The following is a 55,974-nucleotide window of genomic DNA, read 5'->3' on the forward strand; positions in this document are numbered from 1 at the left end:
CGAAATCGAACCTGGTCCTTCAAAGCGCGTGCGAGACCCGGCCTTTACCCCCCGCACGGGTGCTTCACTCTCGCACAAACCACTCATGGTCAACAAGGCGAGCGGGCAAGATCGGCCCGCCTTTGAAAGAAGGTCAGATTCCGTCGCAACTCATGAAACGCGCAACGACTTTCCGTATTCTCCGCGCGCGCGTGCGAACCCCGGGTCAGATCTGCCAGGAACGCAGCCGGTCCGCCGCGGCGTAGACGTCGGCCTTGCCGGACATCAGGTCGCGCGCGAGGTCGACCAGGGCGCCGTAGGGCGGGTCGATGCCGGTGCCGGCGGCGAACATGTAGGCGACGGCCGTCGCGCAGGCGAAGCGCGCGTTGGCCGAGGGCAGCGGCTTGAGTACGGCGAGGGTGTGCAGCAGCGCGGCGGCCCGCCAGGCCGGATCGGAGTCCACCCCGAGGCGGGGCGGGTCCACGCGATGCCGGGCGACGGCGGCCACCAGTGCGGAGAAGTCGTTGACCGTCGGCTGCTCCGGCAGCACTTCCTCGTGGCGCTGAAGCAGCCACGGCACGTCGATGTGCAGGACCGGGGCCATGGGTCAGGCGGCCCGCCCCTCGCCCCGGACGGGCGGTGGTTCGTCGTCGGGGAAGGCGGCCGCGAATTCGTCGGCGTGGGCCGAGAAGAACCGGCGGAACGCCTCCGCCCCCTCTTGCAGTGCCCGGTGCCGGGCTATGTCGGCGGCGGCCGCGTCCCGCACGAGCGCCTTCATCGACGTACCGCGTTCCTTGGCGATCTGCCGCAGGTCCTCGAGCTCGCGGTCGCTGAACTCCACGTTCAGAGCTGGCATGCCCCCACGGTACCGCTCCGGTACTGACCCGTAAATAGACCCAGGTCAGGGCCACAAGGAGGCGGTACCGCGAGGGTCGTGCCGGCGGTCAGCCCTGGTCCGCCACGAAGGAGGCCATCCGGGCCAGCGCGGCATTCCAGTTGATGGTGTGCTCGTTGGTCGACCAGGACTGGATGTCGTCGATGAAGCAGAACTGGCCGACACAGCCCTGGAGCCTGCTCTGCGCGTAGGGGTCCTGAATGCTCGAGTTCGGCCCGCCGGAGAGGGTGCCGTCGGGCGGACTGGGCAGCGCGGGGTCGAGCTGGTGGGCGTACCAGCGGCTGTGCTGGTTGTGCGCGTTGACCTCGCCGTAGCCGGTGACGTACGACATGTTCAGCGCGTTGCGGCCCAGGATGTAGTCCATGCTCTGGACGGCGCCGTCACGGTACTTGGAGCCGCCGGTGATGTCGTAGGCGGTGGCGAGGACGACGGCGTTGTTCATGACCTGGTGACTCGAGCCCCAGTCGTACAGGTTGCCGTCGGGCGCGTAGGGCATGCCGTACGGGTGCGCCCCCAGGGTCGCCAGGTAGCCGTCCGCGCCGCGGACGACGGAGCGGCGCACCTCGTCGCGGCCGGGCAGCCGGTTCGGGACGGTCGCCAGGTCCAGCCGGGCGGCGGCGGCCGTGCGCGCCCAGTCGAAGCCGATCGGGCCGAAGATGTCGGCGGTGTGGACCGGGGAGTTCAGCACGTACTCCTTGAAGTCCCGCTCCCCCGTGGTCAGGTACAGCTCGGCCGCGGCCCAGTAGAACTCGTCGTCGACCCGGCTGTCGGGGTAGGCGCCGCCGCCGGTGCCGTCGCTCTCGTCGGCGAGCACGTCCGGGTGGGCCAGCGCCGCCGCCCAGGCGGTGCGGGCGGCGTGCAGAGCCTTGGCGGCGAAGTCCCGGTCGTAGGAGTGGTACAGGCGGGCCGCCTGTGCGGCCGTCGCCGCCAGGTTCAGGGTCGCCGCGGTGGTCGGCGGGTGGAGTTCGCGCTTCTGCGGGTCGTCGCCCGGCAGCAGCGGCAGCCCGGTCCACTGCTCGTCGTGGATCTTGTGATGGGCCATGCCGGCCAGCGGCTGCCCCTCGGGGACCTGCATCTTCAGCAGGAACTCCAGTTCCCAGCGGGCCTCGTCGAGGACGTCCGGCACCTTGTTGCCGCTCTCGGGGATGTCGAGGGTGCCGTCACCGAGCTTCGAGGGCTCCCCGGTCCGGGCGTGCAGCGAGCGCTCGTGGGTGCTCAGCAGCTCCCAGGTGGAGATGCCTCCGTTGACGACGTACTTGCCGTGGTCGCCGGCGTCGTACCAGCCGCCGGAGACGTCGAGGCTGTAATCGCACACGCCGGGTTGGCAGGGCACCTCGGTGTCGCCCCGGTTGGGTGCCACGCCCACGTGCCCGGCGGGGCGGCCGTAGCCGGGGCGGAGTTCGTCGCTGATGGCGACGCCGCTGCGCTGCGTGTAGTAGTACTTCGCGGAGTCGGTGCGCAGCCGCTCGTAGGCGGCCGTGCCGATGTCGAACGGGCGGCTGGTCTCGCCGTCGGCGGTCAGCGTGTAGCCCTCGCCGCGCTTCTTGTACCGGCCGAAGTCGACCGAGTGGACGTTCTGTCCGGAGGAGGCGTCCACGCCGCGCGGCGTGCTGCGGCCGTGGGCGACGACCCGGCCGCCGGCGTCCTTGAGCTGCCAGGGCAGAGCGGTGGTCGCGTCGGTGACGAGGGTGGCGTTCTTCGGTCCGGAGGGCAGATAGCCCACCTGGTTGACGCGGACCCGCGGTCCGGTGTCGGGGACGTGCGGCTCGGGCTCCACGCCGCCCAGCAGGGACACGTCGTCCACGCAGAACCGCCAGGCGTCGGGCGTGCCGCCGAGCTGGAAGCCGACCTGGCCCTGGGTGGTGTCGACGGGCGAGGTGAAGGTGTACGCGTAGGTGTCGCCGGAGACGCTGAGCTGCGGGCTGACCTCGTAGTACGTGTCGTACGGGGCGACCGACAGGCCGACGATCGCGCGGACCACGTGGTCGGCGGGCGTGCCGGTCGCGGTGAAGGAGAACCGGTACGACTCCCCCGCGACCAGGGTGATGTCGTTCTGGCCGATCGCGGCGTCCCAGCGGTTGCTGGTGCCGCCGGGCGCGTCGGCGCACAGGCGGCCGTCGGACACCGCGGCCGTGACGTTGCTGCCGGCCCACCAGGATGCGGTGCCGTCGTCGAAGGTGCCGTTGCTGACCTGCTCGGTCTCGTCGGCCCCGGCCGGTGCGGCGGGCAGCGCGGTGACGGCCGCCGCCAGCAGGGCCGTCAGGGAGATGAGCGCGGTTCTGCGTCTTTTCACGTCCGGGCTCCTCGGGGGGAGGCGGCGCTCGCCGTGATGGGAGCGCTCCCAAATGCGGTCGCAGGCCATGCTTGTGGCAGACATGACATGGCGTCAACGGTCCGGACGGGACTGGTTTCCCGTCCGGACCGGCGCGCGACGGCTCAGACGGCGGGCGCCTCCAGGCGGCTGACGCGGATGGCGCCCCGCGCCTGACCGGGGTGGCGGCTGGTCAGCGTGAGACGGACACCCGAGCCCCGTACCGCGTCGAAGGTGACCACGGTGGGCGCGTCGGACGACGTGGCCCAGTCGGTCTCGGTGCCCCCGGCCGCCCGCCAGGCGCCGCCGTCCCAGACGGCGACCTCGACGGCCGCGGGCAGGCTGTGCGCGTCGTCGACGGTGAAGGAGACCTCGATCCGGCCGTAGCGGCGGGTGCGGCCGTGGGCGAGCGAGATCCAGTCCTCGGGGCGGGCGCCGTCGAAGGCGGGCAGCAGGGCGGTGGCCGCCTTGCGGAAGCCGTTGGACCAGCCGGTCGCGGGGTCGCCGTCGATCATGGCGGCGGGGAGGGTGTCGGGGCGGCCGGAGTAGCTCGCGTCCGCGTGCGGGTGGTCCACGGGCGCGGGGTGCTCGGGGCGGAAGGCGGGCGCGGGTGTGGTCGCCGGGTCCGGCGACCGCCGGGTACCCACGGTCGCCGTGCCCGTGCGCAGGCCGTGCGCGCGGGCGGACACCCGCAGCACGCCGGGCCGGGTGCCGGAGCGCACGATGGCGAGCGCCTTGCCGTGGAAGGCGGTGCGGGTACTGGCCTGGTAGCGCTCGGCGCTCTCCTGGCGGCCGTTGTCGACTCCGGCCAGTGAGCCGCCCGCGACGTCGAAGGTGATCAGGTGCTCGGCGCCGGGCACCGGCACGCCGTGCCGGTCGACCACCTCGGCGGTCACAAAGACCAGGGATCGCCCGTCGGCGGCGACGCTCTCGCGGTCCGGGGTGAGGCGTACGGCGTGTGCCGCCCCGGCGGTGCGCAGCACGTCGGTGGCGACCGTCCTGCCCCCGCGCCGGGCGACGGCCTTCAGCTCACCCGGCTCGAAGGGCACCCGCCAGGTCAGGTGGAGCTTGCCGGCGCTGCCGGTGGGGCTGGTGTAGCTGCCCGGCCAGGGGCCGTCGGTGAAGGTCTTGTCGTCACCGGTGGCCTCGGTGGTCTCCAGGTACGTCCGGCCGTCGGCGGTCCGCTTGGTGTCGAACCGGCGGGTGCCGAGGGACCGCCCGTTCAGGAACAGCTCGACGGTGTCGACGTTGGCGTACGCCCAGACCTCCACGGTGTCGCCCTCGCGGTGGTTCCAGGTCTCCGGCAGCAGGTGGACCATGGGCTCGTCCGTCCACTGGCTGCGGAAGAGGTGGTACATGTCCTTCGGGAAGCCGGCGGTGTCGACCGCGCCGAAGAAGGACGCCTTGACCGGGAAGACGTCGTACGGCGTGGGTTCCCCGATGTAGTCGATGCCGGACCACAGGAACTGGCCGGCGAACCACCTGCGGTCCCGGTCCTTCTTGTGGCCGTACTCGCCGCTCATGGTCCAGGAGGCGAGGTTGTTGTCGTAGGACGAGGTGGCCCGGCGTCCCGGGGAGTGGTTCTCGCCGGTGTTCAGGCGCTCCGGCTCCTGGTAGGTGCCACGCGTGGAGGTCTCGGACGACGACTCGGACTCGAAGAGGAAGAGGTGCGGATAGGCCGCGTGCAGGTCGTCGACGGACTTGGCGGTGTTGTAGTTGAGACCCAGTCCGTCCAGCTTGGCCAGCATGAGGTCGGCCGCGGAGCCCTTGGCCGGCATTCCGCGGTACTTGTCGGAGCCGATGACGAGCGGCCGGGTGGCGTCGGCGGCCCGGATCGCGTCGATGATCCGGTCGGCCATGGCGAGTCCGGCGGTGGAGGTGGAGTCGGGGACCTCGTTGCCGATCGACCACATGACGACGGCGGGCGAGTTGCGGGCCGCGAGCACCATCTCGGTGGCGTCGCGCTCGCACCACTGGTCGAAGAAGCGGCCGTAGTCATAGGGGTTCTTGCCGGTGCGCCAGCAGTCGAAGGCCTCCACCAGCATCACGATGCCCAGTTCCTCGCAGACCTCGATCATCTCGGGCGAGGGCGGGTTGTGGGAGGTGCGGAAGGCGTTGACGCCCATCGACTTCATGATCGTCATCTGGCGGCGGATCGCGTCGGCGCTGACGGCGGCGCCCAGTGCGCCGAGGTCGTGGTGGAGGTCGACGCCCTTGATCTTGGCGTACCTCCCGTTGAGGTGGAAGCCCTCCTCGGGGTCGACGCGGCAGGTGCGGATGCCGAAGGGGGTGCGGTAGGTGTCGACGGTCCGGCCGGCGACGCGCAGTTCGGTGTGCAGGGTGTACCGGTGCGGGTCCGCGAAGTCCCAGGTCCGGGGGTGGGCGACGGTGAGTTCGTGGGTCTCGCTCGCCTCGTCGGTCACCCGGGCCGTGGAGGCGGCCCGGGCCACCGTGCGTCCGTCGGCGTCCTCGACGGACGACCTGACCTCGACCTCGCGCGCGGCGCCCGAGGTGTTGACGACGGCCGTCTCCACCCGGACGACGGCGCGTTCCGCGCTCACCCGGGGCGTGGTGACGTACGTGCCCCAGCGCCGTACGTGCACGGGCTCGGTGACCACGAGGCGGGCCTCGCGGTAGATGCCGCTGCCGGAGTACCAGCGGCTGCTCGGCAGCCGGTTGCGTACCTGCACCGCGAGGACGTTCTCGGTGCGGCCGTCGGTGTGCACCAGGTCGGTCAGGTCGAGGGCGAATCCGGTGTAGCCGTAGGGGTGGCGGCCCGCCTCCCGGCCGTTGCAGTGCACGCGAGCGTCCATGTAGACGCCGTCGAACTCGACCGAGATCCGCTTGCCGGCCAGGGCGGGCGACAGGGTGAAGGCGAGCCGGTACCAGCCGAGACCGCCGGGCAGGAAGCCGGTGCCGCTGGTGGTGCCGTGCTCGGTGGTGGGCGTCTGTTCGATGCTCCAGTCGTGCGGGACGGCGACCTCCCGCCATGCGGCGTCGTCGTACGCGGGGTCGGCGGGGGCGGTGGAACCGCCGGCGGACCCGTCGGGATCGGCGAGCCAGAAGCGCCAGCCGTCGCGCAGGGCGACGGTCCGGCGGCCCGGGGCGCCGCCCGTCGCGTCCGCGGCCGACGCCGTGGGGGCGAGGGCCGCCCCGGCCGCGGGCGTGGCCGCGGAGGCGATCAGTACCGATCTGCGCGTGACCGTCATGACGCATCTCCCTCATCGGAGCCCAGAAGTACTCACAACTGATCGTGACCAAACAGATTCTGACGTCCTGGCATACGCGCTCGTCAAGGCCACGGAAAGCACTTTCTGTCGCGGGCGTCCCGACCCGCCCGGTGGCCCCCGCGGCCATGGAGCCGCGTGGGCCCGGTGGTTCGGGTCCGCACGGGCCCCGGACGCACTAGGCTGGTAAGCAGGTGACGCGCTGTTCACTGTGGGTGTGCGCAATGGAGTGGCGACGATGAGTCCGGTCAACCCGTTCGACGATGCCGCCACCGCCCGCGTCGTAGTGGACGACTCCGGCACCTTGCGGGAGTGGAACGAGGGCGCCCGCCTGCTGCTCGGCCACCCCGCCGCCGACGTCGTCGGACGCCCCGCCGCAGCCCTGCTGGCCGACGGCGCCGAACCCGCTCCCCCCGGCCGCGACGACGACCAGTGGAGCGGCACCCTGGAGCTGCGGCACCGGGACGGGCACACCGTGTCGGTGTGGGTGCTCGCCCACCGCAGACCGCCGCAGGACGGCTCGCCGGACACCTGGCTCGCCGTGGCAGCCCTGGAGGCGGCCCCCGAACCGGCGGACGACCCGCTGGTCAGGGCGGCGCTGACGCAATCACCCTGCGCCATGATGATCTTCGACGACCGGCTCCTGCTGCGCGGTGTCAACGACGCGATGGCTCAGCTGGTGGGACTGCCCCAGCACCGGCTGCGCGGCCTGCGGGCCACCGACATCAGCAGCCGTCGGCAGAACAGGGAACTCGAACGGCACATGCGGCGGGTCCTGGAGTCCGGCCGCCGCTCCGACATGCAGACCCACCTCAGGGCCGTCGGCGAGAGCCGCGCCCACGCGTGGAACGCCCGGGTCGCACCCCTGACCACCCCGGACGGCCGCGTGATCGGCGTCTGCGTGAGCGTCCACGACTTCACCGAGCAGCACCTCGCCCGGCAGCGGCTGCAACTGGTCAACGAGGCCAGCGTGCGCATCGGCAGCACCCTCGACGTCACCCGTACGGCACAGGAACTGGCGGACGTGTGCGTGCCCGCGCTGGCCGACTTCGTCACCGTCGACCTGCTGGACCCCCGCGAGAGCGGCGGCGAGCCCGCCACCGTGGTCGAACCGCCGGTGGCGCTGCGCAGGACGGCCCAGCGGTCCGTCACCCCGGACCACCCGCCGGCAGTGGCGGAGACCGGCGAGCTGGACGTCTACCCGGCCGGTTCGCCACAGGCCGAGTGCCTGCTCTCGGGTCAGGCGATCGTGGCCTCGGAGAGCTTCGGCGACCTCGAACACTGGCTGGAGTGGGACCCGGTCCGGCTCCAGCGGGTGCGGGAGTTCGGTGTCCATTCCCTGATGTCGGTGCCGCTCCAGGCCCGCGGCACCACCCTCGGCGTGGCGGTCTTCACCCGGTTCCGGCGCCCCTATCCGTTCACCCACGACGACGTCCTGCTGGCCGAGGAGGTCACCGCCCGCGCCGCCGTCTGCATCGACAACGCCCGCCGCTACTCCCGCGAGCGCGAGGCCACGCTCACCCTCCAGCGCAGCCTGCTCCCCCGGTGGCTGCCGCCCACCGCCGCAGTGGAGGCGTCCTCCCGCTACCTGCCGGCCGCCCGCGCGGGGGTCGGCGGCGACTGGTTCGACGTCATCCCGCTGTCCGGGATGCGGGTGGCCGTGGTCGTCGGGGACGTCGTCGGCCACGGCATCCAGGCGTCGGCGACGATGGGCCGGCTGCGCACCGCCGTCCGCACCCTCGCGGACATCGACCTGACGCCCGAGGAACTGCTCACCCACCTCGACGACCTGGTGGTCCGGCTCTCCGAGGAGTCGGGCGAGGACGGCGCGGGCGAGGTCGGCGCCACCTGCCTGTACGCGGTGTACGACCCGGTCTCGCGGCAGTGCGCCCTGGCCCGGGCCGGGCATCCGGCGCCCTTCCTGGTACCGCCCGACGGAGCGCCCCGGCTGCTCGAACTGCCCTCGGGGCCGCCGCTGGGCGTGGGCGGGCTGCCGTTCGAGTCGGCGGAGCTGGAGCTGCGCGAGGGCAGCGTGCTGGCCCTCTACACCGACGGCCTGATCGAGAGCCGGGACCGGGACGCCGACGCCGGCCAGTCGCTGCTCCGCGAGGCGCTGTCGGCCCCGGCCGACTCCCTGGACGTCGCCTGCGACCGCGTGCTGCGCACCCTGCTCCCGTCGGGCAGCGCGGCCGACGACGTGGCCCTGCTGCTGGCCCGCACCCGGGGGCTGCCCGCCGGACAGGTCGCCACCTGGGACATCCCCGCCGACCCCTCGCTGGTCGCCCCGGTGCGCAAGCAGGTCCTCGAACAGCTGTCCACCTGGGGCCTGCTGGAGGCGTCCTTCACCGCCGAACTGGTGGTGAGCGAGCTGGTCACCAACGCCATCCGGTACGGCTCCCCGCCCATCCGGCTGCGGCTGATCCACGACGCGGCCACGCTGATCTGCGAGGTCTCCGACACCAGCCACACCGCGCCCCACCTGCGCCGGGCCAAGACCTGGGACGAGGGCGGACGCGGCCTGCTGCTGGTGGCCCAGCTCACCCAGCGCTGGGGCAGCCGGCACACGACCGACGGCAAGACGATCTGGGCGGAGCTGGGGCTGCTCGACGAGGAATGAGGCCCCCCGTTTCCCGGGCGGTGTGACGGGACACCCGTGGGGAACAGGGCGTACGGCGCCGCGTCGGGGCGGGCTGTGCGCGAGACCTGACGGGAGTGTGGAAAGCGATGGCGAACACGTCCCAGCCGCTGCGCCGGACGGCCCTGCTCGCGAGCGGGGCCGCGCTTCTCGGCCTGCTGAGCGCCTGCGGCACCGAGAGCGGTACGTCGAGCACCCCGCGGCCCGCCGAGTCCGCCCGCACGACCGCCACGGACCCCGGGGCCGCGACGGACCCCGGTACCGCGACCGGCACCGCGCCCGCGGTCGGCGCCGCGCCGAGCGACACCGCGGGGTCGGCCTCCGCCTCGGGCCGTACCGACGGCCGCTGCCACACCTCCGAGCTGCGCGCCACGGTCGGCCGCGTCGACCCGGGCGCCGGCCAGCGGAACTTCCCGGTGGTGCTGACCAACACCGCCGACCGCACCTGCACGCTGTACGGCCATCCCGGCGCCGCCTTCCTGGACGCGTCCGGCAAGCAGCTGGGCCCGGACCCGGAGCGCACGCCCGCCTCCCCGCGCACCGTCACGCTGACGCCGGGCGAGAGCGCCTGGGCCGGGCTGTCGTTCTCCAGCCCGCAGATCAGCGGTGCCCGCACGGCCACCCCGGCGGCCCTGCTCGTCACCCCGCCGGACGAGCACGACCCCCTCAAGGTGAAGTGGACGGCCGGCGAGGTCCCGGTGGGCGGCGACGAGTCGTCGGTGTCCGTCACCGCCCTGGAGGCGGGCACGGGCCCCTGAGGCGCCCGTGCCAGGATCAGTGGCCGGCGATCGGGTGGGGCGCGTAGGGGCGCTCCAGCTCCTCGGTCTCCTTCTCACTGAGCGTCAGTTCCACCGCCGCCACGGCGTCGTCGAGGTGCCCCGGCTTCGACGCGCCGACGATCGGGGCGGTCACCGTGTCCTGGTGCAGCAGCCAGGCGAGGGCGACCTGGGCGCGCGGTACTCCGCGCTCGCCGGCGATGCGGGTGACGGCCTCGACCACGGCCCGGTCGCCCTCCTGGTAGAGGGTGCTGCCGAAGTTGTCGGTGGCGCTGCGCTCGGTCGCGGTGTCCCAGTCGCGGGTGAGCCGGCCGCGGGCGAGCGGGCTCCAGGGCAGCACGCCGACGCCCTGGTCCGCGCAGAGGGGCAGCATCTCGCGCTCCTCCTCGCGGTAGACGAGGTTGTAGTGGTTCTGCATCGACACGAACTTCGTCCAGCCGTGCCGCTCGGCGGTGTACTGCATCTTGGAGAACTGCCAGGCGTACATCGAACTGGCCCCGATGTAACGGACCTTGCCCGCCTTCACCAGGTCGTGCAGGGCCTCCATAGTCTCCTCGACCGGGGTGTCCCGGTCGTAGCGGTGAATCTGGTAGAGGTCGACGTAGTCGGTGCCCAGCCGCCGGAGGCTGTGGTCGATCTCCGTCATGATCGCCTTGCGGGACAGGCCGGCGCCGTTGGGGCCGGGCCGCATCCGGCCGTTGACCTTGGTCGCGAGCACGATGTCGTCGCGGCGGGCGAAGTCGCGCAGCGCCTTGCCGACGATCTCCTCACTGGTGCCGTCGGAGTAGACGTTGGCGGTGTCGAAGAAGGTGATACCCGCCTCCAGCGCCTGCCGGACGAGCGGGCGCGATGCCTCCTCGTCGAGCGTCCACTCGTGCGTGCCGCGGTCCGGGACCCCGTACGTCATGCAGCCCAGGCAGATCCGCGACACGTCCAGGCCCGTCGAACCGAGCTTCACGTACTGCATCGTTGCTGCTCCTGTCTTCCGGATCATCCGTACCAGGGCGAGCGTACGTGTTCGCGCGGGCTCGAACCCCGGTCCCGAGGCCGGCTCTTCGGCGCCCCTGTCTCACCTGTGGCGGCCTCCACCGCACCGCGTTCGCCTCGTCGCCGGCGGCGGGGTCCCGGCCCGCGCGGGCACGGTGTCAGCCGACCCGCTCCGACACGGTGATCGCGCCGACGGGGCAGGCGCGGGCGGCCTCCCGCACCAGGGCGCTGCCGCCCCCGTCCTCCCGGCCGGGCTGGAGCGCGCTGTAGCCGTCGTCGTCCTGGGTGAAGACCTCCGGGGCGGTCAGGGCGCACTGGCCCGCCCCGATGCAGGTGTTCCGGTCGATACCGATGTGCATGTGCGGACCCTCCTACCAGGCCACGGGGAGTTCCAGCATCCCCTGGATCGTGTCGCCGGGCTTGAAGGGGATCTCCTCCGCCGGGGCGGCCAGGCGCAGTTCGGGCAGCCGCTCGAAGAGGCTGCGCAGGGCGATCTCCAGTTCGGCGCGGGCCAGGTTCTGGCCCAGGCACTGGTGGATGCCGAACCCGAAGGCGACGTGATGGCGGGCCGGACGGTGCCAGTCGAGAGCGTCCGGCTCGGGGTAGACCGTCTCGTCGCGGTTGATGACGGAGGTGGAGAAGACGACCCCGTCGCCGGCCCGGATGGTGTGCCCCTCCACCTCGATGTCCTCCACGGCCGTCCGGAGCAGTCCGTCCGCGATCGAGAGCACCCGCATCAGTTCCTCGACGGCGCCGGGCAGGAGCCCGGGATCCGCGCGCAGTTCGGCCAGGCGTCCGGGGTTCCGCAGGAGGGTGAAGGTGCCCAGGGAGATCATGTTGGCGGTGGTCTCGTGGCCGGCGACCAGCAGGATGACCGCGAAGGCGATCAACTGGTCGCGGTCGAGGGCCCCTTCGCTCAGCTGCTGCCGGACCAGGTCGTCCAGCAGACCCTCGCCGGGCTCCTTCCGCTTGCGGTCGACCAACTCCCCCAGGTACGACTCCAGTCGGTCGCGCGCCTCGAGGGTGTCTTCGGGCCGGGGGCCGCGCAGCAGCCGGCGGGACTGCTCCTCGAAGAAGTCGTGGTCGGCGTAGGGGACGCCGAGCAGCGCGCAGATCACCATCGAGGGCACCGGCAGCGCGAAGGCCGGCACCAGGTCGGCGGAGCGGCCCCGCGCGATCATCGCGTCGAGCCGTTCGTCGACGATCTCCTGGATGCGCGGGCGCATGGCGGCGGCGCGCTTGAGGGTGAACTCCGGGATCACCATCCTGCGTTGGGCGCGGTGTTCCGGGTCGTCGACGCCGAGCAGGGCGGGACTGCGCCCGCGTACCGCGGTGAGCCGTGCGGAGGTGGCGGGGAAGCCGTCGCGGGTGCGGTCGGTCGACAGCCGCTGGTCGGCCAGCAGCCGGCGGGCGGTGGTGTGTCCGGTGACGAGCCACACGGGGCGGCCGTCGAAGAGGGTGACGCGGGCCAGCGGACGGGTGGCGCGCAACGGGTCGTAGGCGGCGGGCGGGTGGTAGGGACAGGTCCGGTCCTGCGGGAAGGCGACGGGGTGCGTCGTGTCCGTGTCCGTCATGGAAGACCTCGCAGACGAAAGAGTGCGTCGTGCCGATCTTCATTAGATGCCTCGGGCATCTATGCGGCGACGCCAAGTTCGGCCAGATCGGTGACGGGAACAGAGTGGCCGGGGATCACCGGGTGCGGGGCGCCACTCGGGCCCCGGGCGGCCGGGCGCGCCGGGTTCGTGGCGCGATCGGGCCGTCCGGGAGCGCCGACCGCCCGCCGGATCCGGCCGGGCGGCACGGTGCCCGGCCGTTCGGGGGCAGGATGCGGTATGGATGGGAGGGGTCCGCACCGGTCGGTGACGTACACCGGGCCGGCCGGCCCGACGAAGCGACTGAGCGACTGAGTGACTGAGCGACGACGGAACGGATGCACACATGCCTCTGGACGGTGAGTACGAACCCAGCCCGACGAAGTGGGTGCGTGAACAGGTCGAGCTGTACGAGAGCTCGGGCGGCACGAAGGGCACGACCCTGCAGAACACGGGCCTGCCCGTGATCGTGCTGACCACCCGGGGGGCCAAGAGCGGGAAGATCCGCAAGACGCCGCTGATGCGGGTCGAGCAGGACGGCGCGTACGCCGTGGTGGCCTCCCTCGGCGGCGCCCCCAAGCACCCGGTCTGGTACTTCAACGTGAAGGCCGACCCCCACGTGGAACTTCAGGACGGGCCGGTGCGGCGCGACATGACGGCCCGTGAGGTCACCGGCGTGGAGAAGGCCGAGTGGTGGGAGCGTGCGGTCGCGGCCTATCCGCCGTACGCCGACTACCAGAAGAAGACGGACCGGGAGATCCCCGTCTTCGTCCTGGAGCCGGCCGACGGAAGCTGATCCGGGCGCACCGGATTCCCGGCGACGGCGTGCATGGAGCGCCGGGTTCCGGGCACCCGAGGGTCAGGCCCCGCCGCGTTCCCCCGTCGCGGCGGGGCTTTCCGCCGCCTCGCGCGCGGGGCGGTCGGTGACGTCGAGGAAGATCTCCCCCGCCTCGGGAACCATGTGGGCGATCGAGCGCTTGATGCGCACCGCGACCTCCTCCACCCGTTCGCTGTCCATGCCCGGCATCAGGTCGACGCGCGCGGCCACCAGGGTGGAGTCGAGGCCGGTCTTCATGGTGAACAGCGCCTCGACGCTGTCGATCTCCGGCTGGGCCTCCAGCAGGGCGCAGATCCGGCCGCTGGCCTCGGGGTCGGCAGCCTCGCCGATCAACTGGTCGCGGGCCTCGCGGCCCAGCCGGTAGGCGACGTACACGAGCAGTCCGCCGATCGCGAGCGAGGCGCAGGCCTCCCAGACCACCTGGCCGGTGACCATGTGCAGGACCATGCCGGCCATGGCGAGGGTCACCCCGAGCACCGCGGTGCCGTCCTCGGCGACGACGGTGCGTAGGGCCGGGTCGCGCAGCCCGGTGGCCATGCCGCCCTGGCCCCGGACCTGGTGCAGGGCCCGCAGCAGCGAGGCACCCTCGGCGAGCAGGGCGATGCCGAGCACGACGAGTCCGGCCACGTAGCCGCTCAGTTCCTCGTCGGCGCCGGTGCGCAGGGCCTCGATGCCCTGGTAGAAGGAGAAGCAGCCGCCCATGACGAAGATGCCGACGGCCGCGAGGAGCGACCAGAAGAAGCGTTCCTTGCCGTAGCCGAAGGGGTGCTTGCGGTCGGCGGGGCGGCGGCTGCGGCGCAGGGCGGCGAGGAGGAAGACCTCGTTCATGCTGTCCGCCACCGAGTGCGCGGCCTCCGACAGCAGCGCGGGCGATCCCGCGAGGAATCCGCCGACCGCCTTGGCGACGGCGATCACCAGATTGGCGGCGAGGGCGACCAGCACGGTCACCCTGGTCCTGCGGTCGGCCTTGGTCTCGGCGCTCACGTTCCTCCCGTCACGGTTCTCGTCACCACTCCAGTCACCCTTCTCCCAGTGCGCCCCGTCGTCCTTCCGACCTGGCTGCTCCTGCGCGGCTGTCCCAGTCACGAAGGGCCGAATGCCCGTGGCGGCAGCACTCACACCCCGCCTTGTGGGTGGCCCACCAGTGCCGACGGCCGAAAACGGGGAACGCGTCCACCAGGGCACCCGGAAGACTGGAGGCAGGCCCATGAGCGGTGACGGCGGGATGCCGGGCAACAGCGGGTACGGCAGGAAGCCGTTCAAGCGGTCCAAGAGCCACTTCGCGGACCGGATCACGGCGGACGGCCGCGACGGCTGGCCGGTCGAGTCCGGCCGGTACCGTCTGGTGGTCAGCCGGGCCTGTCCGTGGGCGAGCCGGGCCCTGGTCTCGCGGCGGCTGCTCGGGCTGGAGGACGCCCTGTCGCTGGCAGTCGCCGATCCGATCCAGGACGACCGCAGCTGGCGGTTCACGCTGGACCCGGACGGCCGCGACCCGGTCCTCGGCATCCGCTACCTGGGCGAGGCCTACGACCGGCGGGAGACCGGCTATCCGGGCGGGGTGAGCGTTCCCGCGATCGTGGACGTGCCCACCGGGGCGCTGGTCACCAACGACTACCAGCGGATCACCCTGGACCTCGCCACCGAGTGGACTTCGCTGCACCGGCCGGGCGCGCCCGACCTGTATCCCGAGTCGCGGCGCGACGAGATCGACGAGGTGATGGCCGGCGTCTACGAGGACGTCAACAACGGCGTGTACCGGGCGGGCTTCGCGACCGGCCAGGAGGAGTACGAGGCCGCGTGCGCGGGCGTGTTCCGGCGGCTGGAGCAGCTGGCGCCCCGGCTGGAGCGGCAGCGCTACCTGGTCGGCGACACCGTCACCGAGGCCGACATCCGGCTGTTCACGACGCTGGTCCGCTTCGACGCCGTCTACCACGGCCACTTCAAGTGCAACCGCTGGAAGCTGGCGGAGCACCCGGTGCTGTGGGGGTACGTCCGCGACCTGTTCCAGACGCCCGGGTTCGGGGACACCGTCGACTTCGACCACATCAAGCGCCACTACTACCAGGTGCACACCGGCATCAATCCGACGGCGATCGTGCCCCTGGGCCCGGACCTCGCCGGCTGGCTCACGCCCCACCACCGGGAGGAGCTGGGCGGGCGGCCGTTCGGTGACGGCACTCCGCCCGGGCCCGTCCGGGCCGGCGAGGAGGTGCCGGTACCGGGCCGGCCCTGACTTTTCCGCAGACACCACGCACCCCACGCAAGGAGAGACACGCATGGCGAAGCCCAAGAAGAAGAAGCTCCCGCTCGCCTACAAGCCCGTCGGGTTCGCGCTCGGCTGGGTGGGCGGCACGCTGGCCGGGATGGCGTTCCAGAAGACCTGGAAGCTGATCCGGCACGAGGACGACGCGCCCGACGCGCTGGACCCGGACCGCGGCTGGGGCGAGATCCTGCTGGCCGCCGCGATCCAGGGCGCCATCTTCGCGGCGGTGCGCAGCGCCGTGGACCGTACGGGCGCCAAGGCCATCGAGCGCTCGACCGGTGTGTGGCCGGTCGACAAGGGCGGACGGGACTGACCGCGTCGCGGTCCCCTCGACCGCGTCGCGGTCAGTCCCCTCCTCCCCCGCTCCCCCCGCGACGGCGCCCGGCAGGCTGTGGTCAGCCCTGCTTGGGCGCCGTCGGCGCGGTGGCCAGGCGCACGGTGAAGGAGTGCCCAGCCGGGTCGGAGAAGCCGCGCTCCTCGTGCGGACCGGCCGGGTCCTTCGCCTCCACGGGGCGTCCGCCGAGCCCCACGATCGCGCGTTCGGCCTCGTCCAGCTCCGCCACCACGAAGTCCAGGTGGACCTGGAGGGAGTTCTCGGGACGGGGCCAGCTCGGCGGGGTCGCGTTGACGTCCCGCCGGAAGGCCATGCGGAAGCCGCGCGGGCCCTCGATCTCGACCCGGTTGGCGGTCGCCTCGGTCTCTTCCGCCCCCAGCAGGCCCTTGTAGAACTCGGCGAGCTTCTCGGGCTCGGCGCAGTCGAGTACCACGACGCCCGCGTTGACCGTTGCCATGTCTCCTCCGAAGGATTCCGGGCGCGGGGCCGACCTGCTCCGTGCCCTCTACCTAGCTGATATCCCGGCGGGACCGATTCAGTCGGCGACGGCGGGCTCCTGAGGCGGCGTCATGGCCGTACCGGGTCGGCACGTCCCCCTGCCTACCAGGGCATCCGGATGCCGCGCCGCCCCGGGAATGACACGATCTCGTCGGAGGTTGCAGACCGTGCCCCTGGAACCACTCCCCACTTGCGAGGTTCTCGATGAACACCATGCGCGCCATCGGCCAGGACGTCCTCGGCGGCCCCGAGGTCCTGAAGGAGGTACGGCCCCCGCGCCCCGAGCCGCGCCCGAACGAGGTGCTGGTGCGGGTGCGCGCCGCCGGAGTGAACCCGACCGACTGGAAGCACCGGGCGAACGGCGGCTTCCTCGGTGAGCCACCGTTCGTACTGGGCTGGGACGTCTCGGGCAGGGTGGAGGCGGTGGGGATCGGCGTGGCCGCCTTCGCGCCCGGTGACGAGGTCTTCGGCATGCTCTCGTACCCCTTCGGCCACGGCTCCCACGCGGAGTACGTCACCGCTCCCGCCCGCACGTTCACGCACAAGCCGGCCGGGATCGACCACGTCCAGGCGGGCGCGCTCCCCCTGGTCTCGCTGACGGCGTGGCAGGCGCTGGTGGAGCGGGCCGACGTCCGGCCGGGACAGCGGGTGCTGATCCACGCGGCGGCCGGCGGTGTGGGCCATGTGGCGGTACAGATCGCCAAGGCCCGGGGCGCCCATGTGATCGGCACCGCCAGCGCGGGCAAGCACGAGTTCCTGCGCTCCCTGGGGGCGGACGAGACCGTGGACTACCGGGAGACGGACTTCACCGAGGCGGTGAAGGACGTGGACGTCGTGCTGGACACGATCGGCGGCGACACGTCCCTGCGGTCGCTGCGCGTACTGCGCCCCGGCGGGGTGGTGGTCTCGATCCTGCCGGTCGGGTCGGACGAGTTCTTCGAGGAGGCCGAGCGGCTCGGCGTGCGCGCGGTGCGGATGCTGGTGGACGCCGACCGGGCCGACATGGAGGCGATCGCGTCCCTGGTCGAGGCGGGGAAGCTGAGGGCGACGATCGAGAAGACGTTCCCGCTGGCCGAGGCGGCCGAGGCGCACGCGCTCGGAGAGACCGGCCGCACCACGGGCAAGATCGTTCTCGTTGTCGACTGATCGACCCGGCTGTGAGATTTCGATGACATATGTCAATCGAACATGCTCAGATTCGCTCGATCGGGGTAACTTTTCGTGCGGGCTGGCTGGTTGAGCCCTCCGGAAGCAGGCCGGAAGCAGGTCCCGGAACAACCTGGAGGCAAGTTTCGTGCGGCAGGAATCGGCGTCGCCCACCCGGCATCTGCGCGTGCGCCACGACCGGGGGCACACGGTGCTGGAGTTCCACGGCGAGATCGACATCGCGTCGGCCGCGGAAATCACGCCCCACCTGGACCGGGAGACCCGGCGCCCCGGCGCCCGGGTCGTCCTGGACCTCGGCGGGATCGAGTTCTTCGACTGCTCCGGCCTGCGGCTGCTCCACCGGGCCCGCGGCCAGGTGCTCGACGGGGGCGGACAGGTCCACCTGGTCTGCGCCCACCCGCTCACCCTGCGGATGCTGCGGATCACCGGCCTGACCCGGCTGCTGCCGCCCCGGCGGACGCTGGACGAGGTGCTGGGCGTCAGCCTGCCGGCCGCGCGTCGAACAGGGCGCTGACCGACTCACCGTTGTGGATGCGGCGCACGGCCTCGGCGAGTGCCGGGGCGATGGACAGGATCCGCAGCTTGTCCGTGTGGTCGTCGGCGGGCACCGGCACGGTGTTGGTGCACACGATCTCCAGCACCTCCGGCTGCTCGCTGAGCCGCCCCAGCGCACCGGCCGCGAACAGCCCGTGCGTACAGGCGAGGCGGATGGTGCGCGGACCCGACTCCCGGAGCCGGTCCAGGAGTTCCAGCACCGTGCTGCCCTTGGCGATCTCGTCGTCGAGCACGATGACGTCGCGCCCGGCGACGTCCCCGATCACGGCGCTGATGCTGACCCGGTCGTCGGCGTACCGCTGCTTGGCGCCGGCCGCCACCTGGGCGCCGAGCATCCGGGCGAACGCGGCGGCCTCCTTGGCGTTGCCCAGGTCCGGCGAGACGACGGTGGTGCGGGACAGGTCGTACTGCCGGAAGTGCGCGGCCAGTTCCCGCAGTGCGTGCAGGTGGTCGACCGGGACCGGGAAGAAGCCGTGCACCTGGGGCGAGTGCAGGGTCATCGCGAGGACCCGGCCCGCGCCGGCCGCGACCAGCAGGTCGGCGACCAGGCGGCCGCCCAGGGAGATGCGCGGGGCGTCCTTCTTGTCGGAGCGGGCGTAGGAGTAGTGCGGCATGACGACCGTGATGCGGCCGGCCGACGCGCCGCGGGCCGCGTCGCACATCAGCAGCAGCTCGACCAGATGCTCCTGGACCGGCTTGACCAGCGGCTGGACCAGGAAGACGTCCCGCTCCCGGCAGTTGGCCAGGAGCTGCACCTCCAGGCAGTCGTTGGCGAACCGGCTGACCCGGGTGGGGCTGAGCGGCACCCCCAGCTGTGCGCAGACCTCCTCGGCCAGCACGGGATGGGCACTACCGCTGAACACGGCGATGTCTCGCACGGCCCGCTCCTCGCGTGATCCTGTCCGGCCGGGATCCTCAGCTTACGGAAATCCGGTTGCGCCGGCCCGGGCAGCCGACGGCATGATGGCGCCGTCCGTTGTTCTCCCAGGTCCCTGGGACCTCTCAGGTCAGGATCCCCGCATGCGCCGACTCCTCGGAATCCCCCAGTGCCCCTTCCGGCCCACGGTTCCCGAGGACGCGACCGCTCATGCACCCCACGCACACCCTGAACATCGGCATTCTGGCCCACGTCGACGCCGGTAAGACCAGCCTCACCGAACGGCTGCTCTTCGACCACGGCGCGGTCGACCGGCTCGGCAGCGTCGACGCCGGTGACACCCGTACGGACGACGGCGGCATCGAGCGCCGCCGCGGCATCACCATCCGCTCCGCCGTCGCGGCCTTCACCGTCGGCGACACGCAGGTCAACCTGATCGACACCCCGGGACACTCCGACTTCGTCGCCGAGGTCGAGCGGGCCCTGGAGGTGCTCGACGGCGCGGTACTGCTGCTCTCCGCCGTGGAGGGCGTGCAGGCGCGCACCCGCGTGCTGCTGCGCACCCTGCGGCGGCTGCGGCTGCCCACGCTCGTGTTCGTCAACAAGGTCGACCGGGCCGGGGCGCGACCCGAGGGCCTGCTCGACGACGTGCGGCGCCTGCTGACTCCGCACGTCGCGCCGCTGACGGCGGTGACGGGCGCGGGCACCGCCGGCGCCCGGGTGGTGGCCCGCCCGCCGGACGAGCGGACCGCCGAGGCGCTCGCCGAGGTCGATCCGGACATCCTGGCGGCCCTGGTGGACGGTCCCGGGCCGACGCCGCACGATCTCGCCACCGCCCTCGCCGCCCGCACCGCCGACGGCTCCTTCCACCCGCTGTACCACGGCTCCGCGCTCGGCGGTCAGGGCGTGGCCGAGCTGGTCGAGGGCCTGGTCTCACTGGTCCCGGCGGCCGCCGCACCGGCACCGGCCGCCTCCGCGGCGCCGCGCGGCACGGTCTTCGCCGTTCGCCCGGAGCCCGGCGGCGGGCGGACGGCGTACCTGCGCCTCTACGACGGTGAGGTGCGCCCGCGCGGGCGGCTGACGTTCCTGCGGCGCGAGGCCGACGGCCGGACCACCGAAGTCTCCGGCCGGGTGACCCGCCTCGACGTCGTCGGCGGGGGCGCCACGCTCACCGCCGGGAACATCGCCGCGCTCACCGTGCCGGGCGGCCTGCGCGTCGGCGACCGGCTCGGCGACCTCACCGACCGCGCGCCGCAGTTCGCGGCGCCGACGCTGGAGACCCTGGTCCGGGCGCGGCGCCCGGAGCAGGCGGCGCCGCTGCGCTCCGCGCTGCTCGCGCTGGCCGACCAGGACCCGCTGCTGCACGCCCGCCCGGCGGCGTCCGGCACGACGGCGCTGCTGCTGTACGGCGAGGTCCAGATGGAGGTGCTGGCGGCGACGCTGGCCGAGGACTTCGGTGTCGAGGCGGAGTTCACGCCCGGCCGGGTGCGGTTCCTGGAGCGCCCGGCCGGGACGGGTGAGGCGGCGGAGGAGATGCCGTGGCTCGACCACACCCGGTACTGGGCGACGGTCGGACTGCGGGTCGAACCGGGTCCGCGCGGCTCGGGCGTGGTGTTCACCCACGAGACGGAGCTGGGCGCACTTCCCCGCGCCTTCCACCAGGCGGTGGAGGAGACCGTCCACGCCACGCTGCTGACCGGACCGGCCGGGGCGGCGGTCACGGACTGCCGGGTGACGCTGATCCGCTCCGGTTTCAGCTCGCCGGTCAGCACCGCCGCCGACTTCCGCGGGCTGACGCCGATCGTGCTGCGCCGCGCCCTGCGCCGGGCGGGGACCGTGCTCTACGAGCCGTACCACGCCTTCGAGGCGGAGATCCCGCCGGACGCGCTGGCCGCCGTGACGGCCCGGCTCGCCGCGCTGGGCGCCGACTTCACCGGCACGACGGGCGGCGACCCCGCCTGGATCCTCACCGGCGAGCTGCCGGCCCGGCGGGTCCGGGAGGCCGAACTGCGACTGCCGGGACTCACCCACGGGGAGGCGGTGTGGTCGTCCCGTCCGTGCACGGACCGCCCGCTGAAGCGGCGGCCCTGAGCCGCCGTACGCCCCGCCGTGCACCCGTCCCCGGTCCGCGTCCGCCAACTGTTCTGTCTGGCCGGGGAGATGGGGGGCATCAGGGTCAGTAGGAAGGAGGGCCGTCGCCATGACGACTCCCGTCAAGAATCCCACGCGTCCCGTCGAGAGGCCCGCGAGGCGCATGCCCGGCTGGGCGAAGGTGCTGACCGCGGTCGTGGTGGTCCTCGCCGTGCTGTTCGCGGGGCTCCGGCTGAGCGTCATTCCGGGCCTGAACGACCTGTTCGGCACCGAGACCAAGGACCGCTCGGGCCCCGCGCTGCTCAAGTCCATCCAGGACATCAGCCATTACGAGGCAGCCTCCGGCAACTTCCAGGTCGTCGTGGACCTGGAGAAGGACACCAAGTTCCTGCCCGACGCCGTCCGCGGCTCCCGCACCCTGTACGTCGGGGCGGGCACCGTCGACGCCTACGTCGACCTCGGGAAGGTGGGCGAGGACGACGTGACGGTCAACGAGGACCGGACGTCGGCCACGCTGCGGCTGCCGCACGCCGCGCTCGGCGAGCCGGCCCTGGACCCCGACCGCTCGTACGCGGTGTCCAAGCAGCGCGGACTCCTCGACCGCCTCGGCGACCTGTTCTCGGACAACCCGAACAGCGAGCAGGCCGTGCAGAAGCTCGCGGCCCGGCACATCGGTGACGCCGCCAAGGAGAGCGAGCTGAAGACCCGAGCCGAGAGCAACACCACGGCGATGCTCCAGGGTCTGCTGCGCTCCCTGGGCTTCAAGGAAGTACGGGTGGCCTACGGCACCTGAGCGTTCTCCCTCACCGAGGAGTGAGCGAGAACGGGAGGACCGCCGAACCGTCGGGCATCCCCGGCGGTTCGGCGGGTAATAGCTCCGCCACGCGGGGATGTTGACTCTTGGAGGAATGAAATGGCTCGTGTCGCCTCAGGGCTGCGTTTCCCTTCGCGTCCCCGTGCCGACAAGGCGCGGGCGGACGCCGGGCAGCCGGAACGCCGGCCGCTCCCGCTTCCGTTGCGCCTGCTCGCGACGCTGTGCGCCTTCGTGTTCATGGTGGCGTTCGCCGTGGTGCTGGCCCGGCTGACACTGAACCCCTCCCCCGCGTCGGAGGCGCTGACCCACACCAACCTGCGTCCCGGGGATTCGCTGCGGGCCTACCTGGACCAGCCGGCGCTCAGGGACGCGGTGAAGCAGGTCGGCGGGAACATCCTGCTCGGCGTGCCGTTCGGCGTGCTCGTCCCGGTCGTCGCCCCGCGCACCCGGGGCCTGCTGAAAGTGCTGCTGCTGACCGCGGTGGTGATGCTGCTGGTGGAGTTCGCGCAGGGCGCCCTGGTCACGGGCCGGGCCTTCGACATCGACGACGTCATTCTCAACACCAGCGGCGCGCTGCTCGGTTACCTGCTGCTGGGCCGGCGGATGAGCCGCGCGGTGCACGCGCGCAAGGCCCGGAAGGCGCACACGTGAAAGCACCACGGCACCCTGCTCGCCGTCGAGGCGGCCGGCCTCTCCCACCCGTACCCCGAGGCGTGCACCGGACTCGTGCGTGACCACCGGCGTCGACGTCACACCGTGGCCCGACACGAAGGGGCGGGCGGTCCTCGCGCACCGCGGCGAAGTCACACGCAAGCGGTCCCTGGTTCTACGCTGGAGCTGAAGCATCCGCACGAAGTGCTCCGTGGGGACACGGGGTCCGGCACCGGCGAAGCAGCCCGAGGAGAGCCGTGCACCAGCTCGCGGCGATGGCGATCTACCTGCCCGACTCGGGCGGCCTGCCTCCGTGGGTGGGGATCGTCCTGGGCGCCGCGGTCGTCACGGTGACCGGCCTGCGGGTGTACCGGCTTTGGCGGTCGTGGCGGCGACGCCGCCCGCGCCGGCGGTGAGTCCGCCCCCGGCCGGGGGGAGCCACGGGTGGGCATTGAGCCGGGGGCGGTGAGGGTCACAGGGAGGAACCCTCACCCGGACTTCCCGGCGGCCTGCCGGGGCGGACGCGGGGCGCGGCGGGATTCACCCGTGTGAGTGACCTGGCTCGCGGCGGGTCGACAGCCGCTCCGCGTTCTTTCACATTTGGTCCGTACCAATGTATTGACCACCCCTTATCTCACTACTTGAATCAAGAGGCGACACCTCAACCCCCCACCTCGGTCGGCGCCCCCTCCCCGGCGCCGTACGGAAGGGAGAGCCGTGGTCCGTCCACGCCTGCTCCGCAGATGTCTCCTCGCCGCCGCCCTCTCCGCGGGCCTCGCCGCGTCCCTCGTGTCGGGCCCCGCTCAGGCGGAACCCGATTCCCGTGCCGCCGACGCCGCGGCCGCCGCCGTGACGTTCTCCGACACCTTCGACGGCCCGGCCGGTTCGGCGGTCGACTCCTCGAAGTGGCAGATCGAGACCGGCGACAACGTCAACAACCACGAACGGCAGTACTACACCGCGGGCAACCGGAACGCCGCGCTGAACGGCCAGGGCCAGCTGGTCATCACCGCCCGCAAGGAGAACCCCGCCAACTACCAGTGCTGGTACGGCACCTGCCAGTACACCTCGGCCCGCCTCAACACCTCGGGCAAGTTCACGGCGCAGTACGGACATGTCGAGGCCCGGATGAAGGTGCCGCGCGGGCAGGGCATGTGGCCGGCGTTCTGGATGCTCGGCACCCCGGTGAACTGGCCGGACTCCGGCGAGATCGACATCATGGAGAACGTCGGATTCGAACCCTCGACCGTGCACGGCACGATCCACGGCCCCGGCTACTCGGGCGCCGGCGGCATCGGCGCCGGCTACAGCCTGCCGGGCGGCCAGGCCTTCGCGGACGGCTTCCACACCTTCGCGGTCGACTGGGCACCCGACTCGATCACCTGGTCGGTGGACGGCAACGTCTACCAGCGGCGCACCCCGGCCGACCTGGGCGGGAAGCAGTGGGTGTTCAACCGGCCGTACTTCCTGATCCTCAACCTGGCGGTCGGCGGCTACTGGCCCGGCGACCCGGACGCCTCCACGGTCTTCCCGCAGTCGCTGGTGGTGGACCACGTGTCGGTGACGACGAGCGACTCCGGCACCGGCGGCGCGATCCGCGGTCTGGCCGGCAAGTGCGTGGACGTCGCCGCGGCGGGGACCGCCAACGGCACCCCCGTACAGCTCTACGACTGCAACGGCACCGCCGCGCAGCGGTGGACGGTCGGCTCCGACGGCACGATCCGGGCGCTGGGCAAGTGCCTGGACGTCAACGCGGGCGGCACGGCGGACGGCACGGTGGTCCAGCTGTGGGACTGCAACGGCAGTGCCGCGCAGCGATGGGTCGTCACCGGCGCCCGGGACATCGTCAATCCACAGGCCGACAAGTGCCTCGACGTCACCGGCAACAACGCGGCCAACGGCACCCGGCTGCAGATCTGGACCTGCTCGGGCGGGGCGAACCAGAAGTGGACGGTGGGCTGAGCGGCCCCGAGCGTGCGGGGGCGAGTCCTAGTGCACCGTCCAGGTGAACTTGTCCCCGCCCACCCAGCGGACCACGTCCGGGTCGTCGAGGTCGTGGACCGTGATGCCGAAGGCCGCCGCGGCCTCCAGTACGTCGGTGACGGCCCTGGCCTCACCGACGACCTGGCCGTCGATCTCCACGATCCGGAACGGAGGCGTGCCCGGCTGCACCCGGAGCACGAGGATCCGCGGAGCGCCGATGTGCGGGCTGTCGATTTCGGTCATGCCTAGAGGGTAGGCCGCAACGCGCGGGAGCGAGGTTCGGACCGGCCCGGGGTGCGGGTCCCGGGACGCTGGGGAACCCTGGACGTGCGGAGGAGGTCGCGGGAGGAGGTGCCGATGGATCCCGTCGAGGCACTGGAGCGCATCGCGTTCCTCCTGGAGCGCTCCCAGGCGCCCACCTACCGGGTCCGCGCGTTCCGCACCGCCGCCCGGGTGCTCGGCGGGCTGAGCGCCGACGAGCTGCGCGAGCGGGCCGGGTCGCTGGAGTCGATGAAGGGCATCGGCCCCAAGACGGCGCAGGTGGCACGCGAGGCGCTGGCCGGGCGGACGCCCGGCTACCTGGAGAAGCTGGAGAGCGAGCCGGAGGCCCCGCGCGCGGAGGGCGGCGAGGCGCTGCGGGAACTGCTGCGCGGCGACTGCCATCTGCACTCCGACTGGTCCGACGGCGGCAGCCCGATCGAGGAGATGGGCCGCACCGCCGCCGCGCTCGGCCACGCGTGGGCGGCGCTGACCGACCACTCGCCACGGCTGACGGTGGCGCGCGGGCTCTCCCCCGAGCGGCTGCGCGAGCAGCTGGACGTGGTGGCCGGGCTGAACGAGACGTGGGCGCCGTTCCGGCTGCTGACCGGCATCGAGTGCGACATCCTCGAGGACGGTTCGCTGGACCAGGAGCCGGAGCTGCTGGAGCGGCTCGACGTGGTGGTGGTGTCCGTGCACTCCAAGCTGCGGATGGACGCCCGCGGCATGACCCGCCGCATGGTGAAGGCCGTGCGCGACCCGCACGCGGACATCCTCGGGCACTGCACCGGGCGGCTGCTGAGCGGGCGGGGCCGGCCCGAGTCGGAGTTCGACGCGGACGAGGTCTTCGCCGCGTGCGCGGAGTCCGGCACCGCCGTGGAGATCAACAGCCGGCCCGAGCGCCTCGATCCCCCGCGGCGGCTGCTGCGCCGGGCGGTGGCGGCGGGGGTGCTGTTCTCGGTCGACACCGACGCGCACGCGCCCGGCCAGCTGGACTGGCAGATCAACGGGTGCGCGCGGGCGGAGGAGTGCGGGGTGCCGCCCGAACGGGTCGTCACCACGTGGTCCCTGGACGACCTGCTGGCCTGGACGCGGGAGGGCCGTACGCCGTCCGGCGTGGCCGGCGGGTGACGTGGTACCCGGCGGACGGCCGGTGACCGCCGCCGGCCGGAGAGCGAGGGCGCATGGACCGCGCAGCGGTGTTCGACGTCGACGGGACCCTCGTCGACACCAATCATCTGCACGTCGTCTCCTGGTGGGAGGCGTTCCGGCAGGCCGGCCACGAGGTGTCGATGCACGCCCTGCACCGGGCCGTCGGGCTGCCCTCCTCGGACCTCGTGGGGCGGCTGCTGGGCGAGGACCGGGACAGGGACCGGGACGCGGAGCTGAGCGCCGCGCACAAGGCGCTCTACGGACAGTACTTCGACCGCCTGCCCGCGCTGCCGGACGCCGGGAGGCTGCTGCGCCGCCTGGCCGGCGACGGCTGGACGGTGGTGCTCGCCACCTCCGCCGGCGGCCCGGAGCTGGGTGCGCTGCGGCGGGCGATCGACGCGGACGACGCGATCGCGGCCACCGCGAGCGCGGACGACGTGGAGGAGGGCAAACCGTCGCCGGAGCCGGTCGAGCACGCCCTGGAGCTGGCCGGGGTGCCCGCGGAGCGTGCGGTCTTCGTGGGCGACACGGTGTGGGACATGCGCGCCGGCAGCCGCGCCGGGGTGCGCTGCGTGGCGGTGCTCTGCGGCGGTCTGCCCCGCGCCGACCTGGAGGAGGCGGGCGCCGACGCCGTCTACGCCGATCCGGCCGGCCTGCTGGCCTCCCTGGACCGGAGCCCGCTCGCCTGAGGGAACGGCGTGACTCACCTCACCCCCGGGAGGGCCCGGACGGAGGAACACCGGACGCCCCTGTCCCGTTGCAGAGGGCGTGGGTACGGATGAGACAGTGTCCCCGGGCCTCACCTATTGCCCACAGGGACGATCGTTCGGCTGAAGCCCTGTGGAGCCCTTCGCCGAGAGGCGACCGCCATCCGTACCCCCCTCAGAGCCGCCCCGGCCGTGATTCCCCCGTCGCGGTCGGGGCTTCCTTCTGTCCGCGCCCGGGTCCCGGGTGCCTTTGCGGCGCGCTGGGTACCCGGTGGCCTCGTACGGCGAACGGCCGGGAGGAGCGCAGGGTGAGCGGCGGAACGGGCAGCAGGATCGTGGTCACGGGTGCGACCGGCAACGTGGGCACCAGCGTGGTGAAGCTTCTGTCGGAGGATCCGGAGGTGGGGTCCGTCCTGGGGCTGGCCCGGCGGATCCCCGGGTGGTCGCCGGAGCGGACGGAGTGGGCCGCGGTCGACCTGGCCTCGGACCGGGCCGACCTGGGCGCGCACTTCGCGGGCGCGGACGCGGTGGTGCACCTGGCCTGGGCCTTCCAGCCGACGCACGACCCGGCGACGACCTGGCGCACGAACGTCCTCGGCTCCATCCGGGTCTTCGAGGCGGTGGCCGCCGCCGGGGTGCCGGCGCTGGTGCACGCCTCGTCGGTGGGAGCGTACTCACCGGGTCCGAAGGACCGCGCGGTGGACGAGTCGTGGCCGACGCACGGCTGGCCGGACGCCGCGTACTGCCGGGAGAAGGCCTACCTGGAACGCACCCTCGACATCTTCGAGCGGGACCACCCGGGGATCAGGGTGGTGCGGATGCGGCCCGCGTTCCTGTTCAAGCGCGAGTCGGCCAGTGAGCAGCGCCGGATCTTCGGCGGCAGGTTCCTGCCCGGCCCGGCGGCCCGACCCGGTGCGCTGCCTTTCCTGCCGGACGTCCCCGGTCTGCGGGTGCAGGCGCTGCACACCGACGACGCGGCCCACGCCTATCGGCTGGCGGTGCACTCCGAGGACGCGCGGGGTCCCTACAACCTCGCCGCGGAGCCGGTCGTGGACGCGGAGGTGCTGGGCGGGATGTTCGGTGCGCGTCCGGTCCGGCTGCCCCGGACCGCGGCCCGTTCGGCGATCGCCGCCGCGTGGGGGCTGCGGCTGCTGCCGGCGTCGCCGCACCTGTTCGACGCGGTGCTGCGGCTGCCGCTGATGGACTGCACGCGGGCGCGGGTGGAGCTGGGCTGGCGCGCGACGCGTTCGGCCACGGAGGTGCTGGAGGAGTTCCTGGGCGGCCTGCGCGAGGGCGCGGGCGCGGACACGGCGCCGATGCGGGGGCGCAAGGTCGGCTGAGCGGAGCCCGCCCCGTGGGGCGCGGCACGCTTCAGGGGGCGGGCACCCGGCCCGCCCCCTGATCCGTCTTCGTGCGCGCCGTCAGCCGGAGGACTCGTCGGGCACCGGGTGCTCCGGGTGGACGGCGGCCGAGTGCGGCGCGCCCTGGCGGCCGGTTCCGGCCTCGTCCGTGTCGGGGACGTCGTCGGCCGGTTCGGCCGCGTCCTCGCCACTCTCCTCGCCGCCGGTCCCGGTGTCCTCGTCGCGGCCGGCCGGGTCCGCCGGGTCCCCCTGAAGGTGCTCACGCTGCTCGCGGGTGGGCGCGGCCGCCTCCCACGGGTCGTCGCCGGTTCCGGCTTGCTGGTCCGGCAGGTCCCGGGGAACGGGGGCGCCGTCCTCGCCCGGACCCTCCTGGCGGTGGTCGGTCACTGCGCGCTCCTTCCGGTGGTGCTCCTGCGTGTCCGACCGCACCGGGTACCCCGCGCGACCTCGCGTAACCTCAGTGCGGCGACCGCTCCTCCAAGGCCGTACGCCAGGCGGGGACCGGGTATTCGGGTGCCGGCTCCGGGCGTCGGCCGCCGCGCGCGAAGAAGTCGGCCAGGGGCAGGATCGCGGCACCCACGGTGACGGCGTCCGGGCCGAGCCGCCCCAGGTCGACCGTCACCTTCTGGGCCGGGTGGCGCAGCGCGTACGACACGGCGTGGCGGCGGACGGCGGGCAGGAAGCGGGTGCCGAGCTGGAGGCCGGCCCAGCCGCCGATGAGGATGCGCTCGGGCTGGAAGAGGTTGATCAGGTCGGACAGGCCGGCGCCCAGGTACTCGGCGGTCTCCTCCAGGACGGCGAGCGCGACCGGGTCGGCCGCCTCGCCCTCCGGCGGATAGGCGGCGGCGAGCATGGTGGTCAGGGCGGTCTCCTCGTCGGCGCCCCCGGGCACCGAGCCGCCCTCCTCCCGCCAGCGGGCCAGCAGCGACTCGGCGCCCGCGTACGCCTCCAGGCAGCCGAGCGCGCCGCAGCGGCAGCGGCGTCCCCTGACCCGGACCGTCAGGTGCCCCCATTCGACCGCCCGGCCCTGCTCGACCTCGGGCGTGACGAGGCTGGCGCCGACACCGGACCCGAAGAGGACGACGACCGCGTTGCGGGCACCGCGTCCGGCGCCGAACCACATCTCGGCCTGGCCCAGGGTCTTGGCGCCGTTGTCGATGAAATGGGGAACGGTGTCGGGCAGCGGGGACCCGGCGCGCAGCAGTGCCTCCAGCGGGACCGCGTCCCAGCCGATGGTCTGGCCGTGCACCACGGCGCCGCGGTCCTGGGTGTGCTCGACGATGCCGGGGACACCGATCCCGGCGCCGAGCAGCCGCTCGGGCGGGAGACCGGCCGCGGCCAGCACCTCGGCGATGCCGTCGCGGATGTGGCCGACGATGACCTCGACGTCGTAGCCCTGCTGGGTCAGCGGGCGTTCGGCGCGGGCGAGTTCGGTGAGCGTCAGGTCGAACAGTTCGACGCGGACCCGGGTCTCGCCGACGTCCACGCCGATCATGTGGCCGCTGGCGGGGGCCACCCGCAGCAGGGTGCGGGGCCTGCCGCCGTCGGAGTCGACGCTGCCGGCCTCCTCCACCAGGCCGTCGGCGACGAGGTCGGCGACGACGTTGCTGACGGAGCCGGAGCTGAGTCCGGTCGCCGGGCCCAGTTCGAAGCGGCTGAGCGGTCCGTCGAAGTAGAGCCGCTGGAGTACGGCCGTACGGTTGGCCCTTCTCAGGTCGCGCACCGTGCGCCCGTTCCGCCCCGCCATGTGGCTCCTTCCGTACCGTGCCCGGTGTGCAACATACCTCTGACGTGCGGCAGCACGCGACTTCCCTCTGCCCTTAATTCATGCTATGAAATCCCGCCCGCCGAAATACGATGGCCCTTTCCCTGGCGACTATCTACGCTAGGCGAAAACCTAGGGCATCTAGGTTTGGCCATCCAGGTCTTCCACGCCGGCAACCGAAGGGGAGGCTCCCCATGAGAGCACTCGTCGAGCAGGACATCCGCACCTCTTTCATCAACTGCTCCAAGGGAGAGGCCAAGCGCCTGCCGCTCCCGCGCGATCTCGGCGAACGCCCCTGGGACGATCTCGACTTCCTCGGCTGGCGGGATCCCGGGGCACCGGACCGCAGTTATCTGGTCGCGGACCTGGACGGACGGCTGACCGGCCTGTCGCTGCGGTTCCAGCAGGCCCGGGCCGGATACTTCCAGCGCAGCCTGTGCGCGCTGTGCCTGACCACCCATCCCCGGGGCGGCGTGTCGCTGATGACGGCACGCAGGGCCGGGGCGGCCGGACGCGAGGGCAACTCGGTCGGCCTGTACATGTGCACCGACCTGGCCTGCTCGCTGTACCTGCGGGGCAGGAAGGTGTCGCAGAGCGGCGCCCGTTTCGAGGAGAGCCTCTCCCTGGAGGAGCAGATCGAGCGGACCGTGGGAAATCTGTCCGCCTTCCTCGCCAAGGTGACCGCCTGACGAGCGCGGCACCACGCCGCGGACGCATGCCTCCGTACGGCGCGTAAGAACCACTCCCATCCCCTTTGTCCGGTTACCGTCCTGTCCGGAACACGTTCGAGGCGCCCGGGGAAGGGAACAGCCCGAGGATGCGTGATGTACGGGAGGCCGCGAAGTCGGCTCTGCGGCGGGTGAAGTGGCTCAGGGACCCCGTGGTCGTGCAGGCCCTCCGTTCGGCCGCCGCGGCCTCGATCGCCTATGTCATCGCCGTGCGGCTGAGCCCGGACAAGTCGGCGGCACCGCTCACCGCTCCCCTGACCGCGCTCCTGGTCGTCCAGGTCACGCTGTACGCCACGCTCAAGATGAGCTTCCGCAGGGTGAACGCCGTGGTGGCCGGCGTGCTGATCGCCATCGCCTTCAGCCAGTTGGTCGGGCTGAGCTGGTGGAGCCTGGCCCTGCTGATCGTGGCGGCGCTGGGCGCCGGGCACCTGGTGCGGGCGCACGAGTTCACGGCCGAGGTGGCGATCAGCGCGATGCTGGTGCTCGGCGTGACCTCGCACGGCAGTCTCGCGTGGGCCCGGGTGGTGGAGACCCTGATCGGGGCGATCGTCGGACTGGCCTTCAACCTGATCCTCGCCCCTCCGGTGTGGGTGGAGCAGGCGGGCGAGTCCATCGAGGAACTGGCCCGGCGGGTGCGCCAGCTGATGCTGCGAATGGGCGAGGAGGCCGCCGACAGCACGCCGTTCCACGAGGCGGCGGCCCGGCTGCACGAGGCGCGCCGGCTCGACCACGACATCGGGGAGGTGGACGAGGACCTGCGGCAGGCCGAGGACAGTCTGCGGTTCAACCCCCGGGTGCGGGAGGGGCTGCTGCACCGGGTGGTGCTGCGTACCGGTCTGGACACGCTGGAGATCTGCACGGTGGTCATGCGGGTCCTCGCGCGCAGTTTCACCGACCTCGCGAAGGAACGTGAGCCCGAGCCCCTGTTCCCGCCGGAGACGGGCGCCACCATCCAGCAACTGCTGTCCGAGATCGCCGACGCCGTGGTGAGCTTCGCGGTGCTGGTCACCACCAGCGCCAGCGAGAACGCCGAGTCCGCGGAGGAACGCCTCTCCAGCGAGCTGCGCCAGGCGGCGGCCACCCGCGACCGGCTGGCCGAACTGCTCCTGGAAGAGGTCAGGCGCGATTCCCGGCAGTGGCAGCTGCGGGGCGCGGTGCTGGCCGAGGTCGACCGGATCATCGACGAGATGGACACCGAGCACCGCTCGCGGCGCCTCCTGGAGGAGCTGGACCGGCACACGCGCGAACTGCGTGAACGCATGCCTCGGCTGACCCGGCTGCGGGACCGGGGACGGGCGGTGCTGCGGAAACGGAACCGGAGCGGCGCCGCGCGGCGTTCCCCTTGAGGAAGAGCGGACGACGACGAGGGGGCGTACGGATGACCGACACCAGCGTGCGGATCGACGGGAACCGGCTGCTGCTGCCGGGCGGGGCCGTGGTGCGGTTCATCCGCACCCTGCGGCTGCCCGAGCAGGGCACCCATCCACTGCCGCCCGGGCTCGGCGAGTTCCCGGTCCGCCGCGTCGCCGACTACGCGGACACGGTCCCCGAGTCCTGGCGGGCCCGCGGCGGCGTGATGCTGCCGGTGTACCTGCGGGAGGCCATGTGGCTGAGTTTCGCTGGCACGCGGGAGCCCACCGCGCTCCAGGTCGGGGTGGGCAAGGTGTGCGCGGTCTCGGGCAGGCCCTGGAGCGGCCGGCTGTCCCACGATCCGCAGAACTACGTGGTCCTGCCGCGCCAGCCCTGGCTGGACGGCATCAACTCCGGGACGGGCACCGTGCGGCAGTTCGTGGCGGTGCCGCTCGGCATGGGGGCGACCGTCGAGGGCCAGGTCACCGGCGAGGAGGTCTGGGGCGGGGTCCAGTTGCAGGACTTCCGTCTCAACGACCGGGAACGGGAGCGGTGGCTGGAGGCGGAGCGGCGGCGCGCCGAGTTCGCGCGCCGGGCGGCCCCTCCGGGTGGCGCCTTCGGGGCGGCCATGCCGGCTCCGGCCGCCCCCGGCGCGGCCGCCGCCTACGGGGGCGCGGCCAGGTCCCGGTCCGCGCCCGCGATGGGGCTGGGCGTCGGCGGGTCCATGCGCCAGGAGGTGTACCGGGACGAACGGCCGCTGGAACACTGGGCCGACAGCCCGGCGGGCCGGGTCTTCGTGCACCTGGTCACGCCGCCGCAATGGCGTCGGATCACGGGCGAGGAGCCGCCGCCGTCCCCGGTGGACCGGGCCGCGTACACACAGGCGGGCCTGCCCTGGTACGACTACTACGACCAGGACGCCCACGACCTCGCGCCCACCGAGCCGTTGCGGGACGTCCAACCGGTCGGCGAGTGGCTCGGGGACGACCACGAGCCGTGGCAGGCACCGGGGCAGCAGCAGGTGCGCCCGCTGAAGGACGCGCAGGGCAAGCCGGTGGAGGACGGGGACTGGTAAGAGGCGGCAGGCCGGTGGGAGAGCCACGGGGAACGAGGCGAGGAGCGGGTGCGTGAGCGGTGACGGCTGGAGCAGGCGGCGGTTCGTCGGGCTGCTCGCCCGGACGGCCGGTGCGGGGGCGGTGCTGCCCGTGGCGGCGGGGTGCGGCGGCGCGCCCGACCCGTCGTCACCGGCGTCCTCCCCGACGCCCACGGCGCCGGGCGCGAGCGCGGGCGCGTCGGGCCGGCAGGGAGACTCCACCGGCCCGCGCCCGCTGTACATCGGCACGTACACCTCGGCCGAAGGCGGCGGCAAGGGCGTCGGCCTCGCCGAGTACGACCCCCGCACCGGGCGGATCACCGGCCGTGGCGTCCTCACCGGCGTCGGCGATCCCTCGTATCTCGCGGCGCATCCCGACGGGCGGACCCTGTACGCGGTGAGTGAGCGCGAGGAGGGAGCGGTGACCGCCGTCCGGCTGTCCGACCGGACGGTCCTGGGCAGCCGGAGCACCGGCGGCGCCGCGCCCTGTCATCTGTCCGTGCATCCGGGCGGGCGCTGGCTGCTCAGCGCCAACTACGGTTCGGGCAGTGTCGCCGTGCACCCGATCGACGCCTCGGGCGCGCTCGGGGAGCGCACCGACCTGGTGGCCCACTCCACTCCCCCGCCCGGCCCCGGACAACAGGGGCCGCACGCGCACCAGATCGTCACCGCTCCCGACGGTGGCCATGTGCTCGCGGTGGACCTCGGCACGGACACCGTCTACACGTACCGGCTGGACGAGGCGTCGGGCAGGCTCACCGAGGTCGCGCGGGCCCGGACCCGGCCGGGTGCCGGACCCCGCCACCTGACCTTCCACCCCGGCGGCCGCCACGCCTACCTCGCCAACGAGGTCGACGACACGGTCACGGTCTGCGCCTACGACCCCGGGACGGGGCGGCTGACCGTCGGCGAGGCGCAGTCCACGGGCACGGGTTCCGGCACCAATCACCCGGCGCAGATCCTGGTGACGGCCGACGGCTCGCACGCCTTCCTCGCCAACCGGGGGCACAACAGCCTCACGCGCTACGCGGTGGAGGCGGACGGCGCCCGGCTGCGGCTGCTCGGCACGGTGCCGGTGGGCGGCGACTTCCCGCGGCAGATCGCCTTCTCCCCGGACGGCGGGCTGCTCTTCGCGGCGAACCAGAGATCCGGCACCGTCAGCGTCTTCCGCGTGTCCGAGGGCGGTGAACTGCGTTCCGCCGGGGAGCCGTTCGCCTCACCCGTCGCCGTCTGTGCGCTGCCGCTGTAGGGCCCGGGGGCAGGAGGCGGCGCTCGCCTGCGACAGCAGCACGTGCACCCGCTCCGTGAGCTGCCCGATGTCGTCGGCCGGCGCGTGGAAGGGCAGGCGTACGTCGCCGTGGGCGCGGGCGCGCTCGATACGCAGGGTCAGCCCGTGCCGGTCGACGGCGAGCGGCCGCACCCGGACCGCACCGTGCAGGCTGTCGGCCTCGACGAGCCGGGTCAGCCGCTCCACCGCGTCGCCGTGGCAGTCGGCGAGGTGGGTCAGCAGCCGGGCCTCGGCCAGCGCCAGCGGGTCGGGCTCGGCGGCGGCGAACTCGTCGAGGTCGACCACCACCGAACCGGACGGCCGCCGCAGCACCACCCGTGTGGGCCGGAAGGCCAAGTGCCCGTCCGCGACGGCGAACCACCCGGCGAGCCAGAGCCGGGCCCTGATCCGGCCCCGCACCGGGACGGGCGCCACGTCGGCGAACTCCAGTACGGCGGACGGCTCTCCGCGCGGCGCGCAGATCGCCGCCCCCAGCAGGGCGCTGTCCTCGGGCACGTGCAGGAACACCTGGCCGTCGTCGCCGACCGTGTGCGCGCCGACGAACTCCTCGCGGCCGCCTTCCGCGGTCACCGCGCAGGACCAGGCGGCGGCGAGTACGGAGCGGGCCTGCTCCGCCGCGGCAGGCGCGGCCGTCCAGGCGTGGCTGTCACCCATCCTCAACCTCCGTCATCAATTCATTAGGTAAGGCTCACCTAACCTATCGGACTTCGAGACGTGCGCCAACCAGGACGCGTGATCTTTGCGAGACCTTTTCAGCGCGCCGGACGGCGCACGTCGGCGACCCGGGGGCGCGTTCCGAAGTGCAACGCGGGCGCTCAGGGGGCGATGGCGCCGAGCAGCGCCCGCGCGCACAGGTCGCGCACCTGCTCCCGGGCGGGCTCCGGATCCCGCAGCCACTCCAGGCAGACCGCGGTGGTGAACGCCAGCCAGCCGCGCACTGCGAGCCGCACGTCGCCGCGCTCCTCGAAGGCCGGGCCGAACTCCGGGTCGGCGGCCAGGGCCGCGAGGATCTGCCGCTCCTGCGCGGCGAGCGCCTGCCGGTAGACCCGGCGCACCGCCTGGTCGCCGGTCGCGTCGGCGCGATGGAAGGCGCGGTAGCCGTGCGCGTGGGCGCGGACGTACTCCAGGTACGCGTCGAGCCCCGCGGTGAGCTGCTCGCGGACCGGGACCCCCGGTACGGCCGCCGTCATCCGCAGCATGCGCTCGCTCTCGCGTTCGACGACCGCCGCGAAGAAATCCCGCTTGTTCGGGAAGTAGTGGTACAGCAGCCCGCGGGAGACCCCGGCGATCTCGGCGACCTGCTCGATCCAGACCTCGTCGTACGGGCTCTCCGAGAACAGCCGCGCCCCCACCGACAGCAACTGCTCCCGGCGCTCGCCGGTGCTGAGCCGGCGGCGTGTGCGCTCGCCCTGTTTCGCGGCCATGTCCGCACCTTACTTGACGCCGGTTCAACAACGGGACGAGACTGGGAGCCGCTATTGAATCCATGTACAACAGGCTTGCCCCAGGTGGGCAACACGCCGCCGCGTCAAGGGAGATCGCGCATGGCCCGGACGACGAACGAGACGGCCCGGGACGGCCTGCCCAAGGGCTTCCGCAGCGCCGAGCTGGGCTGGCCCGAACTGCGCCGCATACCCCGCCCGCCGTACCGCGTCCCCCTGCTGGGGGACGTGATCGGGGCGAGCCGGCGCACGCCGATGCAGGACTCGCTGCGGTACGCGCGGCAGCTGGGGCCGATCTTCCGGCGGCGGGCCTTCGGCAAGGAGTTCGTGTTCGTGTGGGGCGCCGGGCTCGCCGCCGACCTGGCGGACGAGTCGCGCTTCGCCAAGCATGTGGGGCTCGGCGTGGCCAACCTGCGGCCGGTTGCGGGGGACGGCCTGTTCACGGCGTACAACCACGAGCCCAACTGGCAGCTCGCGCACGACGTGCTGGCGCCCGGCTTCAGCCGCGAGGCCATGGCCGGGTACCACGTTATGATGCTGGACGTGGCCTCACGGCTCACCGACCACTGGGACCGGGCCCGGGCCGCGGGACGGGCGGTGGACGTGCCGGGCGACATGACCAAGCTGACGCTGGAGACCATCGCGCGCACCGGGTTCGGGCACGACTTCGGGTCATTCGAGCGCTCCCGCCCGCATCCCTTCGTCTCCGCGATGGTGGGCACGCTCACCTACGCGCAGCGCCTCAACACGGTGCCCGCGCCGCTCGCCCCCTGGCTGCTGCGCGACGCGAGCCGCCGCAACGCCGCCGACATCGCCCACCTCAACCGCACCGTGGACGACCTCGTCCGCGAACGCCGGGCCGCGGCGGGCGGCGAGGGCGACCTGCTCGACCGGATGCTGGAGACGACCCATCCCGTCACCGGTGAGCGGCTGTCGGCGGAGAACGTCCGCCGGCAGGTCATCACCTTCCTCGTCGCCGGGCACGAGACCACCTCGGGCGCGCTCTCCTTCGCCCTGCACTACCTCGCCCAGCACCCCGACGTCGCCGCCCGGGTCCGGGACGAGGTGGACCGCGTCTGGGGCGGCACCGAGGCACCCGGCTACGAGCAGGTGGCCAGGCTGCGCTACACGCGCCGGGTGCTGGACGAGTCGCTGCGGCTGTGGCCGACCGCCCCCGCCTTCGCGCGGGAGGCCCGCGAGGACACGGTGCTGGGCGACGCCCACCCGATGCGGCGCGGGGCCTGGGCGCTGGTGCTCACCGGGATGCTGCACCGCGACCCCGACGTGTGGGGCCCGGACGCCGAGCGCTTCGACCCGGACCGCTTCGACGCGAAGGCCGTACGGTCGCGTGCCCCGCACACCTTCAAGCCGTTCGGGACGGGGGCGCGGGCCTGCATCGGGCGGCAGTTCGCGCTGCACGAGGCGACGCTGGTCCTGGGCCTTCTGCTGCGCCGCTACGAGCTGCGGCCCGAGCCCGGTTACCGGCTGCGGGTGACCGAGCGGCTCACGCTGATGCCGGAGGGGCTGCGGCTGCGACTGGAGCGGCGCACCGCGTCCGGCGGTCCCGGCCCGGCGCCGGAGGACGGCGCCCGCACCGCGGACGACGCCGGGGACGCCGCGTCAGCGGCCCGCTGTCCAGTGCACCGGGCGGGTGACTGAGTCCGGCAGCCTGGTTCCGGCACCGCCCCGGGCCGCGGTGAGCTGCGGCTGGGTCAGGAAGAAGGCTCCCGTCAGGTCCGCGTCGGTCAGGTCGGCGTCGCGCAGGTCCGCGCCGATCAGGTCGGCGCCCCGCAGGTCCGCGCCGGTGAGGTCGGCGGCGATGAGGTAGGCGCCGCGCAGATCGGCCCCGGCGAGGTCGGCGCCCCTGAGGCGGGCGCCCATCAGGTCGGCGTTGCGGCGGTTCTTCTTGCGGCCGCGGGTGCCGGACCGCACCAGTTCGCTGGTGCGCAGCAGGAGCGCGTTGACCCGCTGCCGGTGCGCGGCGACGTCGAGGGCCGCCAGTTCCCCGGGGGTCCCGTCGGTGAGCCGCTCGGTGTCGGCCAGGGCGCGGCGCAGGTCGGGGTGGACCGGGCGGGCGGCCGGCAGGGTGAGCGCCTCGGTCAGGTACCAGAGCAGTTCGTGCAGTTGGCGGACGACCGGGAAGACGTCGAAGACGAGGCGGGCGCGCTCCGGCGGGCCGGTGCGCCAGTCCTGTCCCCCGAAGGTGACCTGCGAGACCTGCTGCCCGGCGCCGAAGCAGTCGTAGACCGTGCAGCCGTTGAAGCCGCGGTCCCGCAGCTCGGCGTGGATGCCGCAGCGGTGGTCGGTGCCGAGGTTCGGGCAGGGCTTCCCCGCGTCCTTGTCGATGGCGAAGTCCGCCGAGCGGGCGAACGGGAGGGCCACGCAGCACAGACCGAAGCACTGCCCGCAGTCGGCGCGCAGCGCGGCCCGGTCCACCGTGTGTTCTCGCATGTCACCGAGGATACGGGCCGTCGGCACGCCCCCGTGCCGACGGCCCCCGGCCCCGTGCCGACGGCTCCCGGCCCCGGTCAGGCCTCCAGCGCCGACAGGTCGAGGCGGGCCAGCCGCTCCGGGTCGGACAGGATGTACAGGCCGGTGATGAGGCCGTCGACGACGGTGACGTACGTGACCGACCGCGGACGTCCCTCGGTGACGGCGACGGTGCCCACCGCGCCGTTGACCAGGACGAGGCGTGCCGCCCCGGCGAGGTGGCGGAAGTGGAAGGCGCCGGTGGCGACCGTCCGGGCGCCGGCGACGACCTTGGAGGCGGCCGGGCCACGGCCCAGCGCACCGGCGTCCGCGCGCAGCACCACGTCCGGGTGGAGCACGGACACCAGCGCCTCGAAGTCCCCGGCGCGGCTCGCGGCGAGGAACGCCTCGACCGCCCGGCGCTGCCGGCCCAGGTCCGGGTCGGCGGCGGGGGTGGCGTCCCGCACCCGGCGCCGGGCCCGGCTGGCCAGCTGCCGGGTGGCGGCCGGGCTGCGCTCGACGATCCGCGCGATGTCGTCGAAGGGCACGGCGAACATGTCGTGCAGCACGAAAGCCAGCCGCTCGGCCGGTTCCAGGGTCTCCAGCACCACCAGCAGGGCGATGCCCACCGAGTCGGTGTGCAGGGCCTCCTGCTCCGGATCGGCCTGCGGCAGCGCCCGCACCACCGGGTCCGGCACGAAGGTGTCGAAGCCCTCGGCCATCGGCTCCTCGCGGCGCGCGGTCCGTGAGCGCAGCAGGTCCAGGCAGACCCGCCCGGTCACCGTGGTCAGCCAGGCGCCCAGGTTGTCGATGCCGTCGGCGCCGGTGCGGTCGAGGCGCAGCCACGCCTCCTGGACGGCGTCCTCCGCCTCGGCCGTCGAACCGAGCATGCGGTAGGCGACCGCCTTCAGCTGCCCCCGGTGCTCCTCGAACCGCTCGGCGAGACGCCCCTGTCCCGGCTCGCCCCACTCCCCCGCCATGCCGCTACCGCCCGAAGACTTCGAAGGTCACCGCCGGCTTTCCGCCGAACCGCTCCCCCGCGGACCGGGCGAAGCCGGTGAGGAAGCCGCGTACGTACGTCTCCGGGTCCTCCTCGGTCAGCACCTCGATGTACGTCCGGTGTTCGAGCAGCGAGCGCACCGCGCGCTCCAGACCCGGCGTGGCGTCCACGGCGTGCGTGGGCGAGGCGGATCCGGCGACCGCGACCCAGCGCACGCCGTCCCAGGGTTCGAGGCCCCGCTCGGTCAGCTCGGGGAAGATCCACCGGTTGCCCGCGTCGGACGCCGCGTCCAGCGTGGCGCGGCCCACGGCGACGTGGTCCGGGGTGTTCCAGGCGACGCCGCCCCAGGTGTCCCGGTGGTTGAGGGTGATGACCAGCTCGGGCCGGTACCGGCGGATCGCGGCGGCGATGTCGCGGCGCAGCGCGACGCCGTACTCGATGACCCCGTCCCGGTGGTCGAGGAACTCCACCTCGCTCACGCCGACGACCGCGGCGCTCGCCCGCTGCTCCCGTTCGCGCAGCGGGGCGCACTCGGCGGGCGCCATGGTGTCGATGCCCGCCTCGCCCCGGGTGGCGAGCACGTAGGTGACCTCCCGGCCCTCGTCGGTCCAGCCGGCGATCGCCGCCGAGCAGCCGTACTCCAGGTCGTCCGGGTGGGCGACGACGGCGAGGGCGCGGCTCCAGTCGCCGGGCATGGGCTCCAGTTGCGTGATCGTCGGCTCCGTCATGCCCGCACACTAACCCGCGCCGCCGGCATCCCACCCGAATATTCGGCCGCGCTCCGGTCAGGCCTCGTCGCGGGCCAGCGCGAGCAGCCGGTCCAGGACGCGGGGGCCGCCGGCCCGGACGCCGTCGTGCTCGAACTCGTCGGTCACCCAGGTGCGCAGTCCGCGGATCGCGCGGGCGGTGGTCAGGGCGTGGGCGGTGTCGACGTACATGTCGTCGTGGTAGACGGCCGCGGCGGCCGGTACCTCGTTGGCGGCGAGGCGGGCGGGGTCGTACAGCGGCGTCCAGTCGGTGCGGGCGGCGAGCAGTTCGGCGGTCTCGCGCAGGGGGCGCAGGGCCGGGTCGCAGTCGAACATCCAGGGGTGGACCGACTCGCCGGTGAACATCAGCGGTTCGTCGCCGGCGAGTGCCTTGGCGGCGTCGAAGCGGGGGAACTCGGCGCGGACCCGTTCGGCCGACCAGTCGGTGGGGCGGGCGTCCTGGCCGTAGATGGCCTCGTGGACGAGGGCGTACAGCGGGTGGCCGGCGTACGACAGCAGACCATGCGCCTGTTCCTGGAAGTCGTCGGAGAGTTCGTGTCCGCCGGGGGTGCGGACGAAGGCGTCCTCCAGGAGGAAGTGCAGGCGGTGGCTGCCCTCGCTGCCGCCGAGCAGGATGCCGAGGGACTGGAAGGCCTCGACGGTCAGCCGGTAGCCGCCCGGCAGGACCACGTCGTGGGTGAGCAGGTGGTCGGCGATGCGGCGGGCGCGTTCGACGTCCTGCGGGTAGCGGGCGTAGTGCGCGGCGACCTTGCGTTCGATACGGGGGTAGGCGGCCCGGTAGATCTCGTCGGCGTGGGCGTCCAGGGAGGGCAGGCCCCCGGTGATCAGGGCGGTGCTCAGGCCCTCGGGGGCGAGCGACAGGTAGGCGACGGTGCAGAAGCCGCCGAAGCTCTGGCCGAGGACGGTCCAGGGGGCGCCGCCGGTGACCTGGGGGCGGATGGCCTCGCAGTCGCGGACGATGGCGTCGGCGCGGAAGTGGGTGAGGTAGTCGGCCTGCTCGGCCGGGCCGCCGCGCAGCGGGAGGGTCTGGCGGTTGGCGGGCGTGGAGGCGCCGGTGCCGCGCTGGTCGAGCAGCAGGACGCGGAACTCCTTGAGGGCTCGGCCGAGCCAGGCGGGGCGGCCGATGAAACGGTTCGCCCCGAAGCCGGGACCGCCCTGGAGGTAGACCAGCCACGGAAGGTCCTGGTGCGCCTTGTCGCTCGCGACGGCCTCGCGCGCGTACAGCTCGATCGTCTCCCCGGAGGGGTCGCGGTGGTCGAGGGGCACGGTGAAACGGTGGTCGGTGAGGACGACACCTGGCTGGCGGTAGCTGACGCTCAACGGGGCTCCCGGGACGGACGGATGTGACGGTCGGATTTCTCGGCCGTGTCCCAGTTCAGCACACGGTCTTGCGGCGGCGGACCCCCGGGATCATGAAATCGTTCCGGGCGGCCGGTCAGCGGGCGGCGAGACTGGAGCGCCGCACCACCAGTTCGGGCTGGAGTACCACCCGGCGGTGCGGGTGGGTCCGGTCGGTGCCGTCCAGCTCCGTCTCCTCCAGGAGCAGCTCGGCCGCCATCGCGCCCATGGTGACGGCGGGCTGGCGCACGGAGGTGAGCGGGACGGCCGCCGCGGCGGCAAACTCGATGTCGTCGTAGCCGACGATCGCGAGGTCGTCGGGGACGCTTACCCCGGCCGCGTACAGGGCCTGGAGGACGCCCAGGGCGAGCAGGTCGTTGGCGCAGAAGACGGCGGTCGGCCGGTCGGCGAGCCCGAGCAGGCGGGCGCCGGCGTCGCGCCCGGCGGAGACGTCGAGGCGTTCGGTGGGCAGTTCGCGCAGCGCGTCGGGGCCGAGTCCGGCCTCGGCGAGCGCGGCGAGCGCGCCGGTACGGCGGTCGCGCACCTGGTTGAGTCCCGGCGGGCCGCTCACGTAGGCGATGGAGCGGTGTCCGGCGTCCACCAGGTGGCGCACGGCGAGCGCGCCGCCGGCGACGTCGTCGACGGAGACCGAGCACTCGGTGGTGCCCTCGGCGACCCGGTCGACCAGCACGAAGGGGATGTTGTGGCGCCGGAAACCCTCGATGTTGCGGCCGGTGGCGTCGGCGGGGGTGAGCAGGACGCCCCGGACCCGCTGCTCGGCGAAGAGCGAGAGGTACTCGGCCTCCTCGCCGGGGTTCTGGGCGCTGTTGCAGACCATCACACCGAGCCCGGCGTCCCGCGCGGCCCGCTCGGCGCCGCGCGCGACGTCCACGAAGAAGGGGTTGCCCATGTCGAGGACGAGCAGCCCCATGATCCGGCTGCGGCCCGCGCGCAGCTGGCGCGCGGACTCGCTGCGGACGTAGCCGAGCCGGTCGATCGCGGACAGCACCCGCGCGCGGGTCTCGGTCGCGACGGTGTCGGGCCGGTTGATGACGTTGGAGACCGTGCCCACGGAAACTCCGGCGGCGCGGGCGACGTCCTTGATACCCACGGAATGGGCCATCGGGCAGGGACCTCCGAGGTCGGGCCGGGTACGGGTGGGCGGCCGCAGGGCCTTCACACTACCTGCGCCGCCCCGGGAAGAGTCGCCTCAGGCGAGGTGGAACACCTCGGTCAGGGGCTTCATCGCCTCGTCGGGACGCGTCCCGTCCAGGGACTCGAAGAGCGGCCCCATCTCCGCCTGCCACCGGGCGTTCACCTCGGTGGCCTCCATGCCTGCCCGGGCGGCGGCGAAGTCCTCGGTCTCCAGGTAGCCGACGAGCAGGCCGTCGTCGCGCAGGAAGAGCGAGTAGTTGTGCCAGCCGGTGGCGGAGAGCGCCTCGCACATCTCCGGCCACACGGCTGCGTGGCGTTCGCGGTACTCCGCGATGCGGTCCCGGCGGACCTTGAGCAGGAAACAGACGCGTCGCATGAAGTACCGCTCCCGTACGCGAGGTGGAGGCTAGAAGTTGTACTGGTCGACGTTCTCGGCGGTGAAGACGGTCGGCTTGCCGAGGTTGATCACGCCGTCCTTGCCGATGGTGTACTCGCCCATGGCGCCGGCCTTGAAGGTCTCGCCCTCCTTGCCGGTGATCTGTCCGGAGGACAGGGCGACGGCGGTGCGCGCGGCCAGTTCACCGAGCTTGGCCGGGTCCCACAGCTCGAACGCCTCGACGGTGCCGTTCTTGACGTACTTGCGCATGTCGTTGGGCGTGCCGAGGCCGGTCAGCTTGACCTTGCCCTTGTACTTGGAGCCGGACAGGTACTGGGCGGCGGCCTTGATGCCGACGGTGGTCGGGGAGATGATCCCCTTCAGGTTCGGGTGCTCCTGGAGCAGGCCCTGGGTCTGCTGGAAGGACTTCTGCGCGTCGTCGTCACCGTAGGCGACCGTGACCAGCTTGATGTCCTTGTACTTTGGGTCCTTCAGCTCGTCCTTCATGATGTCGATCCAGGCGTTCTGGTTCGTCGCGGTCTGCGCGGCGGAGAGGATCGCGATCTCGCCCTTGTTGCCGATCTGCTCGGCGAGCAGCTGCACCTGGGTGCGGCCGAGGTCGTCGGCGGACGCCTGGGAGATGAAGGCGTTGCGGCACTCGGGGTTGGTGTCCGAGTCGTAGGTGACGACCTTGATGTCGTTCTTCATGGCCTGCTTGAGCGCGGTGCACAGGGCGCCCGGGTCCTGCGCGGAGACGGCCATGGCGTCGACCTGCTGCTGGGTGAGCGTGTTGACGTAGGAGACCTGGCCGGCGGTGTCGGTGCCGCTGGAGGTGCCGACCTCCTTGTAGCTGGAGCCGAGTTCCTTCAGTGCCTTCTCGCCGCCCTTGTCGGAGACGGTGAAGTAGGGGTTGTTGACCTGCTTGGGCAGGAAGCCGACGGTCAGCCCCTTCTTCGTCTCGGCGTTCGGATCGGCCTTCCCGGCGGTGGCGGCCTTGCCACCCTCGTCCTTGACGTCCTCCTTGGTGGTGCCACCGCAGGCGGTGGCGGCGAGGGCGAGGGAGGTGACAGCGGTGAGCACTACGCAGCTACGGCGGAGGGAGGACTTGCGCATGGTGGGTTTCCTTCTGACGGAGGGTGAGCGGAGCGCGCCCCGTCGGGGGCGCGGGACTGTTTCGACATGCGGCTCCGCCGCGTGGCCGCGACCAGCCACATGCGGCCCGCAGCCGTCGTACATCGCTAGGAGGTCAGCCTCTGCGCCCGCGCGACCGAGACCTGCCGAGCGACCCGAGGTCCCAGCACGGACAACACGAGCAGCACACCGGTCACGACGATCTGCGACTGCGCCGAGACATCCTGAAGACTCATCACGTTCTGCAACGCCCCGAGCAGGAACACCCCGGCGATCGCGCCGCCCAGCGTGCCCTTCCCGCCGTCGAAGTCGATGCCGCCCAGCAACACGGCCGCGACGACGGACAGTTCGAGCCCCGTGGCGTTGTCGTACCGCGCACTCGCGTAGTGCAGTGCCCAGAAGACCCCGGTCAGCGCGGACATCAGCCCGGTCAGCGTGAAGAGAATCAGCTTCTGCCGCCGGACCCGGATCCCGGCGAACCGCGCGGCCTCCTCGCTGGCGCCGACCGCGAACAGCGCCCGGCCGAACGGCATGGCGTGCAGGGCGACCACGGCGATGGCCAGCAGCACGAGGAACGGCAGGAAGGCGTACGGGACGAACGTGTCGCCGATCCGGCCGGCCGCGAAGTCCAGGTACTGCGAGGGGAAGTCGGTGACCGCGTCGGAGCCGAGCACGATCTGCGCGATGCCCCGGTAGGCCGCCAGGGTGCCGATCGTCACGGCGAGGGAGGGCAGGCCGAGCCGGGTGACCAGCAGCCCGTTGACCAGGCCGCAGACGACGCCGAGCAGCAGGCAGACCGGGATGATCGCCTCGATGGTCATGCCCTGGTTCCACAGGGCGCCCATCACCGCGCCGGAGAGACCGGCGGTCGAGGCGACCGACAGGTCGATCTCGCCGGAGACGACCAGCAGGGTCATCGGCAGGGCGATGAGCGCGATCGGCAGCGTGTTGCCGATGAGGAAGGACAGGTTGAGGGCGTTGCCGAAGCCGTCGACGAAGCCGAAGGAGAACAGCAGGACCACGATGAGCAGGGCACCCACGGCGGTGTCCCAGCGGATCGCTCGCGCGAAAGAGCCGTCAGCCATGGCGTGCGTTCCTCTTCTTCAGGGCGTTGGCCACGCGCAGCGCGACGATCCGGTCGACGGCGATGGCGAGGATGAGCAGGATGCCGTTGATGGCCAGCACCCACACGGAGCTGACGCCGAGCGCGGGCAGCACGCTGTTGATCGAGGTCAGCAGCAGCGCGCCGAGGGCCGCGCCGTAGACGCTGCCGGAGCCGCCGGTGAAGACGACGCCGCCGACCACCACCGCGCTGACGACGGTCAGTTCGTAGCCGTTGCCGGTGCCGGAGTCGACGTTGCCGAAGCGCGCCAGGTAGAGGGCGCCGGCGAGTCCGGCGAGGGCACCGCAGAAGGTGTACGCGGCGAGGATCCGTTTGCGCACGGGGATGCCGGCCAGCCGGGCGGCCTCGGGGTTGGAGCCGAGCGCGTACAGCTCGCGTCCGCCGCCGAAGTGCTTGAGGTAGTACGCCGTGGCGACCAGCACGGCGAGCGCGATCAGCGCCAGCCACGGCACGGCCCAGATTCCCCCGGAGCCGAAGTCGACGAAGCCGCCGGGCAGGTCGGCCGCGGTGATCTGGCGGGAGCCGACCCAGATGGAGTCGATGCCGCGGATGATGTAGAGGGTGCCGAGGGTGACGACCAGCGCCGGGACCTGGCCGAGGCTGACGAGCAGGCCGTTGAGGAGGCCGAAGCCGACGCCCATCAGGACAGCGAGGACCACGGCGACGAACGGGTTGCCGCCGCCCTGGAGATACGTACCGGCGGCGAAGGCGCTGATGCCGAGGGTGGAGCCGACCGACAGGTCGACGTTGCGGGTGATGACGACCAGTGACTGGCCGGTGGCGACCAGCACCAGGATGGTCGCGTTGAGCAGCAGGTCCTTGATGCCCTGTTCGGACAGGAACTCGCTGTTCCCGGCCTGGGTGACGCCGATCATCACCAGGAAGACCAGCAGGATCGCCAGTTCGCGCATCTTGAAGATGCGGTCGACCAGGCGGGTGGCGCCGGCCTTGGGGATGTCGGCCACGGGGCTCGGGTCGGGTGCGGTCACCGTCATGCGGCTGCCCTCCCCGTGGCTGCGGCCATCACGGTCTCCTCGGTGGCGTCGGTGCGGGGTATCTCGGCGGTCAGCCGCCCCTCGTGCATCACGAGGACGCGGTCGGCCATGCCGAGGACCTCCGGCAGGTCGGAGGAGATCATCAGTACGGCCACGCCGTCGGCGGCCAGTTCGCTCAGCAGCCGGTGCACCTCGGCCTTGGTGCCGACGTCGATGCCGCGGGTCGGCTCGTCGACGATCAGCACCTTGGGTCCGGTGGCCAGCCACTTGGCGAGGACGACCTTCTGCTGGTTTCCGCCGGAGAGGGTCGAGACGGTGTCGGCGATGCGGGCGTACTTGACCTGGAGCCTGACGGCCCAGTCGAGGGAGCGGCTGCGCTCGGCGCCGCGGTCCATGAACCCGCCCCGCACCGTCGTACGGAGCCCGGTGAGGCCGATGTTGCGCTCGATGGACATGCCCATCACCAGGCCCTGGGCGCGCCGGTCCTCCGGGACGAGGGCGAGGCCGGCGGCCATCGCGGTGGAGGGGGCGCCGTTGACCAGCGGCCTGCCGTCGACCTCCACCGTCCCGGCGTCCCAGCGGTCGACGCCGAAGACGGAGCGGGCGACCTCGGTGCGCCCGGCGCCGACCAGTCCGGCGAGGGCGACGATCTCACCGCGGCGCACCTCGAAGGAGACGTCGGTGAACACGCCCTCGCGGGTCAGCCGGCGCACGCTGAGGGCGACTTCGCCGGCCCGGACCTCCTGCTTCGGGTACAGCTCGTCGAGGTCGCGGCCGACCATGCGGCGCACCAGGTCGTCCTCGGTCATGCCGTCCAGCGGCTCACTGGAGATCCGGGCGCCGTCGCGCAGCGTGGTGACACGGGCGCAGATGCGGAAGATCTCCTCCAGGCGGTGGGAGATGAACAGCACGGCGGCGCCCTGCTCGCGCAGGCTGCGTACGACGCCGAAGAGCCGGGCGACCTCGCTGCCGGTGAGGGCGGCGGTCGGCTCGTCCATGATCAGGACGCGGGCGTCGAACGAGAGGGCCTTGGCGATCTCCACGATCTGCTGGTCCGCGATGGACAGGCCGCGCGCGGGGCGGTCGGGGTCCAGCTCGACGCCGAGGCGCCGCATCAGGTCCGCGGTGGCGTCGTGGGTCGCCCGGTGGTCGATGCGGCCGAGCGCGCGCCGGGGCTGGCGGCCCATGAAGATGTTCTCGGCGATCGACAGGTCGGGGAAGAGGGTGGGCTCCTGGTAGATCACGGCGATGCCGGCGTCGCGGGCGTCGCCGGGACCGTGGAAGACGATCGGCGCGCCGTCGAGCAGCACCTGGCCGGCGTCCGGCCGGTGCACTCCGGCGAGCGTCTTGATGAGGGTCGACTTTCCGGCGCCGTTCTCGCCGGCGAGGGCGTGCACCTCGCCGGGGAACAGGTCCAGGGAGACGTCCCGCAGCGCGCGGACCGCGCCGTAGGACTTGGAGACGTCCCTGAGCGCCAGAACCGGGGCCGTACCCGTGTCGGACGGGTGGGTCATTGGGGGCTCCTCGACGACGCCGGCGGGACGGCCCTCACGGCGTCGTGAAAGGTTTCAACTCGGTTGCCGGGGACGTTAGGCAGCGAGGCCATGTCACGTCAATGGTTCCGGATCGAAAAACTCGCGATATCCGAAGGTCACGACCGAGTCACGGACAGCGGGGTCGGCCGGGAGGGTTGACACCCCTGCGGACGGCTCATAGCTTCGCGTTCTGAATCGTTTCATAGGTGGTCGTGCGCACAGCGGGCCACGACCCGACGTCACAGGAGCCCCGAAGTGACCGAACCAGCCGCGGTGAAGGCAGCGCTCAAGACCCAGGCCGTCGAGACTCCGTCGTGGGCGTACGGGAACTCGGGCACCCGCTTCAAGGTGTTCGCCCAGGCCGGTGTCCCGCGCGACCCGTTCGAGAAACTGGACGACGCGGCCAAGGTGCACGAGTTCACCGGCGTCGCCCCGACCGTGGCCCTGCACATCCCGTGGGACCGGGTCGAGGACTACGCCGCGCTGGCCAGGCATGCCGAGGACCGCGGGGTACGGGTCGGCGCCATCAACTCGAACACCTTCCAGGACGACGACTACAAGCTGGGCAGCATCTGCCACCCCGACGCGGCGGTGCGCAGGAAGGCCGTCGACCACCTGCTGGAGTGCGTCGACATCATGGACGCCACCGGGTCCCGGGACCTGAAGCTGTGGTTCGCCGACGGCACCAACTATCCCGGGCAGGACGACATCCGGTCCCGGCAGGACAGGCTCGCCGACGGGCTGGCCGAGGTGTACGAGCGGCTCGGCGAGGGGCAGCGGATGCTGCTGGAGTACAAGCTCTTCGAGCCGGCGTTCTACACGACGGACGTGCCGGACTGGGGCACGGCGTACGCGCACTGCCTGAAGCTGGGCGAGAAGGCGCAGGTCGTGGTCGACACGGGGCACCACGCGCCGGGCACGAACATCGAGTTCATCGTGGCGACGCTGCTGCGCGAGGGGAAGCTCGGCGGGTTCGACTTCAACTCGCGCTTCTACGCGGACGACGACCTGATGGTCGGCGCGGCCGATCCGTTCCAGCTCTTCCGGATCATGTACGAGGTGGTGCGTGGGGGCGGGTTCTCGTCGGACGTGGCGTTCATGCTCGACCAGTGCCACAACATCGAGGCGAAGATCCCGGCGATCATCCGGTCGGTCACGAACGTGCAGGAGGCCACGGCGAAGGCGCTGCTGGTCGACGGGGCGGCGCTGGCCGCTGCGCAGGCCGACGGGGATGTGCTGGAGGCCAACGCGGTGCTGATGGACGCGTACAACACGGACGTGCGTCCGCTGCTTCGTGAGGTGCGGGGGGAGATGGGTCTCGACCCTGAGCCCATGAAGGCGTACCGCGCCTGCGGGTGGGCCGAGAAGGTCGTCGCCGAGCGGGTGGGTGGGCAGCAGGCGGGGTGGGGGGCGTAGGCGTCTGCCGGGTTTGTGTTGTTCGCGGGCTGCGGGTTGTCCGTGGTTGATCGCGCAGTTCCCCGCGCCCCTTACGGGGCGCTTCTCCCTCCCTCTCTCGTAAGGACTGGAAGACATGGCTGTCCACCCCGAAGCCGAAGCACTCCTCGCCCGTTCGCATCGGCTCGGTGCTGACCCCCGTAACACCAACTACGCCGGCGGCAACGCCTCCGCGAAGGGTGTCGGGACCGATCCCGTCACCGGAGGTGATGTCGAGCTGATGTGGGTCAAGGGGTCCGGTGGGGATCTCGGGACGCTCACCGAGGGCGGGCTCGCGGTGTTGCGGCTGGACCGGATGCGGGCGCTCAAGGACGTCTACCCGGGCGTCGGGCGTGAGGACGAGATGGTCGCCGCGTTCGACTACTGCCTGCACGGCAAGGGCGGCGCGGCGCCCTCCATCGACACGGCGATGCACGGGCTCGTCGAGGCCGCGCACGTGGACCACCTCCACCCCGACTCCGGGATCGCGCTGGCCTGCGCGGCCGACGGCGAGAAGCTGACCGCCGAGTGCTTCGGCGACACCGTGGTGTGGGTGCCGTGGCGGCGGCCCGGGTTCCATCTGGGGCTGGACATCGCGGCGGTCAAGGAGGCCAATCCGGCGGCGATCGGGTGCGTGCTCGGCGGGCACGGCATCACCGCCTGGGGCGACACCTCCGAGGAGTGCGAGCGCAATTCGCTGCACATCATCCGCACCGCGGAACGGTTCCTCCAGGAGCGCGGGAAGGCCGAGCCGTTCGGGCCGGTGATCGAGGGCTACGAGGCGTTGGCCGAGGGCGACCGGCGCGAGCGGGCGGCGGCGCTGGCTCCGTACGTGCGCTCTCTCGCCTCCCGGGACCGGCCGCAGGTCGGCCACTTCACCGACACGGACGTGGTGCTCGACTTCCTCGCGCGTGCCGAACACCCGCGGCTCGCGGCCCTCGGCACCTCCTGCCCCGACCACTTCCTGCGCACCAAGGTCCGCCCGCTGGTCCTGGACCTCCCCCCGAGCGCCCCGCTGGACGAGACGGTGGCGCGGCTGAAGGAGCTGCACGCCGCCTACCGCGAGGAGTACGCCGCCTACTACCACCGGCACGCCGAACCCGGTTCGCCCGCGATGCGCGGCGCCGACCCGGCGATCGTCCTGGTGCCGGGCGTCGGCATGTTCAGCTTCGGCAAGGACAAGCAGACCGCCCGGGTGGCCGGCGAGTTCTACGTCAACGCGATCAACGTGATGCGCGGCGCGGAGGCCGTGTCGGCGTACGCGCCGATCGAGGAGTCGGAGAAGTTCCGCATCGAGTACTGGGCGCTGGAGGAGGCCAAGCTCCGGCGGATGCCGAGGCCCAAGCCGCTGGCGACGCGGGTCGCGCTGGTCACCGGCGCGGGCAGCGGGATCGGGAGGGCGATCGCGCGACGGCTGGCCGAGGAGGGTGCCTGCGTGGTGGTGGCCGACCTGAACGCCTCGAACGCGGCGGAGGTGGCCGAGGAGCTGGGCGGGGCGGACCGGGCCGTCGCGGTGACCGTCGACGTCACCTCCGAGGAGCAGATCGCCGACGCCTTCAGGGCGGCGGTGCTCGCCTTCGGCGGCGTCGACCTGGTGGTCAACAACGCGGGGATCTCCATCTCCAAGCCGCTGCTGGAGACCACCGCGAAGGACTGGGACCTCCAGCACGACATCATGGCCCGCGGCTCCTTCCTCGTCTCGCGCGAGGCGGCGCGGGTGATGACCGCGCAGGAACTCGGCGGCGACATCGTCTACATCGCCTCGAAGAACGCGGTCTTCGCCGGGCCGAACAACATCGCCTACTCCGCGACCAAGGCCGACCAGGCCCACCAGGTGCGGCTGCTCGCCGCCGAGCTGGGCGAGCACGGCATCCGGGTCAACGGCGTCAACCCGGACGGCGTGGTGCGCGGCTCCGGCATCTTCGCGGGCGGCTGGGGCGCCCAGCGGGCCGCCGTGTACGGGGTGCCCGAGGAGAAGCTGGGCGAGTTCTACGCGCAGCGCACACTGCTCAAGCGCGAGGTGCTGCCCGAGCACGTCGCGAACGCCGTGTTCGCGCTGACCGGCGGCGACCTGACCCACACCACCGGCCTGCACGTCCCGGTGGACGCCGGCGTGGCCGCCGCGTTCCTGCGATGAGCGGTGCGAGGGACGCCGGCACGAGGGCGTACGCCGCGGTCGACCTCGGCGCGTCCAGCGGGCGCGTCATGGTCGGCCGCGTCGGCCCCGACCGGCTGGAGCTGACCGAGGCGCACCGCTTCCCCAACCGTCCGGTGCGCACGCCCGAAGGGCTGCACTGGGACATCCTGGGGCTGTACGCGGGCGTGCTGGACGGCCTGCGGGCGGCGGGGCGGGTGGACTCGGTGGGCGTCGACAGCTGGGCCGTCGACCACGGCCTGCTCGACGCGGACGGAGCGCTCCTCGGCAATCCGGTGCACTACCGCGACCCCCGCACCGAGGGCGTCGCGCAGCGGGTGTGGGAGACGCTGCCCGCCCCGGAGCTGTACGCGGCGACCGGGTTGCAGTACGCCCCCTTCAACACCCTGTACCAGCTCGTCGCCGCCCGCGGCACGGCCCGGTTCGCGGCCGCCCGGCGGCTGTTGCTGGTGCCGGACCTGCTGACGTACTGGCTGACCGGGGAGCAGGGCACGGAGCTGACCAACGCCTCCACCACCCAGCTGATCGACCCCCGCACCCGGGACTGGTCGCGGGAGGTGGCGGACCGGGCGGGCATCGACCTCGGCCTGTTCGCGCCGCTGCGGCGGCCGGGGGACGCGGCGGGCCTGCTGAGGCCCGAGGTGCTGGAGCAGACGGGGCTCACCGGGCCCGTGCCGGTGACGGCGGTCGGCTCGCACGACACCGCGTCCGCGGTGGCCGCCGTACCGGCCGCGGACGAGCGGTTCGCCTACATCTGCACCGGCACCTGGTCGCTGGCGGGTCTGGAGCTGACCGCCCCGGTGCTGACCGAGGAGAGCCGCGCCGCCAACTTCACCAATGAGCTGGGGCTGGACGGCACGGTCCGCTACCTGCGCAACATCATGGGGCTGTGGCTGCTCCAGGAGTGCGTACGGGCGTGGGGCGAGCCCGATCTGGGCGGACTGCTGCGCGCGGCGGCCCGGGTGCCCGCGCTGCGCTCGGTGGTGGACGCGGGCGACCCCGCGTTCCTGGCGCCGGGGCGGATGCCGGAGCGGATCGCCGAGGCGTGCCGTGCCTCCGGGCAGCCGGTGCCGGCGTCGCCCCCCGAGGTGACCCGCTGCATCCTCGACTCGCTGGCGCTGGCCCACCGCAGGGCGGTCGAGGACGCCCAGCGGCTCGCCGCGCACCCGGTGGACGTCGTGCACGTCGTCGGCGGGGGCACCCGCAACGCGCTGCTGTGCCAGCTGACGGCCGACGCCTGCGGACTGCCCGTGGTGGCGGGGCCGACGGAGGCCGCCGCGCTCGGCAACGTCCTCGTGCAGGCGCGCGCCCACGGCCTGGTGGACGATCTCGCCGGAACGCGGCGGCTGCTGGCCCGCACCCAGTCGCTGACCCGGTACGAGCCGCGCGGTGGCACGGCACGCTGGCGGGCGGCCGAGGCCCGACTTGCCGACCGGTGAGCCGGGGCTCCCCCGGCGCCGCCGTACGGACTACCCTGCACTCATCATTCATCCGATGATCGAACATGAGGAGTCGCGATGCGTGTCGCCCTGTTCCTGACCTGCGTCAACGACACGCTCTATCCGGACACCGGCCGTGCCGTGCTGAGGCTGCTCACCAGACTGGGCGTCGACGTCGACTTCCCGATGGCGCAGACCTGTTGCGGACAGGCGCACTACAACACCGGTTACCGGCACGAGGCCGAGCCGCTGGCCCGGCGCTTCGCCGACGTCTTCGCCGAGTACGACGCGGTCGTGACGCCGTCGGGTTCGTGCGGCGCGATGGTGCGGGAGCTGTATCCGCGCATGGGCGAGCGGGCGCGGGCGGAGGGGCGCGGGGACACGCTCGCGGCGACGCTGGCGCCGGTGGTGCCGAAGACGTACGAGCTGACGGAGTTCCTGGTGGACGTGCTCGGGGTGACGGACGTCGGGGCGTACTACCCGCACACGGTGACCTACCACCCGACCTGCCACGGACTGCGCAGCCTGGGCCTGGGCGACCGGCCCCGGCGGCTCCTGGAGTCGGTGAAGGGCCTGGAACTGCTGGAGCTGCCGGGGGCCGAGGAGTGCTGCGGCTTCGGCGGTACCTTCGCCGTGAAGAACTCCGACGTGTCGGCGGCGATGGGCGCGGACAAGGTGCGCAACGCCGAGTCGACGGGCGCCGAGGTGCTGTGCGCCGCGGACAACTCCTGTCTGATGCACATCGGCGGGACGATGGCGCGGCTGCGCACGGGCATGCGCCCGGTGCACATCGCGGAGATCCTGGCGAGCACGGAGGAGGCGGCGGCCGTATGAGCGGGACGTATCTGGGGATGCCGGCCTTTCCCGAGGCGGCGCGGGAGGCCGTGGGCAACACCACCCTGCGCGGCAATCTGCGCCACGCCACGCACACCATCCGGGACAAGCGGGCCCGCGCGGTCGCGGAACTGGAGGACTGGGCGGAGCTGCGCGAGGCCGGTAAGCGCGTCAAGGACCACACCCTGCGCCATCTCGACCGGTATCTGGTGCAGCTGGAGGAGGCGGTCACGGCCGCGGGCGGGACGGTGCACTGGGCCGCCGACGCGGACGAGGCCAACGAGATCGTCGCCCGGCTGGTCGAGGAGACCGGTGAGAGCGAGGTCGTCAAGGTCAAGTCGATGGCGACGCAGGAGATCGGTCTCAACGAGGCGCTGGAGGCCCGGGGCATTAACGCCTACGAGACCGATCTGGCCGAGCTGATCGTGCAGTTGGGCAAGGACCGGCCCTCGCACATCCTGGTGCCGGCCATCCATCGCAACCGGGGCGAGATCCGGGACATCTTCCGCTCCGAGATGAGCGAGTGGGGCCGCCCGGCGCCCGAGGGCCTGACCGACACACCGGCCGAACTCGCGGAGGCGGCACGGCTGCACCTGCGGGAGAAGTTCCTGCGGGCCAAGGTCGGCATCTCCGGCGCCAACTTCATGGTCGCCGAGACCGGCACGCTGGTGGTCGTGGAGTCCGAGGGCAACGGACGGATGTGCCTGACCCTGCCGGAGACGCTGATCTCGGTCGTCGGCATCGAGAAGATCGTGCCGACCTGGCGGGACCTGGAGGTCTTCCTCCAGACCCTCCCCCGCTCCTCGACCGCCGAGCGCATGAACCCGTACACCTCCATGTGGACGGGCACCAGGGACGGCGAGGCCGGGGAAGGGGACGGCCCGCGCGCCTTCCACCTGGTCCTGCTGGACAACGGCCGCACCGACACCCTCGCCGACGAGGTCGGCCGCCAGGCACTGCGCTGCATCCGCTGCTCGGCCTGCCTGAACGTGTGCCCGGTGTACGAGCGGGCCGGCGGCCACGCCTACGGCTCGGTCTACCCTGGCCCGATCGGCGCCATCCTCAGCCCCCAACTGCGCGGTACGGGCAGCGAGATCGACGCCTCCCTGCCGTACGCGTCCTCGCTGTGCGGTGCCTGCTACGAGGTGTGCCCGGTCGCCATCGACATCCCCGAGGTGCTGGTGCATCTGCGGGAGCGGGTGGTGCAGGGCGGGCCCGCGGTGCGGGAGGGCAACCGGGTCGTGCTGAAACCGGCGAGGGGCCACGCCGCCGAACGGGCGGCGATGCGGGCGGCGCGGTGGGCCTTCACCCGTCCGGGGGCGCTGCGGACCGGGCAGCGCCTTGCCTCGCGCAGCCGCCGTCTGCATCCGCGCACCCTGCCGGGCCCCGGACGGGCGTGGAGCGGCAGCCGGGACCTGCCACCGGTGCCTCCGGAGCCGTTCCGGGACTGGTGGCAGCGCACGCACGGCGGAAGGGACGAGGCGAAGTGAGCAGCAGGGAACGCATCCTGGGACGGGTGCGGCGCGCCCTCGCCGACGCGCCGGCCGACGAGGTGCCCGTCGCACGGGACTACCTGCGCGAGCACGGGCGGCGGACCACCGGGCAGACGGTGGATCTGCTCGCCGAGAACCTCGCGGACTACCGGGCGATCGTGCACCGGTGCGCGGACGGTGAGCTGCCCGCGCTGCTCGCCGGTCTGCTGTCGGCGCGCGGCTCGCGGAGCGTGCTGGTGCCGCCGGGGCTGGAGCCGGGCTGGCTGGCGGAGGCGGGGGCGAGCCCGGTCCCGGACGAGGCGGCGAGTACGGCGCCGGAGCTGGACCGGGTGGACAGCGTGGTCACCGGCTGCGCGGTCGCCGTCGCCGAGACCGGCACGATCGTGCTGGACGGCTCGCCCGACCAGGGGCGCCGGCGCATCACCCTCGTGCCCGACCACCACATCTGCGTCGTGCGCGTACCAGACCAGGTGGTCTCCTCCGTCCCGCAGGCCCTCGAACGCCTCGACCCGGCCCGTCCGCTGACGTGGATCTCCGGTCCGTCGGCGACCAGCGACATCGAGCTGGACCGGGTCGAGGGGGTGCACGGTCCGCGCACCCTGGAAGTGGTGCTGGTGGGCGGTCAGCCGAGCGGGAACGTCACCTCGTAGCGCCCGGAGGGCAGCCGATAGGAGACGGTGCCGTCCTCGGCGCCCAGGTACTCCACCCCGTCGACCCGGGCCAGCGGGGTCCGGCCCGCGCGGACGCCGTCCGGGTCGGCCGTGGGAAGGCGCAGGGTGGCGGTGGAGTTGGCGGGGACGGCGGCCCGGTGATGGACCGTGCGCCCCCGTATGGTCCACTCGCTGCGGATCTCGCCGTACGGCGACAGGTGCGAGCCGGTGACGTGCTTGATGCGGCCGGTGGGGTCGAGGTGCGGGCGGAGCCGGAAGTGCCGGAAGCCCGGGTGGTCCGGGTCGCGGGCGATGCCGGCCATGGATTCGTACATCCATTCCATGACGGCGCCGTAGGAGTAGTGGTTGAAGGAGTTCATCTCGACCGGTCCGAAGCCGTCCTCCTTCGAGTACGAGTTCCAGCGCTCCCAGATGGTGGTGGCGCCGTTGTCGACGGAGTACA

At 72.8% G+C, this 55,974-nt stretch carries 52 protein-coding genes (1 of these 52 running past the window's edge); 26 read left to right on the forward strand and 26 right to left on the reverse strand.

Translation table 11 applies throughout. The features are described 5' to 3' along the window. Positions 1–205: 205 nt before the first annotated feature. The 4 genes from ACZ67M_RS19070 to ACZ67M_RS19085 form a co-directional block, all read right to left on the reverse strand. Positions 206–583, reverse strand: a complete 378-nt coding sequence (locus ACZ67M_RS19070; RefSeq protein WP_122615209.1) for a toxin Doc — start codon at positions 581–583, stop codon at positions 206–208. Between the two features lie 3 nt (positions 584–586). Then, positions 587–835, reverse strand: coding sequence for a hypothetical protein (locus tag ACZ67M_RS19075; protein WP_361359603.1), 249 nt, complete (start codon positions 833–835; stop codon positions 587–589). An 88-nt stretch (positions 836–923) separates the two neighbouring features. Continuing rightward, positions 924–3,167 carry a glycoside hydrolase family 9 protein gene (locus ACZ67M_RS19080; protein ID WP_469851832.1) on the reverse strand — a complete coding sequence of 748 codons (2,244 nt, stop codon included), beginning with the start codon at positions 3,165–3,167 and terminating at the stop codon, positions 924–926. 143 nt (positions 3,168–3,310) lie between these two features. Next, on the reverse strand, positions 3,311–6,394 hold the full coding sequence (locus ACZ67M_RS19085; protein ID WP_469851833.1) for a glycoside hydrolase family 2 TIM barrel-domain containing protein: 3,084 nt from the start codon (positions 6,392–6,394) through the stop codon (positions 3,311–3,313). A gap of 256 nt (positions 6,395–6,650) precedes the next feature. Between ACZ67M_RS19085 and ACZ67M_RS19090 the strand changes: the two genes are divergently transcribed. Beyond that, positions 6,651–9,029, forward strand: a complete 2,379-nt coding sequence (locus tag ACZ67M_RS19090) for a SpoIIE family protein phosphatase (protein WP_469851835.1) — start codon at positions 6,651–6,653, stop codon at positions 9,027–9,029. A gap of 107 nt (positions 9,030–9,136) precedes the next feature. Then, on the forward strand, positions 9,137–9,805 hold the full coding sequence (locus ACZ67M_RS19095) for a DUF4232 domain-containing protein (RefSeq protein ID WP_361359591.1): 669 nt from the start codon (positions 9,137–9,139) through the stop codon (positions 9,803–9,805). 16 nt (positions 9,806–9,821) lie between these two features. Here ACZ67M_RS19095 and ACZ67M_RS19100 read toward each other — a convergent pair whose 3' ends face one another. The 3 genes from ACZ67M_RS19100 to ACZ67M_RS19110 form a co-directional block, all read right to left on the reverse strand. Further along, positions 9,822–10,790, reverse strand: a complete 969-nt coding sequence (locus tag ACZ67M_RS19100; RefSeq protein WP_392017156.1) for an aldo/keto reductase — start codon at positions 10,788–10,790, stop codon at positions 9,822–9,824. A gap of 178 nt (positions 10,791–10,968) precedes the next feature. Continuing rightward, positions 10,969–11,169 (reverse strand): ferredoxin, encoded by a 201-nt coding sequence (locus ACZ67M_RS19105; RefSeq protein ID WP_361359585.1) that lies wholly within the window; start codon positions 11,167–11,169, stop codon positions 10,969–10,971. A 12-nt stretch (positions 11,170–11,181) separates the two neighbouring features. Beyond that, entirely contained in the window at positions 11,182–12,384 is a 1,203-nt protein-coding gene (locus ACZ67M_RS19110; protein WP_385796662.1) for a cytochrome P450, read from the reverse strand. Between the two features lie 364 nt (positions 12,385–12,748). Here ACZ67M_RS19110 and ACZ67M_RS19115 point away from each other — a divergent pair, with 364 nt between their 5' ends. Further along, positions 12,749–13,198 carry a nitroreductase family deazaflavin-dependent oxidoreductase gene (locus tag ACZ67M_RS19115; RefSeq protein ID WP_382814202.1) on the forward strand — a complete coding sequence of 150 codons (450 nt, stop codon included), beginning with the start codon at positions 12,749–12,751 and terminating at the stop codon, positions 13,196–13,198. A 63-nt stretch (positions 13,199–13,261) separates the two neighbouring features. Here ACZ67M_RS19115 and ACZ67M_RS19120 read toward each other — a convergent pair whose 3' ends face one another. Continuing rightward, positions 13,262–14,449: a cation diffusion facilitator family transporter gene (locus ACZ67M_RS19120; RefSeq protein ID WP_469851838.1), complete on the reverse strand. Its 1,188-nt coding sequence runs from the start codon at positions 14,447–14,449 to the stop codon at positions 13,262–13,264. Between ACZ67M_RS19120 and ACZ67M_RS19125 the strand changes: the two genes are divergently transcribed. Both ACZ67M_RS19125 and ACZ67M_RS19130 read left to right on the forward strand, forming a co-directional pair. Then, positions 14,448–15,473, forward strand: coding sequence for a glutathione S-transferase family protein (locus tag ACZ67M_RS19125; protein WP_469851839.1), 1,026 nt, complete (start codon positions 14,448–14,450; stop codon positions 15,471–15,473). The two genes, ACZ67M_RS19120 and ACZ67M_RS19125, sit on opposite strands and share 2 nt — an antisense overlap. A 43-nt stretch (positions 15,474–15,516) precedes the next feature. Next, positions 15,517–15,816 carry a DUF4235 domain-containing protein gene (locus tag ACZ67M_RS19130; RefSeq protein ID WP_122615220.1) on the forward strand — a complete coding sequence of 100 codons (300 nt, stop codon included), beginning with the start codon at positions 15,517–15,519 and terminating at the stop codon, positions 15,814–15,816. A gap of 82 nt (positions 15,817–15,898) precedes the next feature. Here the strand turns inward: ACZ67M_RS19130 and ACZ67M_RS19135 are convergent, their stop codons facing one another. Then, positions 15,899–16,294 (reverse strand): VOC family protein, encoded by a 396-nt coding sequence (locus ACZ67M_RS19135; RefSeq protein ID WP_122615221.1) that lies wholly within the window; start codon positions 16,292–16,294, stop codon positions 15,899–15,901. Positions 16,295–16,539: 245 nt separating this feature from the next. Between ACZ67M_RS19135 and ACZ67M_RS19140 the strand changes: the two genes are divergently transcribed. Both ACZ67M_RS19140 and ACZ67M_RS19145 read left to right on the forward strand, forming a co-directional pair. Further along, a complete protein-coding gene (locus ACZ67M_RS19140) occupies positions 16,540–17,481 on the forward strand; it encodes an NADP-dependent oxidoreductase (protein WP_469851841.1) in 942 nt (313 codons plus the stop codon). Between the two features lie 148 nt (positions 17,482–17,629). Further along, positions 17,630–18,016, forward strand: coding sequence for an anti-sigma factor antagonist (locus tag ACZ67M_RS19145; protein WP_385796655.1), 387 nt, complete (start codon positions 17,630–17,632; stop codon positions 18,014–18,016). Here ACZ67M_RS19145 and ACZ67M_RS19150 read toward each other — a convergent pair. After that, complete coding sequence (locus ACZ67M_RS19150) at positions 17,982–18,935, reverse strand: ribose-phosphate diphosphokinase (RefSeq protein ID WP_469851843.1); 954 nt, start codon at positions 18,933–18,935, stop codon at positions 17,982–17,984. The genes ACZ67M_RS19145 and ACZ67M_RS19150 overlap by 35 nt on opposite strands. Positions 18,936–19,144: 209 nt before the next feature. Here ACZ67M_RS19150 and otr(A) point away from each other — a divergent pair, with 209 nt between their 5' ends. The 5 genes from otr(A) to ACZ67M_RS19175 all read left to right on the forward strand — a co-directional run bounded on the left by otr(A) (position 19,145) and on the right by ACZ67M_RS19175 (position 24,452). Then, positions 19,145–21,025, forward strand: a complete 1,881-nt coding sequence (gene otr(A) / locus ACZ67M_RS19155; protein WP_469851844.1) for a tetracycline resistance ribosomal protection protein Otr(A) — start codon at positions 19,145–19,147, stop codon at positions 21,023–21,025. Positions 21,026–21,134: 109 nt separating this feature from the next. Further along, positions 21,135–21,818 carry a DUF4230 domain-containing protein gene (locus ACZ67M_RS19160; RefSeq protein ID WP_385796651.1) on the forward strand — a complete coding sequence of 228 codons (684 nt, stop codon included), beginning with the start codon at positions 21,135–21,137 and terminating at the stop codon, positions 21,816–21,818. A 120-nt stretch (positions 21,819–21,938) separates the two neighbouring features. Further along, entirely contained in the window at positions 21,939–22,490 is a 552-nt protein-coding gene (locus ACZ67M_RS19165; protein WP_392017140.1) for a VanZ family protein, read from the forward strand. Positions 22,491–22,747: 257 nt separating this feature from the next. Beyond that, positions 22,748–22,906, forward strand: a complete 159-nt coding sequence (locus tag ACZ67M_RS19170) for a hypothetical protein (protein WP_469851847.1) — start codon at positions 22,748–22,750, stop codon at positions 22,904–22,906. Between the two features lie 301 nt (positions 22,907–23,207). Beyond that, the gene (locus tag ACZ67M_RS19175; RefSeq protein ID WP_469851849.1) at positions 23,208–24,452 is read left to right on the forward strand and encodes a lectin; all 1,245 of its coding nucleotides are present in this window, start codon (positions 23,208–23,210) and stop codon (positions 24,450–24,452) included. Positions 24,453–24,479: 27 nt separating this feature from the next. On the opposite strand, the gene ACZ67M_RS19180 is transcribed toward ACZ67M_RS19175, so the two are convergent. Further along, the gene (locus tag ACZ67M_RS19180; protein WP_161331518.1) at positions 24,480–24,716 is read right to left on the reverse strand and encodes a hypothetical protein; all 237 of its coding nucleotides are present in this window, start codon (positions 24,714–24,716) and stop codon (positions 24,480–24,482) included. 114 nt (positions 24,717–24,830) lie between these two features. On the opposite strand from ACZ67M_RS19180, the gene ACZ67M_RS19185 reads away from it, so the two are divergent. The 3 genes from ACZ67M_RS19185 (at position 24,831) to ACZ67M_RS19195 (ending at position 27,930) form a co-directional block, all read left to right on the forward strand. Next, entirely contained in the window at positions 24,831–25,862 is a 1,032-nt protein-coding gene (locus tag ACZ67M_RS19185) for a PHP domain-containing protein (RefSeq protein WP_469851850.1), read from the forward strand. Positions 25,863–25,915: 53 nt separating this feature from the next. Beyond that, positions 25,916–26,572, forward strand: a complete 657-nt coding sequence (locus ACZ67M_RS19190; protein ID WP_392017134.1) for an HAD family hydrolase — start codon at positions 25,916–25,918, stop codon at positions 26,570–26,572. Positions 26,573–26,898: 326 nt separating this feature from the next. Next, positions 26,899–27,930 (forward strand): SDR family oxidoreductase, encoded by a 1,032-nt coding sequence (locus ACZ67M_RS19195; RefSeq protein WP_469851852.1) that lies wholly within the window; start codon positions 26,899–26,901, stop codon positions 27,928–27,930. An 81-nt stretch (positions 27,931–28,011) separates the two neighbouring features. Here ACZ67M_RS19195 and ACZ67M_RS19200 read toward each other — a convergent pair whose 3' ends face one another. Together ACZ67M_RS19200 and ACZ67M_RS19205 are read right to left on the reverse strand one after the other, a co-directional pair. Further along, a complete protein-coding gene (locus ACZ67M_RS19200) occupies positions 28,012–28,338 on the reverse strand; it encodes a hypothetical protein (protein ID WP_385796637.1) in 327 nt (108 codons plus the stop codon). Positions 28,339–28,408: 70 nt separating this feature from the next. Further along, positions 28,409–29,698, reverse strand: a complete 1,290-nt coding sequence (locus ACZ67M_RS19205; RefSeq protein WP_469851854.1) for an ROK family protein — start codon at positions 29,696–29,698, stop codon at positions 28,409–28,411. A 212-nt stretch (positions 29,699–29,910) separates the two neighbouring features. Here ACZ67M_RS19205 and ACZ67M_RS19210 point away from each other — a divergent pair, with 212 nt between their 5' ends. From ACZ67M_RS19210 to ACZ67M_RS19225, 4 genes are all read left to right on the forward strand, one after another. Beyond that, entirely contained in the window at positions 29,911–30,405 is a 495-nt protein-coding gene (locus ACZ67M_RS19210; protein ID WP_361359534.1) for an FBP domain-containing protein, read from the forward strand. A gap of 128 nt (positions 30,406–30,533) precedes the next feature. Continuing rightward, complete coding sequence (locus tag ACZ67M_RS19215; RefSeq protein WP_361359531.1) at positions 30,534–31,790, forward strand: FUSC family protein; 1,257 nt, start codon at positions 30,534–30,536, stop codon at positions 31,788–31,790. Between the two features lie 32 nt (positions 31,791–31,822). Further along, positions 31,823–32,869 carry a hypothetical protein gene (locus ACZ67M_RS19220; RefSeq protein ID WP_469851856.1) on the forward strand — a complete coding sequence of 349 codons (1,047 nt, stop codon included), beginning with the start codon at positions 31,823–31,825 and terminating at the stop codon, positions 32,867–32,869. A 52-nt stretch (positions 32,870–32,921) separates the two neighbouring features. After that, positions 32,922–34,136 carry a lactonase family protein gene (locus tag ACZ67M_RS19225; protein ID WP_469851858.1) on the forward strand — a complete coding sequence of 405 codons (1,215 nt, stop codon included), beginning with the start codon at positions 32,922–32,924 and terminating at the stop codon, positions 34,134–34,136. On the opposite strand, the gene ACZ67M_RS19230 is transcribed toward ACZ67M_RS19225, so the two are convergent. Both ACZ67M_RS19230 and ACZ67M_RS19235 read right to left on the reverse strand, forming a co-directional pair. Then, positions 34,104–34,829, reverse strand: coding sequence for a DUF2470 domain-containing protein (locus tag ACZ67M_RS19230; RefSeq protein WP_355833830.1), 726 nt, complete (start codon positions 34,827–34,829; stop codon positions 34,104–34,106). The genes ACZ67M_RS19225 and ACZ67M_RS19230 overlap by 33 nt on opposite strands. A gap of 161 nt (positions 34,830–34,990) precedes the next feature. Then, positions 34,991–35,599, reverse strand: coding sequence for a TetR/AcrR family transcriptional regulator (locus tag ACZ67M_RS19235; protein ID WP_122615239.1), 609 nt, complete (start codon positions 35,597–35,599; stop codon positions 34,991–34,993). Between the two features lie 120 nt (positions 35,600–35,719). Between ACZ67M_RS19235 and ACZ67M_RS19240 the strand changes: the two genes are divergently transcribed. Further along, entirely contained in the window at positions 35,720–37,276 is a 1,557-nt protein-coding gene (locus tag ACZ67M_RS19240; RefSeq protein WP_392017121.1) for a cytochrome P450, read from the forward strand. Here the strand turns inward: ACZ67M_RS19240 and ACZ67M_RS19245 are convergent. The 10 genes from ACZ67M_RS19245 to ACZ67M_RS19290 all read right to left on the reverse strand — a co-directional run bounded on the left by ACZ67M_RS19245 (position 37,238) and on the right by ACZ67M_RS19290 (position 47,485). Further along, a complete protein-coding gene (locus ACZ67M_RS19245; protein ID WP_392104155.1) occupies positions 37,238–38,068 on the reverse strand; it encodes a pentapeptide repeat-containing protein in 831 nt (276 codons plus the stop codon). The two genes, ACZ67M_RS19240 and ACZ67M_RS19245, sit on opposite strands and share 39 nt — an antisense overlap. Before the next feature lie 77 nt (positions 38,069–38,145). Beyond that, complete coding sequence (gene sigJ / locus ACZ67M_RS19250) at positions 38,146–39,066, reverse strand: RNA polymerase sigma factor SigJ (protein WP_361359517.1); 921 nt, start codon at positions 39,064–39,066, stop codon at positions 38,146–38,148. A gap of 4 nt (positions 39,067–39,070) precedes the next feature. Beyond that, positions 39,071–39,814, reverse strand: a complete 744-nt coding sequence (locus ACZ67M_RS19255) for a PIG-L deacetylase family protein (protein ID WP_361359514.1) — start codon at positions 39,812–39,814, stop codon at positions 39,071–39,073. 57 nt (positions 39,815–39,871) lie between these two features. After that, positions 39,872–41,173 carry an alpha/beta fold hydrolase gene (locus ACZ67M_RS19260; RefSeq protein WP_469851860.1) on the reverse strand — a complete coding sequence of 434 codons (1,302 nt, stop codon included), beginning with the start codon at positions 41,171–41,173 and terminating at the stop codon, positions 39,872–39,874. A 115-nt stretch (positions 41,174–41,288) separates the two neighbouring features. Beyond that, the gene (locus ACZ67M_RS19265) at positions 41,289–42,314 is read right to left on the reverse strand and encodes a LacI family DNA-binding transcriptional regulator (protein WP_361359508.1); all 1,026 of its coding nucleotides are present in this window, start codon (positions 42,312–42,314) and stop codon (positions 41,289–41,291) included. An 87-nt stretch (positions 42,315–42,401) separates the two neighbouring features. Beyond that, positions 42,402–42,722: an L-rhamnose mutarotase gene (locus ACZ67M_RS19270; RefSeq protein ID WP_122615244.1), complete on the reverse strand. Its 321-nt coding sequence runs from the start codon at positions 42,720–42,722 to the stop codon at positions 42,402–42,404. Positions 42,723–42,752: 30 nt separating this feature from the next. Beyond that, the gene (gene rhaS / locus ACZ67M_RS19275; protein WP_392017109.1) at positions 42,753–43,835 is read right to left on the reverse strand and encodes a rhamnose ABC transporter substrate-binding protein; all 1,083 of its coding nucleotides are present in this window, start codon (positions 43,833–43,835) and stop codon (positions 42,753–42,755) included. A 125-nt stretch (positions 43,836–43,960) separates the two neighbouring features. Next, a complete protein-coding gene (locus ACZ67M_RS19280) occupies positions 43,961–44,938 on the reverse strand; it encodes an ABC transporter permease (protein WP_361359502.1) in 978 nt (325 codons plus the stop codon). Next, positions 44,931–45,971: an ABC transporter permease gene (locus tag ACZ67M_RS19285; protein ID WP_361359499.1), complete on the reverse strand. Its 1,041-nt coding sequence runs from the start codon at positions 45,969–45,971 to the stop codon at positions 44,931–44,933. The genes ACZ67M_RS19280 and ACZ67M_RS19285 overlap by 8 nt, the downstream gene beginning before the upstream one ends. Further along, entirely contained in the window at positions 45,968–47,485 is a 1,518-nt protein-coding gene (locus ACZ67M_RS19290) for a sugar ABC transporter ATP-binding protein (protein WP_469851862.1), read from the reverse strand. Before ACZ67M_RS19290 ends, ACZ67M_RS19285 begins: the two co-directional genes overlap by 4 nt. Before the next feature lie 276 nt (positions 47,486–47,761). Between ACZ67M_RS19290 and rhaI the strand changes: the two genes are divergently transcribed. The 6 genes from rhaI to ACZ67M_RS19320 all read left to right on the forward strand — a co-directional run bounded on the left by rhaI (position 47,762) and on the right by ACZ67M_RS19320 (position 55,511). Next, a complete protein-coding gene (gene rhaI, locus ACZ67M_RS19295; protein ID WP_361359494.1) occupies positions 47,762–48,922 on the forward strand; it encodes an L-rhamnose isomerase in 1,161 nt (386 codons plus the stop codon). Positions 48,923–49,037: 115 nt separating this feature from the next. Beyond that, a complete protein-coding gene (locus tag ACZ67M_RS19300) occupies positions 49,038–51,077 on the forward strand; it encodes a bifunctional aldolase/short-chain dehydrogenase (protein ID WP_469851863.1) in 2,040 nt (679 codons plus the stop codon). Then, complete coding sequence (locus ACZ67M_RS19305) at positions 51,074–52,534, forward strand: rhamnulokinase (RefSeq protein ID WP_392239784.1); 1,461 nt, start codon at positions 51,074–51,076, stop codon at positions 52,532–52,534. Before ACZ67M_RS19300 ends, ACZ67M_RS19305 begins: the two co-directional genes overlap by 4 nt. 78 nt (positions 52,535–52,612) lie before the next feature. Then, positions 52,613–53,368, forward strand: coding sequence for a (Fe-S)-binding protein (locus ACZ67M_RS19310; RefSeq protein WP_392104162.1), 756 nt, complete (start codon positions 52,613–52,615; stop codon positions 53,366–53,368). Beyond that, positions 53,365–54,858 carry a LutB/LldF family L-lactate oxidation iron-sulfur protein gene (locus ACZ67M_RS19315; RefSeq protein ID WP_469851866.1) on the forward strand — a complete coding sequence of 498 codons (1,494 nt, stop codon included), beginning with the start codon at positions 53,365–53,367 and terminating at the stop codon, positions 54,856–54,858. The genes ACZ67M_RS19310 and ACZ67M_RS19315 overlap by 4 nt, the downstream gene beginning before the upstream one ends. Further along, positions 54,855–55,511, forward strand: coding sequence for a LutC/YkgG family protein (locus tag ACZ67M_RS19320; RefSeq protein ID WP_392017088.1), 657 nt, complete (start codon positions 54,855–54,857; stop codon positions 55,509–55,511). Before ACZ67M_RS19315 ends, ACZ67M_RS19320 begins: the two co-directional genes overlap by 4 nt. Here the strand turns inward: ACZ67M_RS19320 and ACZ67M_RS19325 are convergent. Beyond that, positions 55,484–55,974, reverse strand: the 3' end of a protein-coding gene (locus tag ACZ67M_RS19325; protein ID WP_469851867.1) for a family 78 glycoside hydrolase catalytic domain. It continues 2,638 nt past the right edge of the window; the window shows 491 of its 3,129 coding nt (coding positions 2,639–3,129); its start codon lies beyond the right edge, outside the window; the stop codon is at positions 55,484–55,486. The genes ACZ67M_RS19320 and ACZ67M_RS19325 overlap by 28 nt on opposite strands.

It is taken from the genome of Streptomyces sp. NPDC107500 (assembly GCF_055582785.1).

Excerpts from the sequence above, each read along its gene's own strand:
- ACZ67M_RS19070 (WP_122615209.1), bottom strand. The coding sequence starts at position 583 with ATGGCCCCGGTCCTGCACATCGACGTGCCGTGGCTGCTTCAGCGCCAC.
- ACZ67M_RS19075 (WP_361359603.1), bottom strand. The coding sequence starts at position 835 with ATGCCAGCTCTGAACGTGGAGTTCAGCGACCGCGAGCTCGAGGACCTG.
- ACZ67M_RS19085 (WP_469851833.1), bottom strand. The coding sequence starts at position 6,394 with ATGACGGTCACGCGCAGATCGGTACTGATCGCCTCCGCGGCCACGCCC.
- ACZ67M_RS19090 (WP_469851835.1), top strand. The coding sequence starts at position 6,651 with ATGAGTCCGGTCAACCCGTTCGACGATGCCGCCACCGCCCGCGTCGTA.
- ACZ67M_RS19095 (WP_361359591.1), top strand. The coding sequence starts at position 9,137 with ATGGCGAACACGTCCCAGCCGCTGCGCCGGACGGCCCTGCTCGCGAGC.
- ACZ67M_RS19100 (WP_392017156.1), bottom strand. The coding sequence starts at position 10,790 with ATGCAGTACGTGAAGCTCGGTTCGACGGGCCTGGACGTGTCGCGGATC.
- ACZ67M_RS19105 (WP_361359585.1), bottom strand. The coding sequence starts at position 11,169 with ATGCACATCGGTATCGACCGGAACACCTGCATCGGGGCGGGCCAGTGC.
- ACZ67M_RS19110 (WP_385796662.1), bottom strand. The coding sequence starts at position 12,384 with ATGACGGACACGGACACGACGCACCCCGTCGCCTTCCCGCAGGACCGG.
- ACZ67M_RS19115 (WP_382814202.1), top strand. The coding sequence starts at position 12,749 with ATGCCTCTGGACGGTGAGTACGAACCCAGCCCGACGAAGTGGGTGCGT.
- ACZ67M_RS19125 (WP_469851839.1), top strand. The coding sequence starts at position 14,448 with ATGAGCGGTGACGGCGGGATGCCGGGCAACAGCGGGTACGGCAGGAAG.
- ACZ67M_RS19120 (WP_469851838.1), bottom strand. The coding sequence starts at position 14,449 with ATGGGCCTGCCTCCAGTCTTCCGGGTGCCCTGGTGGACGCGTTCCCCG.
- ACZ67M_RS19130 (WP_122615220.1), top strand. The coding sequence starts at position 15,517 with ATGGCGAAGCCCAAGAAGAAGAAGCTCCCGCTCGCCTACAAGCCCGTC.
- ACZ67M_RS19135 (WP_122615221.1), bottom strand. The coding sequence starts at position 16,294 with ATGGCAACGGTCAACGCGGGCGTCGTGGTACTCGACTGCGCCGAGCCC.
- ACZ67M_RS19140 (WP_469851841.1), top strand. The coding sequence starts at position 16,540 with ATGAACACCATGCGCGCCATCGGCCAGGACGTCCTCGGCGGCCCCGAG.
- ACZ67M_RS19160 (WP_385796651.1), top strand. The coding sequence starts at position 21,135 with ATGACGACTCCCGTCAAGAATCCCACGCGTCCCGTCGAGAGGCCCGCG.
- ACZ67M_RS19165 (WP_392017140.1), top strand. The coding sequence starts at position 21,939 with ATGGCTCGTGTCGCCTCAGGGCTGCGTTTCCCTTCGCGTCCCCGTGCC.
- ACZ67M_RS19180 (WP_161331518.1), bottom strand. The coding sequence starts at position 24,716 with ATGACCGAAATCGACAGCCCGCACATCGGCGCTCCGCGGATCCTCGTG.
- ACZ67M_RS19185 (WP_469851850.1), top strand. The coding sequence starts at position 24,831 with ATGGATCCCGTCGAGGCACTGGAGCGCATCGCGTTCCTCCTGGAGCGC.
- ACZ67M_RS19190 (WP_392017134.1), top strand. The coding sequence starts at position 25,916 with ATGGACCGCGCAGCGGTGTTCGACGTCGACGGGACCCTCGTCGACACC.
- ACZ67M_RS19205 (WP_469851854.1), bottom strand. The coding sequence starts at position 29,698 with ATGGCGGGGCGGAACGGGCGCACGGTGCGCGACCTGAGAAGGGCCAAC.
- ACZ67M_RS19210 (WP_361359534.1), top strand. The coding sequence starts at position 29,911 with ATGAGAGCACTCGTCGAGCAGGACATCCGCACCTCTTTCATCAACTGC.
- ACZ67M_RS19215 (WP_361359531.1), top strand. The coding sequence starts at position 30,534 with ATGCGTGATGTACGGGAGGCCGCGAAGTCGGCTCTGCGGCGGGTGAAG.
- ACZ67M_RS19220 (WP_469851856.1), top strand. The coding sequence starts at position 31,823 with ATGACCGACACCAGCGTGCGGATCGACGGGAACCGGCTGCTGCTGCCG.
- ACZ67M_RS19230 (WP_355833830.1), bottom strand. The coding sequence starts at position 34,829 with ATGGGTGACAGCCACGCCTGGACGGCCGCGCCTGCCGCGGCGGAGCAG.
- ACZ67M_RS19235 (WP_122615239.1), bottom strand. The coding sequence starts at position 35,599 with ATGGCCGCGAAACAGGGCGAGCGCACACGCCGCCGGCTCAGCACCGGC.
- ACZ67M_RS19240 (WP_392017121.1), top strand. The coding sequence starts at position 35,720 with ATGGCCCGGACGACGAACGAGACGGCCCGGGACGGCCTGCCCAAGGGC.
- ACZ67M_RS19245 (WP_392104155.1), bottom strand. The coding sequence starts at position 38,068 with ATGCGAGAACACACGGTGGACCGGGCCGCGCTGCGCGCCGACTGCGGG.
- sigJ (WP_361359517.1), bottom strand. The coding sequence starts at position 39,066 with ATGGCGGGGGAGTGGGGCGAGCCGGGACAGGGGCGTCTCGCCGAGCGG.
- ACZ67M_RS19255 (WP_361359514.1), bottom strand. The coding sequence starts at position 39,814 with ATGACGGAGCCGACGATCACGCAACTGGAGCCCATGCCCGGCGACTGG.
- ACZ67M_RS19265 (WP_361359508.1), bottom strand. The coding sequence starts at position 42,314 with ATGGCCCATTCCGTGGGTATCAAGGACGTCGCCCGCGCCGCCGGAGTT.
- ACZ67M_RS19270 (WP_122615244.1), bottom strand. The coding sequence starts at position 42,722 with ATGCGACGCGTCTGTTTCCTGCTCAAGGTCCGCCGGGACCGCATCGCG.
- rhaS (WP_392017109.1), bottom strand. The coding sequence starts at position 43,835 with ATGCGCAAGTCCTCCCTCCGCCGTAGCTGCGTAGTGCTCACCGCTGTC.
- ACZ67M_RS19280 (WP_361359502.1), bottom strand. The coding sequence starts at position 44,938 with ATGGCTGACGGCTCTTTCGCGCGAGCGATCCGCTGGGACACCGCCGTG.
- ACZ67M_RS19285 (WP_361359499.1), bottom strand. The coding sequence starts at position 45,971 with ATGACGGTGACCGCACCCGACCCGAGCCCCGTGGCCGACATCCCCAAG.
- ACZ67M_RS19290 (WP_469851862.1), bottom strand. The coding sequence starts at position 47,485 with ATGACCCACCCGTCCGACACGGGTACGGCCCCGGTTCTGGCGCTCAGG.
- ACZ67M_RS19300 (WP_469851863.1), top strand. The coding sequence starts at position 49,038 with ATGGCTGTCCACCCCGAAGCCGAAGCACTCCTCGCCCGTTCGCATCGG.
- ACZ67M_RS19305 (WP_392239784.1), top strand. The coding sequence starts at position 51,074 with ATGAGCGGTGCGAGGGACGCCGGCACGAGGGCGTACGCCGCGGTCGAC.
- ACZ67M_RS19310 (WP_392104162.1), top strand. The coding sequence starts at position 52,613 with ATGCGTGTCGCCCTGTTCCTGACCTGCGTCAACGACACGCTCTATCCG.
- ACZ67M_RS19315 (WP_469851866.1), top strand. The coding sequence starts at position 53,365 with ATGAGCGGGACGTATCTGGGGATGCCGGCCTTTCCCGAGGCGGCGCGG.